The organism is Pseudomonas sp. E6002 (assembly GCF_013385565.1).
GTDB lineage: Bacteria > Pseudomonadota > Gammaproteobacteria > Pseudomonadales > Pseudomonadaceae > Aquipseudomonas.
The window spans coordinates 1-52,247 of sequence record NZ_JACAPT010000012.1 but is presented as its reverse complement, the minus strand read 5'-3'; the positions used below and the strand labels follow the sequence as shown (position 1 = coordinate 52,247).

Genomic DNA, 52,247 nt, shown 5'->3' with positions numbered 1-52,247 from the left:
CATTGATGGGTGCGAAGAGGATGTTCATGGACTCTTACGCACACATCTTTACTTGTACATACAAGCATATGCAAGGTTGTTGCCAACTCGACGCGTCGTTGAACAGAGAGGCCTGTAAGGCGCTGAAACACCTGAGTTGCGCGGCCAGCCCTCCGCGAACCCATCGCGCGAATCAACCTTGGCGAGGAACTTGCGCACGGTATTGAGGCACAAAGTAACAATCTGCCAGAAGCTGGTGCGCGCACGAGTAACATCCCACGGCATTGACCAGCGCGCGTGCACCTGTGGTCACAACCCGTTACTGTCGACCCTGGAAAGATCAGGGCCGCGGCGAAAACACGCACTCAAGGCTTTTGAGATTTTCGTGCCAAACCACGGTTTTTCGTACCCAGCCCAGAAATTTGAGAGAAAATGCAAACCCAGCACACGGTCCGTTGTCATTTGCCCCATGCGTAAACTTCTTGGCTTCACCCTCATCATGGCCCTGGTCGCCGCCGTTTCCGCCTATCTGGTCTGGACCCAGGAGCGCCCCGTGGGCCATTACCTGTCCGACCTGCGGATCAACCTGGCCGTCGACCAGGGCGTGCCCGCCGACCGCGGCAACCTGCTGGGCATCCAGCCGGAACTGTTCCCCGCCGACTACCAGAGCCTGGAACGCCTGCACCTCAAGCTGGCGGCCTATCTGCAAAACGCCCGTGACCAAGGCCTGATCAACGACAAGACCATCGTGGTACTGCCGGAACATATCGGCACCTGGCTGATGGTCAGCGGCGAAAAGAACGAGCTGTACCAGGCCACCAACCTCAAGGAAGCGATGAACTGGTTGTCGGCGAGCAACCCGCTGCTGTTCCTGCGGGCCTTGATCAGCGCCAAGGGTGACGACCGCATCGACGACGCCTACCTGCGCATGAAGGCCCCGGCCATGGCCCGCGACTATCAAGTGCTGTTCGGTGGCCTGGCCAAGGAATTCGGCGTGACCCTGGTGGCCGGCTCCATTGCTCTGCCCAACCCGAGCGTCAGCCAGGGCCAGCTGCAGATCGGTCATGGCGCGCTGTACAACACCAGTGTGGTCTTCGACCGCGATGGCTTGCCGCTGGGCCAGCCGCAACGCCAGCTGTATCCGATTTTTGACGAGCGCGGCTTTATTGAGCCGGGCGATGAAAACAGCGTCAGCGTGGTCGATACCCCGGCCGGGCGCCTGGGCATCCTGATCGGCAGCGACAGCTGGTACCCGGACAACTACCGCAAGCTCAACGAGCAAGGCGCCCAGTTGGTGGCGGTGCCGGCCTTCGTGATTGGCCGCGAGACCTGGGACAAGCCGTGGCGCGGCTTCAAAAGCGTGTCGACGCCAGCCGAGATCAGCCTCAAGCCCGAAGAACTCAGCGAAGGCGAAGCCTGGCACCGCCTGACCCTGATCAGCCAACAACCCATCAGCCAGGCCACCGCCGGCATGAGCGTGTTCCTGCGCGGGCAGTTCTTTGACATGGGCAGCGCCGGGCAAAGCTTCCTCAGCAGCAACGGCCAGGTGTTCGCCGACGGCAATGCCCGTGGCGCGCGCCTGCTGAACGTGTGGCTGTAACTCAATGAAGCCGGTGCGGCTTGGGGATTTGTCGGTGGGCTTCGTCCACACCTTGGCCGACGCGATCCACAGCCATGGCCTGGACCCGCAACCGTTGCTGCTGCAATACGGCCTCGACCCGGCACGCCTGGCCGAGGCGGGTGCACGCTTGTCGATCCCGCGCTATATGCGCCTGGGCTTTGCGGCCATCCAGTTGACCGGCGACGCCAGCCTGGGCCTGCGCATGGGCCAGCTCAGCCGCCTGAGCCAGGCCGGGCTCGCCGGGGTCACCGCCGCCCAGGCGCCCACCGTGCGCGAAGCCGCCCGTACCCTGACGCGCTTCGAAGCCTTGTACGGCTCCAACTATCGCGGCCAGTCGAGCTTTCACGAGGACACGGATGGCGCCTGGTTGCGCTTCTACTCCATCAGCCCCTACAACGCCTACAACCGCTTTGTGGTGGATTCGATCATCGCCGGGTGGCTGCATCAGTTGTCGAGCCTGAGCCTGCAACCGGTGCAGGCGCAACGCATCGAAATCGAATTCGAAGCACCGGACTACAGCGAGCGCTACAGCGTGCTGGGGGACTGCCCGATCCAGTTTGGCGCCGAGCACAACCAACTGCGCCTGAGCCAGAAAACCCTGGCCATGCGCAACCCGGAACATTGCACGAGTACCTGGCAATTACTGGTGCAATTGTGTGAACGGGAACTGGAGCAGTTGACGCGCACCCGCAGCCTGCGCGAGCGCATTACCCGCTTGCTCGGGCCGATGCTCAATGGTGGCCGGGAACCCGACCTGGAAGAAGTGGCGTCACGCTTGAAACTGCCGACCTGGACCTTGCGGCGCAAGCTGGCGGAAGAAGGGACTCAGTTCCGGGCGATTCTCAACGACACTCGCCGCGACCTGGCCATGACCTACATTCGCGATACCGAACTGGCGTTCGGTGAAATTGCCTATTTGCTCGGTTTTGCTTCAGCGGAAGCCTTTCAACGGGCGTTCAAGCGCTGGAACAGCCAGACCCCAGGGGAATTTCGCCGCAGTCAGCGGCATTCCGCCTGACGTCTGTCTTACAGCTCGGTGGCATCATCGGCCGGATCCAGCGGATCCAGTTCAAAGGCGTGGTACTCGAGCAATTCTTCCTGGTAATCGTCCATGGTTGACTCCTTGTTTTATGAAAAGGGGTTGCTTAGTGACCTGCACAACCAGCCTAAAGTGCCGTCATGACGAAAAAATGTCCGTGGCATGACGTTCCTGCACTTCAGGATTAAACGTAGCAGGATTGCCTTGATTTAGCCGGATGAATTTTAGATGCAACTGCAATCATTGCAATTGCAATCGTAAGCCGAATTCCTTTAGGGTATGGGCACCCGTTGCCAAGCGACCCTGCTCATGACTGCCAGCACCGAACGCTCTGCCCTGATCTGCATCGACGCCCTGAATGCAACGCAGCAGCCCCGCTGCTCGCCCCTGTATAGCGTGATGACCATGGCCAACACCCTGGAGTCCAGCCGGCAGGCGTGGGTGATTCGCGGCCAGTCGCGCTCACGCCGAGTGGTGAGCTGGCCCACCTGGTTCGCGCGCAATACCGGGGAAAAACCCATGCTGTACCTGCACACGGCCGCGTCATCGGCGCAGTTGCGCGCGCTGTCCGGCGAGACCCGTCAGCGGGGCATCCTGTGCAACGACAATGCAACCCAGCCCTCCCCTTCACTGCCCTTATGGCTGGCCAGCAATCCTCACTGCACACCTTATGACCCGGCCTCCGGCGAGGAAGCCCGGGCGATTGTGCTGGCGGGTTTGCAGGCGCTGTATGTCGACGGCGAGCCGGGGTTCTACTACCTGGCACTGCACGATCAACACGAAGGGCCAGGGCTGAGCCCGCAGGATAGTGACCATGCGCTCAGGGGCATGTACCGGGTCCGGCGCTCATACACGAGTGAATTGAGGGTGCGGTTGCTGGGTGCGGGTCGAGCGTTTGAAGAAGTCGTGCACGCCGCGCAGTTGCTCGAGACGGATTGGAACGTCGAGGCGCAACTGTGGAGTTGCCCCAGCTATACACGGCTGGCCCGCGAAGCGAATGCAGCGCAACGCTGGAACCGCCTGCACCCGTTGGAACCGAAGCGCAGTTGTCATCTAAGGGATTGCCTGGCTGGGGATGGCGCGCCGGTGGTCGCGGTCACCGGGTATCCGCAGCCGATCGTCGATCAATTGGCGGGGCATGTGGATGCGCGGTTTGTGGCGTTGGGTGCGGGCTCCGTGGAAACGTCTGCACCCAGTCGATATTGGGTAGCGGTGCTGGCATTGAAGGCGTTGGCGGATGACGGCTGGATCGAAGCAGAACAGGTGGAGACCGCCCTGAATCGATATCACCTGAAATGACGATCTGCAATCCATCGCAGATCAAATGTGGGAGCGGGCTTGCTCGCGAAGACGGTGTACCTGTTGATATTACTGTTGCTGACACACCGCTTTCGCGAGCAAGCCCGCTCCCACACGGAATCCGCGTCGCCTGGAGTCTTTGCTTCAGGTCTTACGTCGCCCGCGGGTCTGCACGCCCGCCTCCATCGCCAGCCCCGCGGTACGTTCCAATGCCTCGGCAAAAACCCGGCGTTGCTCGCTGTCGAGCTGCGACAAAAACAATTCATCCACGCTGCTTTCGTAGATTTTCCACATCTTTTTACGCAATACCCGGCCCGCGTCGGTGATCGAGACAAAGGCAGCACGCCCGTCACCGTCGGAGCGCGAACGCACCACCAGGCCGTCCTTTTCCAGGCGGTCGACCAGGCGCGTCAGGTTGTAGCGTTCGATGGCCAGCACATCGGCCAATTCGTGCATGCGCCGGGTGCCATCGGGGCCACTTTCCAGGCCCCACAAAGCGTCGTACCAGGCATACGGCGGCAGACCGGCATCGGCCAGGCGCCGTTCGATTTCACGGATGACCGTCCTGTGGGCCCGAACAAAACGGAACCAGACATCAGGCTCTTTCGACGACATGCAACACCATCCGGGGAATTTCAAGAAGGTTGCAATAGTAGCTCATCCCGCGCTAGATTCAGCCATGTAGTTGCAATTGCAACTATATTCGCAAAGCTCCCACAAGGAGCCCACACGCTGAAACCCGTCCACCCTGGAGCCTGACATGACCCCGAACACTGCAGTACGCCTCGACGACGATCCACAGGAAACCCGCGAATGGCTGGAGTCCATCGAATCGGTGCTGTCCACCGAAGGCCGCCCGCGCGCGCATTACCTGATTGATCAGTTGCTGGATTTCGACGTGGCGCGGCATGGCGACTTCTACGGGCGGGTGACCACCCCGTACGTCAACACCATCCCGGTAGACCGCCAGTTGCCCTACCCCGGCAACCTGGCCACCGAGCGCCGGCTGAATGCGTTTATTCGCTGGAACGCCATGGCCATGGTGCTGCGCGCGGGCAAACATTCCGGCGTGGGCGGGCATATCGCAACCTATGCGTCGGCTGCGGTGCTGTATGACGTAGGCTTCGACCATTTCTTCCGTGGCCGAACTGAAAGCTTCGATGGCGACCTGGTGTACATCCAGGGCCACTCCGCGCCGGGCATTTACGGGCGGGCGTACCTCGAAGGCCGGATCAGCGAAGCCCAGCTGGACAACTTCCGCCGGGAAGCCGGTGGCGACGGTTTGTCATCCTATCCGCACCCTCGCCTCATGCCAGACTTCTGGCAATTTCCTACGGTTTCCATGGGGCTCGGACCGATTACCGCCGCGTATCAGGCGCGCTTCATGCGCTACCTGGAGTTCCGCGACCTCAAGCAGCACCAGGGCCGCAAGGTGTGGGCGTTCCTCGGTGATGGCGAGATGGATCAGCCGGAATCCCTGGCAGCCATTTCCCTGGCCGGGCGCGAGAAGCTCGACAACCTGATCTTCGTGGTCAACTGCAACCTGCAACGCCTGGATGGGCCGGTGCGCGGCAATGCCAAGGTGATCCAGGAATTCGAAAGCCTGTACCGCGCCGCCGGCTGGAACGTGATCAAGGTAATCTGGGGCGGCGGCTGGGATGCGCTGCTGGAAAAGGATAAAAGCGGCTTGCTGCGCCAGCGCATGATGGAATGCGTGGACGGCGACTATCAGAACTACAAATCGCAAAACGGCGCCTACGTGCGGGAACACTTCTTCGGCAAATACCCGGAGTTGCTGGCGCTGGTGGCAGACATGTCCGACGACGACATCTGGAAACTCTCACGGGGCGGCCATGACCCGGACAAGGTCTACAACGCCTATGCCGCCGCCGTGCGTCACAGCGGCCAGCCGACGGTGATCCTGGCGAAAACCGTCAAGGGCTTCGGCATGGGCGAGGCCGGCGAAGGCCAGAACATCAACCACCAGCTGAAAAAGATGGGCGCTGAAGCCGTCAAAGCCTTCCGCGATCGCTTCGGGCTGGAAGTGGCCGACGACCAACTGGCTGAAATCCCGTATCTCAAACCGGCCGCCGACAGCGAAGAGGCCCGCTATTTCGCCGCCCGCCGCCAGTCACTGGGTGGCTACGTGCCGGCTCGCCATAGCGCGGTCGAGTCGCTGAAGATCCCGGAACTGGATGCCTTCGCCACCCAGCTCAAGGACACCGGCGAACGCGCGATCTCCACCACCATGGCCTTTGTGCGCATCCTCGGCACCCTGCTCAAGGACCCGAACCTGGGCAAACTGATCGTGCCCATCGTGCCGGACGAGTCCCGCACCTTTGGCATGGAAAGCCTGTTCCGCCAGATAGGCATTCACTCCGCTGTCGGCCAGCTCTACACCCCACAGGATGCGGGCCAGCTTTCCTACTACAAGGAGAGCAAGGACGGACAGATCATGCAGGAAGGCCTGAATGAATCCGGCGCCATTTCCTCGTGGATCGCAGCAAGTACGTCCTACGCCAACCACGGCTTGATGACCGTACCGTTCTACATTTTCTATTCGATGTTCGGCTTCCAGCGGGTCGGCGACCTGGCCTGGGCCGCAGGTGATGCACGGGCGCGGGGCTTTCTGCTGGGGGCGACGGCCGGGCGCACCACGCTGATGGGCGAAGGCCTGCAGCATGACGATGGCCACAGCCATGTGCTGTCGTCGGTGATCCCGTGCTGCATTTCCTACGACCCGACGTTTGCCTTCGAGCTGGCGGTGATCATTCGCGAAGGCATGCGCCGGATGTACGTCGAGCAAGAGGACATCTACTACTACATCACCCTGCTCAACGAAAACTACCCGCACCCGGCGATGCCCGAAGGCGTCGAGGACGGGATTCTCAAGGGCATGTATCGGTTGAAGGCGGCTGAAGACACCACGCAACCACGGGTACAGCTGATGGGCAGCGGTTCGATCCTGCGGGAAGTCATCGCCGCCGCGGACCTGCTGCGCGATGATTTTGCCGTGGCCAGCGATGTGTGGAGTGTCACCAGCCTGACCGAGCTGCGCCGGGAAGGTCATGCCGTGGAGCGCTGGAACCTGCTGCATCCTGAAAGCGAACCGCGTACCAGCTATGTCGAGCAGTGCCTTGAGGGCCAGCCTGGGCCCGTGGTGGTCGCCACCGACTACATGAAAATCTTTGCCGATCAGATTCGCCCGTTTGTACCGGGCCGGCGCTTTGTGGCGCTGGGCACCGATGGCTTCGGGCAATCGGATACCCGCGAAACCTTGCGCGAGTTCTTCGAGGTGGACCGGTATTTCATTGCCCTGGCGGCCTTGAAGGCGCTGGCGGATGACGGCCTGATCAGCCGCGCCAGGGTGGCGGAGGCGATCAGCCGCTACGGGATCAACGTCGACAAGGCCAACCCCGTAGCGGTGTAGTTACTGTGCAGGCGTCGGCAGAGGCGGAATCGCTTCGGTCGGCGCCGGCAGCGCAGGAGTGGTGGCCTCTGGCGCAGGTCCCGGGGCTTCCTTTGGTGCAATCGGCGCAGGTTCCGCCGGTGGTACTACCGGCTCCGATGCCGCTGGCACCACCGCCGGTGTCACTGGGGCTGCCGGTGTGGCCGGCGCTTCTTTTGGCACTTCTTTCGGCGCTTCAACCTTATCGGCCTTATCGGCCGCCGGAGCTGCCTTAGGTTCCGGGATGCCCAGGTCAGCCTTGGGTTTCTCTGGAATATGCGCTGCCTTTTTCACTTCCTGGGGCAGGAAAACGTCCACCAGGGCGAAATAACGCTCATAAAACTTCGGCGCAGACACCGTCTCGCTGGCCACCTTGACCATGGAGTCGTCGGTGGAGCCAATCGGCATCGACACCGAACCCAACACACCCACACCGAGGCTGGCGGAGTTGTTGACCTTCTTCAAGGCGTAGCGATCCTGCAAGGCGTTGGCGAACATCGTCGAGTGATGATTGCCGCTGCCATCGTCGGCACACACCACGTTGAAGCTGATCTGCAGGTGAGTTTCGCCGGTCTGCTGGAAGCTCTTGTTACCCGCCACCAGCTTTGGATCGCTGCTGGTGATGATGTAACCCTGGCTCAACAGCGCACGCCGCGCCGCTTCGCAGGCCGCCGTGTCACTGACCGGGTAATCACGGGAAAACGTGCCGGAGTCGTCGAAGTTCTCATGTTCATAAATAGCGGTCTTGGGTGACGAGCAGCCCGCAGCGCCCGCCAGCACCAGCGCCAACCCGAGGCTACGCAAGTGAAATGATGTCGACATCGAAAATCCTGAGGAAAACAGTCAGGGCGGTATTGTGCAACAGAACGTGGCCTCGGCGCGCGAATTCCTGTCGGTAAAACGTCACAGCCTTACGGGACGGTGTCCGCAGGAAAAAGCCGCTCGCCCATATGGTCGATAAACACGCGCAATTTCGCCGAGGCATGGCGACTTGATGGCCAGAGCATCCAGAAGCTGCCGCTGTGCTCCAGGTAATAGTCCAGCACCCGTTGCAGCCGGCCCTGCGCCACCGATTCGCGGACCATGAAGTCTGGCAGGCAGGCAATCCCCAGGCCTTCATGGGCCACGTGCATCAGTGATTCGATGGTGGTGGAGACCAGCGGCGCACGCAGGGTCGGCTCCGGCAGGCCCGGCTCCGGGCGCAGTGGCCAGGTTTCCAGTTTGCCGGTGGCGCAGAATTTGTGGCGCAGGCAGGCGTGGTCGCTCAAATCCCGGGGCTGGCGCGGCGTACCGTGCAGGCGCAGGTACTCCGGGGACGCCACCAGCACCAGGCGGTAATACCCGAGGTGGCGCGCCATCAAGCGTGAGTCCTCGGGTTTGCCGGTGCGGATCACCGCGTCGAAACCCTCCTCGATCACATCCACCATGCGGTCGGAGAAGTCCACGTCCAGCTCGATCTCGGGATAGGCGCGCATGAAATCCGTCAGTACCGGCATCAACAAGCCGCGCACTTGCGGCAGGCTGACGCGCAACTTGCCTCTGGGGGTGGCGGATGCCTGGCTAAGTTCCTGTTCTGCGGCTTCGACTTCCGCCAGGATGCGCCGGGAGCGTTCGAGAAACAGCGCGCCCTCGCTGGTCAACGTGATACTGCGGGTGCTGCGATGGAACAGCCGCACCCCCAGGCGCTCTTCGATGCGCGCGATGCTTTTGCCAATCGCCGAGGACGACACCCCCAGCATGCGCCCGGCCTCGGTAAAGCTGCGGGTTTCGGCCACCTGCACAAACACTGAAATACTGCCCAGGCTGTCCATCGTCTCGCTCCCGAGGATTGCGGACATTGGCGTCCGATAAGTTCGGAACCTTAGCCTGTTTTTCTCCACCGTGCAGCACCCTACTCTGGCTCCCTGCCCTTTCGTCTGAAAACCGGAGCCAAAAAACATGAGCGACAGCGCCCTATCTTCCACGACCCCCACGGTGAGCCGTGAACGACTGCCTCTGGGCGGCCTGTTGGCATTGGCTACCGCCGGCTTCATCACCATCCTCACCGAAGCCATGCCGGCAGGCTTGCTCCCGCAAATGGGCGCCGGCCTCGGGGTGTCCGAAGCGTTGGTGGGCCAGTTGGTGACCCTGTACGCCCTGGGCTCGCTGTTGGCCGCGATTCCCCTGACCATCGCCACCCGGGGCTGGCGCCGGCGGCCATTGCTGATGATTGCCATCGGCGGGTTTGCCTTGGTCAACAGTGTGACGGCGTTTTCCAGCGATTACCTGCTGACCCTGGTGGCCAGGTTCTTCGCCGGGGTGTTCGCGGGATTGCTCTGGGCGCTGCTGGCCGGTTATGCCAGCCGCATGGTTGCGCCGCACCTGCAAGGCAGGGCCATTGCCGTGGCCATGCTCGGCGCGCCATTGGCGCTGTCACTGGGTGTACCGGCGGGGACTTTCCTGGGCACCACGGTGGGCTGGCGCCTGAGCTTCGCGATCATGTCCGGCCTGACGGTTGTGCTGCTGGCCTGGGTGCGCTGGCAGGTCCCGGACTTTGCCGGGCAACAGGCGGAAAAACGCCTGGGACTGCGCCAGGTGCTGGCACTGCCAGGGATTCGTCCGGTGCTGTTTGTGACTTTCACCTACGTGCTGGCTCATAACATTCTCTACACCTATATCGCGCCGTTCCTGGTACCTGCCGGGATTGCAGCGGACATCGACCAGGTGCTGCTGGTGTTTGGCCTGGCGGCGCTGCTGGGTATCTGGATCGTCGGCGCGCTGATTGATCAGCGGCTGCGCGCGTTATTGGTGATCAGCTGCGCAATGTTCGCGCTGTCGGCCCTGGCGCTGGCGTTCTGGATCACCTCGGCGACGGTGATCTACACCACGGTGGCCTTATGGGGGCTGGCGTTTGGCGGTTTGCCGGCATTGCTGCAAACGGCGCTGGCCAAGTCGGCCGGGGATTCAGCCGATGCCGCACAGTCGATGCTGGTGACGGTGTGGAACCTGGGCATCGCCGGTGGCGGACTACTCGGCGGCATGTTGTTGCAAGGGTGGGGAGTGACATCGTTTCCATGGGCGGTCGCCGCGTTGGTCGTACTGGCGCTGATCGCGACGCTGCGTTTAACCGATGTTTAAACGAAACGTGACGTGATGTTTCTTAACTCTTATGATCGCACCGGGTGCGCTGCTGCATACGGCACAGCGCAGGTTAAAGGATAAGCATTGGTCGGGCCGCCAATGGAGACTTGTCGTGCCTGATAAACACCCTGCTATTCCGCGCCCCCAGGTTCTGGTCGAAGGCGCCCTGTCCGCATTGGAGCGGTTTTCAAGGATCGAAGCAGTCAGCGGTATCGTGTTGCTGCTGGCAGCGATCGTCGCGCTGGTCTGGGCCAACAGCCCCGTCGCAGATTCCTACGAACACTTCTGGAACACCCCACTCACTATCGGACTGGGAGACTTCACGGTCTCGCGCTCGTTGCACTTCCTGGTGAACGATGGGCTGATGACCATCTTCTTCCTGGTGGTGGGCGCCGAGATTCGCCAGGAGATCAGGGACGGCGCACTCGCCAACCTGAAACTGGCCACCCTGCCCCTCGGCGCGGCACTGGGTGGCGTGCTGATGCCGGCGCTGATTTACACCCTGCTCAACCATGGCACCGTAGCGGCCAGTGGCTGGGCAGTGCCCACTGCCACCGACATTGCATTTGCCGTGGGTGTGCTGGCGCTGTTGGGTAAATCCATCCCCGCCGGCGTGCGCATCCTGCTGCTGGCGCTGGCGATCATTGATGACATCGTCGCCATCCTGATCATCGCGATTTTCTATACCGCCAGCCTGGACTACATGGGCCTGGTGATCGCGGCCTGCGGGCTGGCGCTGGTGCTGGTTTTTCAGCGGATGGGAATTGGCAAGGCGGTGGTGTACCTGTTGCCAGGGGCGATTGTCTGGTTTGGCCTGCTCAAGACCGGCGTCCATCCGACGCTCGCGGGCGTAATGCTTGGCCTGATAACGCCCGTGACTTCCAGACCGACTCGGGAACGCCCTCTGGACACCATCGGGCGCACGTTCAACGAGCTGATGGAGCGGCTTTCACAATCGGCTGAAAGTGCCCATCAAGTCGCCAAACCGTTGAAGCAATTGAGACAGGCCCAGCGGGAAATGCTGCCGCCGGTGCAACGTATTCAAGCGGGCTTGCACCCCTGGGTGGCCTTCGGCGTCATGCCACTGTTTGCCCTGGCCAACGCGGGGGTGAGCCTGCAAGGGTTCAACCTGAACGACCCGCTGCCCCACGGTGTGTTCATGGGGGTCATCCTGGCCCTGGTGCTCGGCAAGCCGCTCGGTGTGATGCTGGCGAGCGTGGTGCTGGTCAAACTGAACATCTGCCAACTGCCGGAGGGCGTGACCTGGAACGGCGTCGCCCTGGTGGGCCTGCTGGCGGGAATTGGTTTCACCATGTCGATTTTCATCTCGTCGCTGGCCTTCTCCGATCCGACGCTGCTGTCGGCTGCCAAGCTGAGTGTGCTGAGCGCTTCGACCCTGGCGGCTGTGATTGGCCTGAGTTGGGGCAAGCTCAAGTTTGCGCGTTGAATCAAGACTGGTTGAGTCAGCTGATTAGTGGATAAAAAAAGACCCCGGCCTCTTCAGGCCGGGGTCTTTTTATTCAGGCTGTTACGAGATCAGAACTTCTTGATCTCAGCCTTGGTTTCCAACTGCTTGCGATAGGCGGCGAAGTCTTGCTGGCCGACACGGGACGCGAGGAAGCGGCGGTACTGAGCCTTCTCGTCATCGGTCGGTGCAGCGGCTTCATTGACCGCGTTCAAGCGCACGATCACCAGGCTACCGTCTGGCAGGGTCACGCTGGTGAAGGTCGGCTTGTCCTTGGCCGCAGGCTTTGGCATGCGGAACAGGGCTTGCAGCACGGCTGGCTCGACGCCTTCCTGGCCACGGGTGGCCGCTTCGGTGACTTTCCAGGCCTGGCCATCCACCGGCTGGTTCAGCGGGGTCTTGCCATCACGCAGGTTGGCAATCAGCTCGTCCGCGTGAGTCTTCGCCGCAGCGCTCGCGCGCTCCTTGGTCAACTGGGCACGGATGGCAGTGGCAACGCTTTCCAGCGGCAGCTGGGTAGGCTTCAGGTGCTCTTTGGCACGCAGTACCACGATGGTTTCCGGGTCCAGCTCGATGGCGGTGCTGTTGGCACCCTCATCCAGTACTTCAGGGCTGAATGCAGCGGTCACCACGGCACGGTTGGCAGCGATGCCTTCGCCACCTTCACGGCCAAACGGCGCGGAGGTGTGCACGGTCAGCTTCAGGTCCGACGCCGGCTGGGCCAGGTCGGAAGCTTCGAATGCAGCGTCTTCCAGTTGCTTGGTCGCGTCGACGAAACGCTGTTCAACCTGCTGGGTCTTGAGCTCGCGGGTCAGCTTGTCTTTCAGGCTGGCGAACGATGGCACTTCTGGTGCTTCAACACCCAACAGCTTGATCAGGTGCCAGCCGAAGCTCGAACGCACCGGTGCCGAGACCTGGTCCTTGTTCAGTGCATACAGCGCTGTTTCGAAGGCAGGGTCGTAGACGCCAGGGCCAGCGAAACCGAGGTCACCGCCGTTGTTCGCAGAACCCGGATCCTGGGAGAACTCCTTGGCCAGGGCTTCGAATTTCTCGCCCTTGGCCAGGCGTGCCTGGATCTCTTCGATCTTGGCCTTGGCCTGCTCGTCGGTGGTCTTGTCGTTGACTTCAATCAGGATGTGCGCCGCGCGACGCTGTTCAGCGAGGTTGGCGGTTTCTTTCTGATAGAGGGCTTGCAGCTCATCGTCCTTGACCGCGACCTGGTCGAAGAAGGAAGCCTTCTTCAGCTCCAGATAGTCGATGACCACCTGGTCCGGGGTCATGAACTCCTTGGCGTGCTGGTCGTAGTAAGCCTTGACCTCGTCGTCAGTGATCTTCACTGCTGCAGGGTCGGCCTTGACGCTGACGGTGGCAAAATCGCGGGTCTGTTTTTCCAGACGGGCGAACGCGAGCACTTCGGCATCAGTCACAAAACCGCTGCCGGCAATGCCTGCACGAACCTGGCCGATCAGCATTTCCTGGCTCAGCATCTGACGGAATTGCATACGGCTGTAGCCCAGCTGACGGATCACCTGGTCGAAACGCTCAGCGTTGAACTGGCCATCCACCTGGAATTCCGGCGTCTGCAGGATCACTTGATCCAGCGCAGCTTCGGAGAAAGCGAATTTCGAATCGGCCGCGCCTTGCAGCAGCAGCTTGCGATCGATCAGGCCCTTGAGGGCGGCGTCGCGCAGCAGCTTTTCGTCCAGCAAGGAAGCATCGAAGTCCTTGCCCAGCTGTTGCATCAGCTGGCGACGTTGCATGTCGACGGCCTGGCCCAGTTCGCTTTGGGTGATTTCTTCACCGTTGACCTTGGCCACGTCCTGCTTGTTGTTGGTCGAAGCCTGAAAAATAGCCTCGATACCGGTGAACGCCATCAATGCGACGATGATCCCGATAATGGTCTTGGCAATCCAGCCTTGTGAATTGTCCCTGATATTCTGCAGCATGCGTCCCCCAGAAACGGTTGAACTTCAAAATTAGGCAACCGTGGAGCGTGGGTAGAGTCCGGATAGAAGAAAGGCGCATCCGAGGATGCGCCTTCTCGTAACTGGCGGAGCGGACGGGGGTTTGAACCCACACCCCCGGCGTGGCGACCCGATGGATACTCGGGTCAGCTGCCGCTCCGCTGCCAGGTCAGACCTGCGTCCGACCCGGATGGGTAAGGCTTGAGCGAAGCTTAGTTAACGGCTTCTTTCAGGGCTTTACCGGCTTTGAAACCTGGTTTTTTGGCAGCGGCGATTTGCAGAGCCTTGCCAGTCTGTGGGTTACGGCCAGTGCGAGCTGGACGATCGGTCACAGAGAAAGTACCGAAACCAACCAGTACCACAGAGTCGCCGGCCTTGAGAGCGCCAGTGACGGATTCGATTACTGCGTCCAGCGCACGGCCAGCAGCGGCTTTCGGGATATCAGCAGATGCAGCGATAGCATCAATCAGTTCCGACTTGTTCACTCTAAGTCCCCTTATATCTATTGAGTATGATTCTAAGTTTTTTGGTGAAAGCAAAAACCAGTGCTGAATGGCCTACAGACACTTAAGAGCCGCTTTATAACAAGGGCTCTAAAAAGCTGTCAAGGAAGCCCCCAGGCTTAAACGTATTAATGCGTGCTAATTCTTTCCTTAGAGTCAGTCTCGCGTTTTTCATCCTTTGCAACTATCTCAGGAGCCACATCCGGCAAGGGCTCCGGCGCGTATTGCAGCGCAATTTGCAGGACCTCGTCAATCCATTTAACCGGTTTAATCTGCAGATCCTGCTTGATGTTGTCAGGAATCTCCTTCAAGTCGCGGACATTCTCTTCAGGAATGATCACAGTCTTGATACCACCGCGGTGTGCAGCCAGCAATTTCTCTTTGAGGCCACCAATGGCCAGTACCTGGCCACGCAGGGTGATTTCCCCGGTCATGGCGACATCGGCGCGCACCGGAATGCCGGTCAGGGCTGATACCAGTGCCGTGCACATGCCTACGCCTGCGCTAGGACCGTCTTTCGGCGTTGCCCCTTCCGGCATGTGGATGTGGGTGTCGTGCTTCTCGTGGAAGTCCAGGGGGATCCCCAGGCTCTTGGCGCGGCTGCGCACCACGGTCTGCGCGGCGGTGATGGATTCAACCATCACGTCACCCAGGGAACCGGTCTTGATCAGTTGCCCTTTGCCCGGGATCACGGCGGCCTCGATGGTCAGCAATTCGCCGCCCACCTGGGTCCACGCCAGGCCAGTGACCTGGCCTACCTGGTCCTGCTGCTCAGCCAGGCCGTAGCGGAATTTGCGCACGCCCAGGAAGTGTTCCAGCAGGTCAGCGGTGACCTTCACCGAGAAGCGTTTTTCCAGCGCATGTTCCTTCACGGCCTTGCGGCAGATCTTCGCCAGTTGACGCTCAAGGCCCCGTACACCGGCCTCGCGGGTGTAGAAACGAATGATGTCGCGGATCGCGTCGGCATCAAATTCGATCTCGCCTTTTTTCAGGCCGTTGGCCGCAATCTGCTTGGGCGAGAGGTATTTGACGGCGATGTTGATCTTCTCGTCTTCGGTGTAACCCGGCAGACGAATCACCTCCATCCGGTCCAGCAAGGCTGGCGGAATATTCATCGAGTTGGAGGTGCACAGGAACATTACGTCGGACAGGTCGTAGTCGACTTCCAGGTAATGGTCGTTGAAATTGTGGTTCTGCTCGGGGTCGAGCACTTCCAGCAAAGCAGACGCCGGGTCGCCACGCATGTCGCTGCCCATCTTGTCGATTTCATCGAGCAGGAACAGCGGGTTGCGCACACCCACCTTTGTCATCTTTTGAATCAATCTTCCTGGCATCGAACCGATGTAAGTCCGGCGATGACCACGGATTTCCGCTTCATCACGCACACCGCCCAGGGCCATGCGCACGAATTTGCGGTTGGTGGCGTGGGCAATCGACTCCGCCAGCGAGGTTTTACCCACACCAGGAGGACCGACCAGGCACAACACCGGACCACGAATCTTCTTCACGCGCTTTTGCACGGCGAGGTATTCGAGGATGCGTTCCTTGACTTCCTCGAGGCCGTAGTGATCGGCATCGAGAATATCTTCGGCGCGGGCCAGGTCCAGGCGCACTTTGGTCTGGGCCTTCCACGGCACCTGCACCAGCCAGTCGATATACGAACGAACCACGGTGGCTTCGGCCGACATCGGCGACATTTGCTTGAGCTTGTTCAGCTCGGCAGTGGCCTTGGTCAACGCGTCTTTCGGCAGGCCGGCGGCATCGATGCGCTTTTTCAGCTCCTCGATTTCGTTGTGGCCTTCCTCGCTGTCGCCCAGCTCTTTCTGAATGGCCTTCATCTGCTCATTCAGGTAGTACTCGCGCTGGCTGCGCTCCATTTGCTTTTTGACACGGCCGCGAATGCGCTTCTCAACCTGCAGCAGGTCGATTTCGGCATCCAGCAGCGCCAGGACGTGTTCGACCCGGGCCGACAAATCGATGATCTCGAGAATGTCCTGCTTCTGCTCGATTTTCAGCGCCATGTGCGCGGCCATGGTGTCGACCAGGCGGCTTGGCTCATCAATGCTGTTGAGGGAAGAGAGGACTTCTGCGGGGACTTTCTTGCCCAGTTGCACGTATTGCTCGAACTGGGACAGCAGGCTGCGAACGAACACTTCGGATTCGCGCTCAGGGGCGTCGACTTCGTCGATCAGCGCCACTTCGGCACGCAGGTGGCCGTCCACTTCCATGAAGCGCTCGACCGCACCGCGCTGCTCGCCTTCCACCAGCACCTTGACGGTGCCATCAGGCAGCTTGAGCAGTTGCAGGACAGTTGCAACGGTACCAACGCGATACAGGGCATCTTCGCCCGGATCATCGTCAGCAGGATTTCTCTGGGCCAGCAGCAGGATCTGCTTGTCGCCCGTCATCGCGGCCTCGAGGGCTTCGATAGACTTCTCGCGCCCCACGAACAGCGGGATAACCATGTGCGGATAGACGACGACATCACGCAACGGCAGGAGAGGCAATTCGATGGTTGTCTTCATGATTTCGCCTCTATGACAGATGAAAGTAAGCTTGAAACCAAGATGGGGGCTGCCTGCAAAAAAAACAAGCGTAATGGCATCAGTTAAACGCAGTAAAAACAAAGGGGCCCCTTAAGGCCCCTTTATTTTGTACAGCTCGGCGGTGCAACGCTTACGCGTCTGGCGCAGCCTTGGCAGCCGGCTCACTGTTTTCGTAGATATACAGCGGCTTGGACTTGCCTTCTATAACGCTTTCGTCGATCACCACTTTACTCACCTCGGACTGCGAGGGGATTTCGTACATGGTGTCGAGCAGTACGCCTTCGAGGATCGAGCGCAAACCACGGGCGCCGGTCTTGCGCTCCAGTGCCCGCTTGGCCACCGATTTGAGCGCGTCAGCACGGAACTCGAGGTCCACACCTTCCATCTCGAACAGCTTGGCGTATTGCTTGGTCAGGGCGTTTTTCGGCTCGGTGAGGATCTGCATCAACGCAGCCTCATCCAGCTCGTCCAGCGTCGCCAGGACCGGCAGACGACCAACGAATTCAGGGATCAGACCGAACTTGACCAAATCGTCAGGCTCGACTTCACGCAGGGATTCACCGACTTTCTTGCCTTCTTCCTTGCTGCGTACTTCTGCACTGAAGCCAATGCCGCCACGGGTGGAACGGTTTTGAATAACCTTTTCCAGGCCGGAGAACGCACCGCCACAGATGAACAGGATGTTGCGCGTATCAACCTGAAGGAATTCCTGCTGCGGGTGCTTGCGGCCGCCTTGTGGCGGTACGGAAGCAACCGTGCCTTCGATCAGTTTCAACAGCGCTTGCTGCACGCCTTCACCGGAAACGTCCCGGGTGATCGACGGGTTGTCGGATTTGCGCGAAATCTTGTCGATTTCATCGATGTAGACAATGCCCATCTGGGCCTTCTCCACGTCGTAGTCGCATTTCTGCAGCAGCTTCTGAATGATGTTCTCGACGTCTTCACCTACGTAACCGGCCTCGGTAAGAGTGGTTGCGTCAGCGATGGTGAAGGGAACGTTCAGCAGGCGAGCCAGGGTCTCTGCAAGCAGGGTTTTACCCGAGCCTGTAGGGCCGATCAGCAAGATGTTGCTTTTGCCGAGCTCGACGTCGTCACTTTTCTTGTCACGCTGGTTCAGACGCTTGTAGTGGTTGTACACCGCTACGGCCAGAACCTTCTTTGCACGCTCTTGACCAATCACATACTGATCAAGGATGCCGCTGATTTCTTTAGGCGAAGGCAATTTATGCGCGCTGCTTTCGGCCTGGGCTTCCTGCACCTCCTCACGGATGATGTCATTGCACAGGTCGACGCACTCGTCGCAGATAAAGACCGAGGGGCCGGCAATCAACTTGCGTACTTCATGCTGGCTTTTGCCACAGAAGGAGCAATAGAGCAGCTTGCCGTTGTCCTCGCCGTTGCGGGTGTCAGTCATTCGTTCGATCCAAATCCGATAGGCTTGCAACACAAGATGAAGGCTATTGAGGGCTTTTTCAAGTCCACTGGTGGTCGGACCTGCCGACCAGCCCTATTTTGAGCTGCTTATATTAAGCGGGGCGCTTTTCGATCACTGCGTCGATCAACCCGTATTCACGAGCCGCTTCGGCGCTCATGAAATTGTCACGGTTGGTGTCGCGCTCGATCTCTTCCAGGGTATGCCCGCTATGTTTGGCCATCAGCGTGTTGAGACGCTCACGAATGAAGAGGATTTCCTTGGCATGGATTTCGATGTCCGATGCCTGGCCCTGGAAACCGCCCAGTGGCTGGTGAATCATCACGCGTGAGTTCGGCAGGCAGTAACGCTTGCCCTCAGCACCAGCGGTCAGCAGGAACGCACCCATGCTGCACGCCTGACCGATACAGGTGGTCGATACGTTCGGCTTGATGAACTGCATGGTGTCGTAGATCGACATGCCCGCTGTCACCGAACCGCCCGGGGAGTTGATGTAGAGATGGATGTCCTTGTCCGGATTTTCCGCTTCAAGGAACAGCAGCTGCGCACAAATCAGGTTGGCCATGTAGTCCTCTACCGGACCAACCAGAAAGATCACTCGCTCCTTGAGCAGGCGCGAGTAGATGTCATAGGCGCGTTCGCCACGAGCAGATTGCTCGACAACCATCGGGACCAGGCCGCCAGCGGCCTGGATATCAGAGTTCTGCTGAATATACGAATTACGGAACATGCTCTGCAGTTACTCCCAAATAGTCATGTCTTGAATACGCATAAGCCAGCGCGAGGCTGGCTTATGGGTGTATTTTCAAACGAGTTGAGCGATCAGTCGGCTTGTGCTGCTTCAGCCGGCTTGACTGCTTCTTCGTAAGAGACCGCTTTATCGGTCACCTTAGCCTTCTGCAGAACAGTATCCACAACTTGCTCTTCCAGCACAACCGAACGCACTTCGTTCAGCTGCTGGTCGTTCTTGTAGTACCAGGACACAACAGCCTCAGGCTCCTGGTAGGCCGAAGCCATTTCCTGGATCATTTCGCGAACGCGGGTTTCGTCAGGCTTGAGGTCGAATTGCTTGACCACTTCAGCCACGATCAGACCCAGCACAACGCGGCGCTTGGCCTGTTCTTCGAACAGTTCGGCCGGCAGTTGGTCAGGCTTGATGTTGCCGCCGAACTGCTGAACAGCCTGCACGCGCAGACGATCAACTTCGTTGGACAGCAGGGCCTTCGGCACTTCGATCGGGTTGGCAGCCAGCAGACCGTCCATCACCTGGTTCTTGACCTTGGATTTGATGGCCTGGCGCAGTTCACGCTCCATGTTCTTGCGAACTTCGGTGCGGAACCCTTCGATGCCGGTTTCCTTGATGCCGAACTGGTTGAAGAACTCTTCGTTCAGTTCCGGCAGCTTGGGCTCGGAAACGGTGTTGACGGTCACGGTGAACTCGGCGGTTTTGCCAGCCAGGTCCAGGTTCTGATAGTCAGCCGGGAAAGTCAGGTTCAGAACGCGCTCTTCGCCGGCTTTGGCGCCAACCAGGCCGTCTTCGAAACCAGGAATCATGCGGTTGGAACCCAGCACCAGCTGAGTACCCTTGGCGGAGCCGCCAGCGAATGCTTCGCCGTCAACCTTGCCTACGAAATCGATGTTCAGCTGGTCTTCGTTCTGGGCAGCACGATCGGCCACTTCAAAACGGGTGTTCTGCTTGCGCAGGATTTCCAGCATGTTGTCCAGGTCGGAGTCAGCAACATCAGCGCTCAGGCGCTCGATGGCGATCGAATCGAAACCGGCAACTTCGAATTCAGGGAACACTTCGAAGATTGCAACGTATTCCAGATCCTTGCCTGCTTCCAGGGACTTGGGCTCGATGGAAGGCGAGCCAGCCGGGTTCAGCTTTTGCTCGACAACGGCTTCGTAGAAGGAAGCCTGGATCACGTCACCTACAGCTTCCTGACGTGCATCAGCACCGAAGCGGCGCTTGATTTCGCTCATTGGCACTTTGCCTGGACGGAAACCAGCGATCTTGGCCTTTTGGGCAGTCTGCTGCAGACGCTTGTTGACCTGGGTCTCGATGCGCTCGGCCGGCACGGTGATGCTCATGCGGCGCTCAAGAGCAGAAGTATTTTCAACAGAAACTTGCATGGATATTCCTCGTTGCACAGACGTTAGCTGGCCGTTTCCGACCCCAGAATCAAGGGCATGCATTCTAGTGGGTCAAACTCAAGAAGTCACCCTACTGAAAACGGGTAAAAAAACAGCAGGCAATTTATAGGTGCGAATGCACGAGTGCAGCTCGCCCCGGTGGCAAATACATCCCATCATGCCAGGGCTCTGCGCCAACCCTTCTATATATAGAAGCGGTTGCCAATCATCTCCCTGACAACCGACCCTGCGGACAAGGCCGGCAAGCAGTGCGGCATCATCGCGAAACATAAATACGACGAAACGCCCTGCCCTGCAGCCCAACACCTGCGACTGCGTTGAAACTCAAACCGCTGAAACAAAAAAGGCGCCAGACTATTAATCTGGCGCCTTTCGAAATATGGGGTGGACGAAGGGGATCGAACCCTCGACAACGGGAGTCACAATCCCGTGCTCTACCAACTGAGCTACGCCCACCATATTGCGTGACCAAAAAGCCCGTCAAAAAGGCTATTTGTTGAGCTTCGCGCCGACCCGCAGGCCTTCACGAAACTTTATTTGGTGCGGATGAAGAGACTCGAACTCTTACACCTTGCGGCGCTGGAACCTAAATCCAGTGTGTCTACCAATTCCACCACATCCGCGCTTGAAGCCTTTAAAGCAAAGGCGCCAGACTATTAATCTGGCGCCTTTTTAAATATGGGGTGGACGAAGGGGATCGAACCCTCGACAACGGGAGTCACAATCCCGTGCTCTACCAACTGAGCTACGCCCACCATATTGCGCTACTTGTGCCAAAGCTGCCTAATGGCGCACCCGGCAGGACTCGAACCTGCGACCATCCGCTTAGAAGGCGGATGCTCTATCCAGCTGAGCTACGGGCGCCTTATTAATCTGTACTCTTGGAGGATTACAAACTAACCAGTGCTAGGCTGTGCCCGACAAGTGCGACGAATAGTATAGATGGACCCGAAACCCGTCAAATCCTTTTTATAAAAAATTCATTTTATTTAAGGGGTTAGGGGAATTTGCAGACCAAGCGCCTTTGCCCTCACGCCATGGCATGCGAGAATGCGCGCACTTTTCTTCCCCCTCTCGATGGTTAATCACGCGTAATGACTGCACAACTTATCGACGGCAAATCAATCGCCGCCAGCCTGCGCCAGCAGATCGCCAAACGAGTCGCCGAGCGCAGCCAACAAGGCCTGCGCACGCCGGGCCTCGCGGTGATCCTGGTCGGCAGCGATCCTGCCTCTCAGGTTTATGTCTCGCACAAGCGTAAAGACTGTGAAGAGGTCGGCTTTATTTCCAAAGCCTACGACTTGGCTGAAGACACCACCCAACAGGCCCTCACCGACCTGATCGACAGCCTCAACGACGATCCGGCCATCGACGGCATCCTGCTGCAACTGCCATTGCCCGAGCATCTGGACGCGTCGAAATTGCTCGAACGCATCCGCCCGGACAAGGACGTCGACGGTTTCCACCCTTATAACGTCGGCCGCCTGGCCCAGCGTATCCCGCTGCTGCGCCCGTGCACCCCGAAGGGCATCATGACCCTGCTGGAAAGCACCGGCGTCGATCTGTATGGTCTGGATGCCGTCGTCGTCGGCGCCTCGAACATCGTCGGTCGCCCGATGGCCATGGAACTGCTGCTGGCCGGCTGCACCGTGACCGTGACTCATCGCTTCACCAAGGACCTGGCCGGCCACGTTGGCCGCGCCGACCTGGTGGTCGTCGCCGCCGGCAAGCCGGGCCTGGTCAAGGGTGAGTGGATCAAGGAAGGCGCCATCGTCATCGACGTGGGCATCAACCGCCAGGACGATGGCAAGCTCGTGGGCGACGTGGTGTACGAAACCGCCCTGCCCCGTGCCGGCTGGATCACCCCGGTACCCGGTGGTGTCGGCCCGATGACCCGTGCCTGCCTGCTGGAAAACACCCTGTACGCCGCCGAAACCCTGCACGTCTAATAACCAGCCGTTCTGAAAGAGCCCTGCCTTATCGCAGGGCTTTTTATTGGCCGAAAAAAAGTAGTTTTTTCTTTGTTTTTAAGGGGTTTCATCTGTTTCTAGAAGAACATTCGACAGTTTCTGATCCATACTTCTAGAATGTAACGTTATTTGTCAGAACCTCCGTTGCAGAACGGTATATCCCTACTTTTTTTAGCGAGTTCATCCGCGTGAAAATTCATCTTTCCATTGTCAGCCTATTTTTTGCATTGACAGGCACCTTCGCGAGCGCAAGCGAAACCACCACCGCTCCCCGCGACATGTCCACCCTGCACATCGCCTCCGGCAGTGCGATGGTGGTAGACCTGCAGACCAACAAAGTCATCTATGCCAGCAACCCGGATGTCATCGTGCCGATCGCCTCGGTGAGCAAACTGATGACCGGCCTGATCGTGCTGGAAGCCAAGCAGAACATGGATGAATACATCGACATCAACATCAAGGACACGCCAGAGATGAAAGGCGTGTTCTCCCGGGTCAAGATCGGCAGCGAGATGCCGCGCAAGGAGATGTTGCTGATTGCCCTGATGTCCTCGGAAAACCGCGCCGCCGCCAGCCTGGCCCACCACTACCCGGGCGGCTACCCGGCCTTCATCGCAGCGATGAACGCCAAGGCCAAGGCACTGGGCATGACCAGTACCCATTATGTGGAACCTACCGGCCTGTCGATCCATAACGTGTCCACCGCCCGCGACCTGAGCAAGCTGCTGGCCGCCGCACGCAAGTACCCGATGCTCAGCCAGTTGAGCACCACCAAGGAAAAGACCGTCTCGTTCCGCAAACCCAACTACACCCTGGGTTTCTCCAACACTGACCACCTGATCAACCGCGCCAACTGGGACATCAAGCTGACCAAGACCGGCTTTACCAACCAGGCCGGCCATTGCCTGGTGCTGGTGACCAGCATGGGTAATCGCCCGGTGTCGCTGGTGATCCTCGATGCCTTCGGCAAATTCACCCACTTTGCCGATGCCGGGCGCATCCGCAGCTGGGTCGAAACCGGCAAGAGCGGCTCGGTGCCAGACGTCGCATTGCGCTACAAGGCTGACAAGAACCTGAAGAACCGCCCACGGGCGAATGTTCAGGTCACCGAGTCCCGCTGATCCGTAAATAGCGACATAAAAAACGGCGCCCTTGAGCGCCGTTTTTTTATTTGGCCTGGCTGGCCAGTGTCTTGACCGCCTGGGCCGCCGCCTGTTCCTGGCCCGCCTGGGCTGTGGCGCTGGCAGCCTGCTGCCAGCGCTGGGCGTCGACCTTGACCGGCAACTGGGTGGGCCGCTGAATCAGTACCGCCCACTTGCCGCCGTCTTTCCACGCCGACTCAAACGCACTGAAATCCATCGGCATGCGTCGCGCCAAGCCTGAACGCAGCAGCACCATGCTCTTCTGCTTGTTGTAACCCACCACCACGACATACCGCGGACCGGCCCAGAAGGTCGAGCCCTGGGTGATACGCGCCATCACCGGGTACCCGGCCGCGACCTGTGCCAGCAGCGCCGGCAGCTGATCTTCCAGCGGGTACACCAACATCCCGTATTCACGGGCCAGCACCTGCATGTTGCGCTCAAGGTCCGCTTCAGCGCCCGGCAAATGCAGTGGCTTATCCAATAGCCCCGGTGTAATCACAATGCCTTGTTGAGACAGCATGCTGGCAAGAGCGGCTGGGCCACCGAGGTAAGTCTCACCGCGATACGCCGGCACGCCCTTGAGCTCGACACTCTCCGGCAGGCCCGGGATGCTCGTGGGTTTTGGATGCGAGGAACAGGCCGCCAGCCCCATGAAACAGGCGGCGACCCACCAGGAGGTTTTAATGTTCGAGGGAAACCGCAACTTCTTCACTCACTTGATCAACGGTCGACGTGGGCCCTGATCATAGGACGCTCCGGGGCGCGGGTATAGCCTTGCAGCGCAGTAAAAGGCCGGCGATAGAGCAAACAAGTTGGACGCACACGACCATTGGTCAATAGCAGGCAACCTGCGGATAGCTAGACTGTCCATTGAGAAGACAGTGTGTGCCCGGCACCGGGCGAAAGGAGGCACATATGAGCCTGACAACAACGATTCTGCTTTTGATCTGTGGCTGGCTGGCCGTCGCCGCCGCCATGCTGTGGGGCGTGATGCGCGTGACCCGCCGGCACCATCACCCACACGTAAAACCCGCAGCACCCGGCAAGCTGCACAAACCCGCCGGGCACCACGCCTGACGCCTTAGCCAGGCATGCAACTGAAGTCTTCGGTCTGCGCCAATTCCTTGCCGTGGCTATCCTTCAACTCGGCACGCACCGTCGTACCCAGGCTGGATTCCACCAGGGTGTAATGCTCGCCGGCCTTGAAGTTGCCGTAGGTCACATGCCCGCGACAATCCTGCTGGTTATCATCCCCCGCCTCTTCTTCAAACAAGGTGACGTCCAGGCGATGCGCGCCGGGTTTCACTTCGAAGTAGCGGCCATCATTAATGTTTTTACCGTCTACCCGCTCGGCCATCAGGTCGTTGGGTGCCTCCTCTTGCAAGCCGATCCAGGCTTCGCTCGGGTCCGCCTTCGGCATCGGGCCGGCACACGCCGACAACAACAGGACCGCACTCAAGGCCGGGATCAACAACAAGGGTTTAAGAGACATGGCAGAACTCCAAATGGATAAAGAGTGAACAGGCGAAACAGCTCCCGTTCGATCGGTATCCAGCTTGTTACTGTCACCATTGTTGAACAAATGAATACATATGAAAGGATCTTCAGCCGTTAACTAAATCTTCCTTCACCTGGCTGAAAGGTGCGTGTTAGGTGGGTCCGTCAAGACTGCGAGCGTTTGCAATCCAACTCCTTTGGAGGTTACGGCATGCTCGGGCTGGTAAAGACCGCACTGCTCAAGCCCTACACGTTTATCGTGCTGGCAATTTTCATCTGCATCATCGGGCCCATGGCGGCCTTGCGTACCCCCACTGACGTATTTCCCGATATTGGCATCCCCGTCGTTGCGGTGGTTTGGCAGTACAACGGCCTGTCTCCGGACGCCATGGCCGGTCGCGTGATCTACACCTACGAACGCTCCCTGAGTACCACCGTCAACGACATCGAGCACATTGAATCGCAGTCGTTACCCGGCATGGGCATCGTGAAGATTTTCTTCCAGCCCGGCGTGGATATCCGCACCGCCAACGCCCAGGTAACAGCGGTGTCACAAACCGTGCTCAAGCAGATGCCACCGGGCATTACGCCGCCGCTGATCCTCAACTACAGCGCCTCTACGGTGCCGATTCTGCAGATGGCGTTCTCCAGCCCCAGCTTGTCGGAAGCGAAGATCCGCGACCTGGTGCAGAACAACATCCGCTTGCCCCTAAGCGCCCTGCCCGGCCTGGCCATGCCCACGCCAATGGGCGGCAAGCAACGCCAGATCACCCTCGACCTCGACCCACAGGCGCTGGCCGCCAAAGGCCTCTCGGCGCAGGACGTAGGCAACGCCCTGGCCCTGCAGAACCAGATTATCCCGGTGGGTACCGCCAAACTCGGCCCCAACGAATACACGATTTTGCTCAACAACAGCCCGAAGGCGATTGATGAGCTCAACGACTTGCCGATCAAGACAGTCGACGGTGCGATCATCACCATCGGCCAGGTGGCCCACGTGCGTGACGGCTCGCCGCCGCAGACCAACATCGTGCGCGTCGACGGCCACCGTGCGGTGCTGATGCCGGCCCTGAAAAACGGCAGCATCTCCACCCTGTCGATCATCGACGGCATCCGCCAGATGCTGCCGCGCATCAATGAAACCCTGCCGCCGTCGCTGAAGACCTCACTGCTCGGCGACGCCTCGGTGTTCGTCAAACAGTCGGTGGGCAGCGTGGCCCAGGAAGGCATCATCGCCGCCTTGCTGACCAGTGCGATGATCCTGCTGTTCCTCGGCAGCTGGCGCTCGACCATCATCATCGCCGCGTCGATTCCCCTCGCGGTGCTGTCGGCCATCGCCCTGCTGGCGGCCACCGGGCAAACCCTCAACGTCATGACCCTCGGCGGGCTGGCGTTGGCGGTGGGGATCCTGGTGGACGACGCCACAGTGACCATCGAGAACATCAACTGGCACCTGGAACAAGGCAAGGCGGTGAAGGACGCGATCCTCGACGGCGCCAAGCAAATCGTCGGCCCGGCGTTCGTGTCCCTGCTGTGTATCTGCATCGTATTTGTGCCGATGTTCATGCTGCAAGGCATCGCCGGCTACCTGTTCCGCCCGATGGCATTGGCGGTGATTTTCGCCATGGCCAGCTCGTTCATTCTGTCGCGGACCCTGGTGCCGACCCTGGCGATGTTCCTGCTCAAGCCGCACGTGCCGGAGCAAGGTGAAGGTCATCACCCGGAAGATGAATTCATCAACCATCACGAGGGCGACCAGCACAAACCGCAGCGCAACGCGGTGCTGCAATCGGTGCTGAATTTCCAGCAGGGTTTTGAGCGTCACTTCTCCAACGTGCGGGACGTTTATCACGGCCTGCTGACCCTGGCCCTCGGCGCCCGCAAGCGCTTCATCATCGGCTTCCTGGCGTGCATCCTCGCCTCGTTCCTGCTGCTGCCAAGCCTGGGCCAGGACTTCTTCCCGGCCACCGACGCCGGGGCCATGGCCCTGCACGTGCGCTTGCCGCTGGGCACACGCATCGAAGAGAGCGCGGCGGCCTTTGACCGGATCGAAGCGCGGATTCGCGAGATCGTTCCGGCCGACGAACTGGACACCATCGTCGACAACATCGGCATCCCGCTGAGCGGCATCGACATGGCCTACAGCAGCAGTGGCACCATCGGCCCACAGGACGGCGATATCCAGGTCACCCTGAAAAAGGACCATGCGCCCACCGCCGACTACGTGAAAAAACTGCGTGAAGCGTTGCCCGAAAGCTTCCCCGGCAGCCAGTTCGCATTCCTCCCGGCAGACATCAGCAGCCAGATCCTCAACTTCGGTTCGCCGGCCCCGCTGGACGTGAAAATCTCCGGGCGCAGCGATGAAGAAAACCGCGCCTACGCCATCGAACTGGAACGTCGCCTGAAACACATACCGGGCATTGCCGACCTGCGCATCCAGCAGTCCACCGGCTACCCGTCACTGCAAGTCAACGTGGACCGCATGCGTGCCAACGGCCTGGGCATCACCGAGCGTGACGTAACCAACAGCATGGTTGCGTCCCTGGCCGGCAGCTCGCAAACCGCACCAACGTTCTGGCTCAACCCGGCCAACGGCGTGTCGTATTCGATCGTGGCAGCCACCCCGCAATACCGCCTCGACAGCCTGCCGTCCCTGGAAGCGTTGCCGGTAACCGGTGCCGATGGTCAGTCGCAGATCCTCGGCGGCGTGGCGACCATCTCGCGGGTACAAAGCCCGGCGGTGGTGACCCACTACAACATCGAGCCGACCCTGGACCTGTACGCCAACGTGCAAGGCCGCGACCTCGGCGGCGTCGCCAGCGATGTGCAAAAAGTGCTGAACGACATGGCCCCGATGCGCCCCAAAGGCGCGACCATCAGCCTGCACGGGCAGATCGATGCGCTGCATGAAGCGTTCAACGGCTTGAGCTTCGGCCTGCTCGGTGCGGTGGTGCTGATCTACCTGCTGATCGTGGTCAACTTCCAGTCCTGGACCGACCCGTTCGTGATCATCACCGCACTGCCGGCAGCGCTCGCGGGAATCGTCTGGATGCTGTTCCTCAGCGGCACGTCATTGTCGGTGCCCGCACTCACGGGGGCCATCCTCTGTATGGGCGTGGCCACCGCCAACTCGATCCTGGTGGTGAGCTTCTGCCGAGAGCGCCTGGCCGAACATGGCGATGCACTCAAGGCCGCACTGGAAGCCGGCTACACCCGTTTCCGCCCGGTCTGCATGACCGCCCTGGCGATGATCATCGGCATGTTGCCGCTGGCCTTGTCCGAAGAACAAAACGCGCCGCTGGGACGTGCCGTGATCGGCGGCCTGATCCTCGCCACCACTGCCACTTTGCTGTTTGTACCCGTGGTCTTCAGCCTGGTCCACGGTCGTCACCCTACTCGCGCTGCTGCTGGAGAAACTTCACATGTCGTCTGATCACAAACCCTCGCGCAAGCGTCTGATGCTCATGGGTGTCGGCGGCCTGACACTGGCCGCCCTGTTGGTCGCCAACGGCCTGCACGCCCGTACGATGCATGAAAAATCCGTCACCGCCTGGACCGAAACCGCCGCCGTGCCGCAGGTGCTGGTGTTCCAGCCCAAACAGAACGCGGCCGGCGACACCCTGCGCCTGCCCGCGCATCTGGAAGCCTGGAGCAAGGCACCGATTCATGCGCGGGTCAGCGGTTACCTGAAAGACTGGAAAGTCGACATCGGCAGCCAGGTCAAGGCCGGGCAGATTCTCGCCGAGATCGACAGCCCCGACCTCGACCAGCAAGTGGCGCAAACCCACGCGCGCATGGTGCAGGAGCAGGCCAATGCACGCCTGGCGCAAACCACCGCCACCCGCTGGAAAAACCTGCTGGACAGCCATTCGGTATCGCGCCAGGAGGCCGATGAAAAAACCTCGAATGCCCTGGCCGCCAAGGCCAACGCCCAGGCCGCTGAGGCTGACTATGCGCGGCTCTCGGCGCTGGAAGACTACAAGACCATTCGCGCGCCATTCGCCGGTGTGATCACCGCGCGCAACACCGACATCGGCCAGTTGATCAAGGCTGACAGCGACAGCGATCCGGAACTGTTCGACATCGCCGACACCCACCAACTGCGCCTCTACGTGCCGGTGCCGCAGAACTACGCCGCGGTGATTCATCCCGGGCTGGCCGCCCAACTGACGGTACCCGAGCACCCCGGCGAACACTTCAGCGCGAAGCTGATGGGCGACTCCACCGCCATCGACCGCCGCTCCGGCACCCTGCTCGCACAGTTCGTGGCCGACAACCCGGACGGCAAGTTGCTGCCCGGCGACTACGCCGAAGCCACCCTGGCGATTCCGGCGGATACCCATGGCGTGAGCATCCCGGCCAGCGCCCTGATCTTCCGCGCCGAAGGCACCCAGGTCGCGGTACTGGACGCCAAGAACCACGTGCACCTGCAAGACATCCACATCGGCCTCGACCTCGGCGAGCGCCTGGTGATTGACCAGGGCCTGAAACCCGCCGATCGCGTAGTCGACAACCCACCCGACGCACTGCGCGAAGGCGACGCCGTGCAAATGGCCGATGCCGGAGGTGCCCATGCGTCCAAGGCTTAAACCCCTCGCGGCCCTGGTATTGGTGGCACTGCACGGTTGCTCGCTGGCGCCCACCTACAAGGCGCCGACCATCGACCTGCCGGCCAAGTACCGCGAACAGACCAGCGACGGCCCGTGGCACAGCGCGCAACCGTCCGACCAACTGGCGCCGAAGTGGTGGCAGCTGTATCAGGACCCGCACCTGAACGACCTGCAGGAACAACTGCTCAAGGCCAACCCGGACCTGGCGGCGGCGCTGGCGCATTTCGATGCGTCCCAGGCGTATGCCAGCCAGTTGCATGCCGGGCTGTTCCCGCAAATAACCGCCAGCGCGCAACCGTTGCGCCAGCGGCAATCGGACAATCGGCCACTGCGGGGTGATACCCAGCCTTCGGTGTACAACAGCAACACGGCGGGGTTCGCGCTGAGCTTCGATCTGGATCTGTGGGGCAAAATCCGCAACCAGGTGGCGGCTGGCGATGCACAGGCCCAAGCCTCCGGGGATGATTTGGCGGTGGCACGCCTGAGCCTGCAGCATCAGTTGGCGACGCTGTACGTGCAGCTCAACGGACTGGATGCCCAGAGCCGGATTCTCAGCAGTTCGCTGGATGATTTTGGCCAGGCGCTGAAACTGACCCGCAGCCGGTACGAGGGGCAGATCGCCTCGGAGCTCGACCTGACCCGGGCGCAGAATCAGCTGGCTGAAGCACAGGCGCAGCTTGACGATGTGCGCGGTCAACGCAATCTCACCGAGCATGCGATTGGTGAATTGGTGGGCGTATCCGCCAGTGAATTCCAGCTGCCGCCGAGCCAGCAATTGATCGCGCTGCCGGGGATTCCGCAACAACTGCCGAGCCACCTGCTGCAACGCCGGCCGGATATCGCGGCAGCCGAGCGACGGGTGTTTGCGGCCAACGCGAATATCGGCGTGGCCAAGGCGGCGTGGTACCCGGATTTCAGTTTGACCGGCTTGATTGGCGGGCAGACCCAAGGTGTGGGCAACTTGTTCTCCGCCGCCAATCGGTATTGGGCGCTGGGGCCGCTGGTGAATCTGCCGATCTTTGATGGCGGCCGGTTGAGCGCCAATGAGCGCCAGGCCAAGGCGGAGTTTGAAGAGGCTTCGGCGCACTATCGCAGCCAGGTGTTAAGAGCCGTGCGTGAGGTGGAAGACAACCTTGGGCAACTGCGCGACTTGCAGCAGGAGGCGATGGACGAACAAGCCGCCGCGAATGCCGCCGAACACACACAGGCACTGGCGATGAACAGTTACCAGGCGGGGGCTGTGAGCTATCTGGATGTGGTGACGGCGCAGACGGCGGCGTTGCAGGCGCAGCGCACGTTGCAGGCGGTGCAGACGCGGCAGTTGCAGGCGAGTGTGGGTTTGGTGACGGCGCTGGGCGGAGGCTGGAAGCCCGACGCCTGATACCTGTCTCAAGAACGACAGTGATCAACTGTGGGAGCGGGCTTGCTCGCGAAGGCGGTGGGTCAGCACCGGATATGCTGGCTGACACACCGCCTTCGCGAGCAAGCCCGCTCCCACATTTTATCGCAGTGACTGGACGTACTCAGGCAGCCAACTTACCGCTGGCGATTGCCACCGAAGCTGCCACCATCGCCCTCAGCAACACCGCACACCCCGCCGCCAAATCATCCGGCGCCGCGTTCTCGATTTCGTTATGGCTGATGCCACCTTCACACGGCACAAAGATCATCCCCGCGGGCCCCAGTTCCGCGACGAAAATCGCGTCATGCCCTGCCCCGCTCACGATATCCATGTTGGACAACCCCAACCCATTGGCCGCATCACGCACGGCATCCACGCAGCCTTTGTCGAAGTACAGCGGCGGGAAGTCAGCGGTGGGTGTCATCTCGAACGTGAGGCCGTGCTTGGCGCAGGTTTCGTCAATCACTTTGCGCACCTGGGCAATCATCGAATCCAGCCGCGCCGGTTCCAGATGGCGGAAGTCCAGGGTCATGCGCACTTCGCCAGGAATGACGTTGCGTGAGCCCGGATACGCTTGCAGGCAACCGACGGTGCCGCAGGCGTGAGGCTGATGACCCAACGCCGCCGCGTTAACTGCAGCCACCACGGCCGCGGCACCGACCAGGGCATCCTTGCGCAGGTGCATCGGGGTCGGCCCCGCATGCGCCTCGACACCCCGCAGTTTCAGGTCGAACCATTTCTGGCCAAGGGCGCCCAGCACCACACCGATGGTTTTCTTTTCATCCTCAAGAATCGGACCTTGCTCGATATGTGCTTCGAAATATGCGCCCACCTTGTGCCCGCTCACCGGGCGTGATCCGGCATACCCAATGGCATTCAGCGCATCGCCCACGGTCACGCCATCGGCATCCGTCTTGGCCAGCGTGTCGACCAGGGTGAATTTCTCGGCAAACACCCCGGAGCCCATCATGCAGGGAGGAAAGCGCGAGCCTTCTTCGTTGGTCCACACCACCACTTCCAGCGGCGCTTCGGTTTCCACCTTCAGGTCATTGAGGGTGCGCAATACCTCAACGCCCGCCAGCACGCCAAAACAGCCATCAAACTTGCCGCCGGTGGGCTGGGTGTCGATATGGCTGCCGGTCATCACCGGCGGCAACTGGGGATTGCGCCCCGGCCGGCGGGCGAAGATATTGCCGACGCCATCGATGGTCACGGTACAGCCCGCTTCCTCGCACCACTTCACAAACAGGTCGCGGGCCTGGCGATCGAGGTCGGTCAGGGCCAGGCGGCAGACGCCGCCCTTGGGGGTGGCGCCGAGCTTGGCGAGTTCCATCAGGGACAGCCACAGACGATCGCGGTTGATGTGCTGATGGGTGGATTGCAGAACGTCTATGGCAGCGTTCATGGGGGTCTCCTCAGGCAGTAGTTCTTATAAATTTGACCAGACTCTCACTGGAGGACTGCGATCAAAAATGTGGGAGCGGGCTTGCTCGCGAAGGCGGTGATTCAGCTAACACATCTGGCGACTGGCACACCGTATTCGCGAGCAAGCCCGCTCCCACATTTGATTGCATTCCACATCGATTAAAGCGGTGTTTTCACGGCGACCACACGAGCCCCGCGTTTCATGCAGAGGGCGTAATACAACAGGCCACCGAGCGCCGAGCCGGTGAACCAGCCATAGCTGTAGAACCAGCTGAACGCATCGCTGCCCAGGGACAGCAACGTCAGCACCACCGGCACGCCAAACGCCAGGAAGCCATGCCAGTTCCACGCCGGGTACACGTCATCACGATACAAACCGGCGAGGTCCAGTTGCTGTTTCTTGATGATGAAATAGTCCACCACCATGATCCCGGCGATCGGCCCCAAGAGGCTTGAGTAACCCAGCAACCAGTTGGAATAGACGGTTTCCAGGCTCACGTCGGAAATGATCAGCCCGAGCTTTTTCAGCAGTTCATGGGCCATCAACGCCAGGCCCACCAGGCCGGTGAGCACCACCGCCGTGGTGCGGTTGATCAGCTTGGGGGCGATGTTCTGGAAGTCGTTGGTGGGCGAGACGATGTTCGCCGCGGTGTTGGTGGACAAGGTGGCGATGATGATCAGCGCCATCGCCACGGCCACCCACACCGGGCTCTGGATATGGCCGATCAGGGTGACCGGGTCGGAGACGCTGACGCCCACCAGTTTCACCGAGGCGGCGGTCATGATTACGCCGAGGGCGGCGAACAGGAACATGGTCAGCGGCAGGCCGAAAATCTGCCCGAGGATCTGGTCTTTCTGGCTTTTGGCGTAGCGGCTGAAGTCGGGAATGTTCAACGACAAGGTGGCCCAGAAACCCACCATCGCCGTCAGGCCCGCCATGAAGTAGCCGGTGAGGCTGGCGCCTTCGGGACGTTTGGGCGGGATCGCCATCAGCTCGGTCAGCGACACATTCGGCAGCGCCCACACCAGCAGCCCGATACCCACCGCCACCAGCAGCGGTGCCGACAGGGTTTCCAGCCATTTGATCGACTCGGCGCCACGCAATACCACCCACAGGTTCAGGGTCCAGAAGATCATGAAGCCGATCACTTCACCGGTGCCGCCAAGGGATTTCCAACCCTCGAAAATCGACCCCAGGAACAGGTGGATCGCCAGGCCGCCAAACATCGTCTGGATACCGAACCAGCCACACGCCACCAGCGCGCGGATCAGGCACGGCACGTTGGAGCCGAGCACGCCGAAGGACGAGCGCAGCAACACCGGAAACGGGATGCCGTACTTGGTACCGGGGAAGGCGTTGAGGGTCAGCGGGATCAGCACCACGATATTGGCCAGCAGGATCGCCATCAGCGCCTCGCCCACCGACAACCCGAAGTACGCGGTGAGCACGCCGCCCAGGGTGTAGGTCGGCACACACACCGACATGCCGATCCACAGCGCGGTGATATGCCACTTGTTCCAGGTGCGTTCGCGCACCTTGGTCGGTGCCATGTCGTGGTTGTAGCGGGGGCTGTCGAGGACGTCGGGGCCGGCGTCGAGTTCGTACAGGCCGTTGCGCTCAATGACTTGCGATCTGTTCTGTTGCATGGCCGCTCCACGGTTTTTTCGAATTATTTTTGCTCATCCCGTGACGTGCACGGGATGGCCGGAGTACCTCGTTGACAACATGACATCCGGGACCCGGCCAACCGCCACCGCACTCAATAACCGTGCCGTAAACCGTCAACCTGCCCGCACCGCTTATATAACTTGCTGATGTTTATCAGCTTTGTTGTCTCGACCGAAGAGCCCCTCGTTACTTTCAGCGTTACTCAGGCCAACTAACGCAGAAGTTGTCCGAACCCTCAGGACTCAATCTGGTGCAACACAATTATTTTTATTTACCGGCCCCGTCAAGAGGCATGTCTCAAGCGTCTGATTTGCAATAGGAAATGTTGCTCATATTGGGAACCTGTCAAGTGCGTCAAAATGGTGAGAGGCCGCTACATTTTGGTGATTTTGATTTTTTATCGTTAAAATTCAATTACTTAATAAAGATATAAGCTTATAAAAAATATTCTTGCTCATTCGAAAAACTCGGGCTAGTTTCTATTCCTGTCACCGCTGACAGGAATTAACTTCCAGCGGCGCGATGCATGACAACACTTAGAACTGGCACAAGCCGGTCAAGCCTGTGAGGAACTCGACATGTCGCTGTTGATCCGTGGCGCTACCGTTATTACCCATGATGAAAGTTACCGAGCCGATGTTTTATGCGCAGACGGTCTAATCCGCGCCATTGGCACTGATCTGGATATTCCCGCCGGCACCGAGATACTCGACGGCAGCGGTCAATACCTGATGCCCGGCGGCATCGACCCCCATACCCATATGCAGTTGCCCTTCATGGGCACCGTGGCCAGTGAAGATTTTTTCAGTGGCACGGCCGCCGGGTTGGCGGGCGGCACCACGTCGATCATCGACTTCGTGATTCCCAACCCGCAGCAATCCCTGCTGGAAGCCTTCCATCAGTGGCGCGGCTGGGCCGAGAAGTCGGCGTCCGACTACGGCTTTCACGTCGCCATTACCTGGTGGAGCGAGCAGGTCCGCGAGGAAATGGCCGAGCTGGTGAGCCAACACGGCATCAACAGCTTCAAGCATTTCATGGCGTACAAGAACGCGATCATGGCCGCCGACGACACCTTGGTGGCGAGCTTCGAACGCTGCCTGGAACTGGGTGCGGTACCGACGGTGCATGCCGAAAACGGCGAGCTGGTGTATCACCTGCAACGCAAGCTGATGGCCCAGGGCATTACCGGGCCTGAAGCGCATCCGTTGTCGCGGCCTTCGCAGGTGGAAGGTGAAGCCGCCAGCCGGGCGATCCGGATTGCCGAAACCATCGGCACGCCGCTGTACCTGGTGCACGTGTCCACCAAGGAAGCGCTGGATGAAATCACCTATGCCCGCAGCAAGGGCCAGCCGGTGTACGGCGAAGTATTGGCCGGGCATCTGCTGCTGGACGACAGCGTGTATCAACACCCCGACTGGCAGACCGCCGCCGGCTATGTGATGAGCCCGCCCTTCCGCCCGCGCGGGCATCAGGAGGCACTGTGGCATGGCTTGCAATCCGGCAACCTGCACACCACCGCCACCGACCATTGCTGCTTCTGCGCCGAGCAAAAAGCCGCCGGGCGGGATGACTTCAGCAAAATTCCCAATGGCACTGCCGGTATCGAAGACCGCATGGCGCTGTTGTGGGATGAGGGCGTGAACACTGGGCGCTTGTCGATGCAGGAATTCGTTGCGCTGACGTCTACCAACACCGCGAAGATCTTCAACCTGTATCCACGCAAAGGAGCGATCCGCGTGGGGGCCGATGCTGACCTGGTGCTGTGGGACCCGCAAGGCACACGGACCATTTCCGCGAAGACTCACCACCAGAAAGTCGACTTCAACATCTTCGAAGGCAAGACCGTGCGCGGCGTGCCGAGCCATACCATCAGCCAGGGCAAGCTGGTCTGGGCGGATGGGGATTTGCGCGCCGAACGGGGTGCGGGTCGGTATATCGAACGGCCGACGTATCCGCCGGTGTTTGAGCAGTTGAGCAAGCGGGCGGAGCGTTCCAGGCCGGTTGCTGTGAAACGCTGAGGCCGCCATTCGCGAGCAAGCCCGCTCCCACATTCGACTGCATTTATCCTGTTGGAATGGGGGCGAATGTGGGAGCGGGCTTGCTCGCGAAGAGGCCGGTACAGGCAACAAAAAAACCACTGCCCACCAGAGGCAGCACCTCAAAAACCGTGAGGCCAATACCGTGATCCAGACCCTGAACCATCTTCCCCACCCCCATGAAGATGCGGCGGCCCTCGCCGCGCATTTCACCGACCTGGCGCCGCCGCTCAATGCCCGGCAAGCCCAACTGGAAGCGTCGCGCTGCCTCTACTGCTACGACGCGCCGTGCGTCAACGCGTGCCCCAGCGAGATCGATATCCCGTCGTTCATCCGCAATATCCACACGGAGAACGTCCAGGGCGCCGCGCAGAAGATTCTCTCGGCGAATATCCTCGGCGGCAGTTGCGCCCGGGTCTGCCCGACGGAAATCCTCTGCCAGCAAGCCTGCGTGCGCAACAATGCCGAGGAATGCGCCCCGGTGCTGATCGGCCTGTTGCAGCGTTACGCGGTGGACAACGCGCACTTCAGCGAACACCCGTTCCAGCGCGCCGCGCCCACCGGCAAGCGCATCGCGGTGGTCGGCGCCGGGCCTGCGGGTTTGTCCTGCGCCCATCGCAGCGCCCTGCACGGCCATGACGTGGTGATTTTCGAAGCCCGGGAAAAAGCCGGCGGCCTGAATGAATACGGGATCGCCAAGTACAAGCTGGTGGATGACTTCGCGCAAAAGGAACTGGATTTCCTCCTGCAGATCGGCGGCATCGAGATCCGTCACGGCCAGCGCCTGGGCGACAACCTGACCTTGAGCGAACTGCACCAGCAGTTCGATGCAGTGTTCCTCGGCCTTGGCCTGGCTGCCAGCAAACAGCTCGGCCTGCCACACGAAGACGCCCCCGGCCTGCTCGCCGCCACCGACTACATCCGTGAACTGCGCCAGGCCGACGACCTCAGTCAACTGCCCCTGGCCGACCGTTGCATCGTGCTCGGCGCCGGCAACACGGCCATCGACATGGCGGTGCAAATGGCCCGCCTCGGTGCCCGTGACGTCAACCTGGTGTATCGCCGTGGCCTGGCTGAAATGGGCGCCACCGGCCATGAGCAGGACATCGCCAAGGCCAACCAGGTACGCCTGCTGACCTGGGCCCAGCCCGAAGAAGTGTTGCTCGACGACCAGGGCCATGTGCGCGGCATGCGTTTCGCCCGCACCCGCATGGTCGATGGCCGCCTGCAAGCCACCGGCGAGACCTTCGAACTGGCCGCCGACGCGATCTTCAAGGCCATCGGCCAAGGCTTCGACGACGAGGCGCTGCACGACCCGCTGGCCCACCAACTGCAACGCCAGGGCGATCGGATCTTCGTCAACGAACAGCTGCGCACCAGCATCCCCGGTGTGTACGCCGGCGGCGATTGCGTCAGCCTCGGCCAGGACCTCACCGTCCAGGCCGTGCAACACGGCAAGCTGGCCGCTGAAGCCATGCACGCCCAACTCATGCTGAATGTGGAGGCTGCGTAATGGCCGATCTCTCGATTGTATTCGCCGGTATCAAAGCCCCCAATCCGTTCTGGCTGGCCTCCGCGCCGCCTACCGACAAGGCCTACAACGTGGTCCGCGCCTTTGAAGCAGGCTGGGGCGGCGTGGTCTGGAAAACCCTCGGCGAAGACCCGGCCGCGGTCAACGTCTCATCGCGCTACTCGGCGCACTTTGGCGCCAACCGTGAAGTGCTCGGCATCAACAATATCGAGCTGATTACCGATAGGTCCCTGGAGATCAACCTGCGGGAAATCACCCAGGTGAAAAAGGACTGGCCGGACCGCGCGCTGATCGTGTCATTGATGGTGCCGTGTGTTGAGGAGTCGTGGAAACACATCCTGCCACTGGTGGAAGCCACCGGCTGCGACGGCATCGAGCTGAACTTCGGCTGCCCCCACGGCATGCCGGAACGCGGCATGGGCGCGGCGGTGGGCCAGGTGCCGGAGTATGTGGAACAGGTGACGCGCTGGTGCAAGACCTATTGCTCGCTGCCGGTGATCGTCAAGCTCACGCCGAACATCACCGACATACGCGTGGCGGCGCGGGCAGCGTATCGCGGGGGCGCGGATGCGGTGTCGCTGATCAACACCATCAACTCCATCACCAGTGTCGACCTGGAGCGCATGGTCGCCCTGCCGATGGTCGGCACCCAAAGCACCCACGGGGGTTACTGCGGCTCGGCGGTGAAACCCATCGCGCTGAACATGGTGGCGGAGATTGCCCGGGACCCACAGACACAAGGCTTGCCGATCTGCGGGATTGGCGGGATTGGCAACTGGCGCGATGCAGCGGAATTCGTTGCGCTGGGCTGCGGCGCGGTGCAGGTGTGCACGGCGGCGATGCTGCATGGGTTTCGGATTGTCGAAGAAATGAAGGACGGGCTGTCGCGGTGGATGGACAGCCAGGGTTACAGCAGCCTGCAGGAATTTTCCGGGCGGGCGGTGGGCAATACGACGGATTGGAAGTACCTGGATATCAATTACCAGGTGATCGCCAAAATTGACCAGGCGGCATGTATTGGCTGTGGGCGTTGCCATATTGCCTGTGAAGATACGTCGCACCAGGCGATTGCCAGCTTGAAGCAGGCAGATGGGACACATAAATACGAGGTGATCGATGATGAGTGCGTGGGGTGCAACCTGTGCCAGATCACCTGCCCGGTGGCGGACTGTATCGAGATGGTGCCGGTGGATACCGGGAAGCCGTTTTTGAACTGGACGCAGGACCCGAGGAACCCCTACCGCGAGGCGGTGTAGCCTGAATGATCGTTCCCACGCTCCGCGTGGGAATGCATCCGTTGACGCTCCGCGTCACGACCTTAAGAACGGACGCAGAGCGTCCAGGCGGCATTCCCACGCGGAGCGTGGGAACGATCTAGGGCTCCAACCCGATCCCCCGCAGGATCACACTCGTCACCGTCTGCACCGCCCGCTCAAACTGCATGTCCGACAACGGCTGATGGTCATTCAGGATCTTCACCTGATGATCAAAGTCGGCATAGTGCTGGGTCGACGCCCAGATCATATACAGCAGGCTCGACGGCTCCACCGGCAAAATCCGCTTGTCCTCCACCCACTGGCGAATCTTCGCTTCCTTCATCTTGGCCCAGTCATACAGGCTCACATCCAGCGCCTCCCCCAGGGTTGGCGCGCCGTGGATGATTTCATTCGCCCAGACTTTCGAACCATAAGGCCGGCTGCGGGAATGTTGCATCTTGGCGCGGATGTAGCTACTGAGCACCACCCGCGGGTCGTCGAACATCTCGAAGCACAAGGCGTCCTGCTTCCACACCTCGAGCAGGTCGAACAACACCGCGCTGTACAGCTCGCTCTTGGTACTGAAGTAGTAATGCAGGTTGGAGCGCGGCAGTTGCACTTCTTCAGCGATGTCGGCCATGGCGGTGCTGCCATAGCCCTTCTCGGCGAAGACCTTTTCAGCCGCCAGCAGAATCTTTTCGACGTTGACCCGACGAATACCGATCTTGTGATTGCCCATAAGGGCTCCCTGACAACAACATGGCTTCAAGACTACCATCCGCTCTAGATCGCGGCGACACGCCACTGTGAAACTTCGTACAAGAACCTTCCCCGCCGATAGCGGATTGGTTAGCATCGCCATCCCCTCGAAGGATCATCCCCCATGACTATTCGACAGCGAAGCGCGTGCGACGACCCGGTGCTGGGTGCACTGTGGGAACGCTCGGTGCGCGCCACCCATGACTTTCTCAGCGAAGACGACATCCAGCGCCTGCTGCCCCTGGTACGCGACTGCTACCTGCCGATGCCCGCACTTGAAGTGTGGGTGTACGAAGATACCCAAGGCATTGGCGGCTTCGTCGGCACCGGCGGCAATAATGTCGAGATGCTGTTTATCGACCCGAACCGACGCGGCCAGGGCATCGGTCGCCAGTTGCTGGACTTCGTACGCGCCCGCCACGACACCCTGCGGGTCGACGTGAACGAGCAGAATCCACAGGCCGTGGGTTTCTACCTGCACTATGGTTTTATCCAGACCGGCCGCTCGCCCGTCGATGGCGAAGGCAAGCCCTTCCCCTTGTTGCACATGGCACTACCGAACGACTGACTCTCACCTGAAGGTATTGAACAATGTTGATCAAGAAGACCCTCACCACCGTTGCCCTGCTCGCTTCCCTGCTGGGCGCCTCGGCCGCGTTTGCCCACGCCCACCTGAAAAGCTCGGAGCCTGCCGCCGACAGCAGCGTCGCCGCGCCCAAGGACCTGCGCCTGACGTTCAGCGAAGGCGTTGAAGCGACCTTCACCAAGGTATCCCTGAGCAAGGACGGCACCGAAGTCGCGATCAAGGGCCTGGAAACCCCGGACGCCGACAAGAAAGTATTGGTGGTGACACCGGCCGCACCCTTGGCCGCCGGCACCTACAAAGTGGTGTGGAACGCGGTCTCGGTGGATACCCACAAGAGCAACGGTGAATACAGCTTCAAGGTCGGCCAGTAATCCATGGCCACCCTGCTGGTGCTGTGCCGTTTCCTGCATTTCATCGTCGTGCTGTTGATGTTCGGGGCCTGTGTGTTCAGGCCCTGGCTGCTGGGCGCGGGACCGCAACCGGTGCTGGACCGCCAACTGTCGCGCATCACCCAAGGGTTGGCGTGGCTGGCATTGGTGTCGGGGGTGGCGTGGCTGCTGTTGATCAGCGCGAGCATGGCCGGTGTCGGGCTGGGCGCGCTGGAATGGTCGACCGTGCAGTTGGTGCTGGGCAAAACCTTCTTCGGCCAGGTCTGGACCTGGCACTTGCTACTGAACGTGCTGCTGGTTCTGGGCCTGATGACGCCGTGGAAGGCGTTGCGCCTGCCGCTCTGTGCATTGCTGCTGGCGACACTGGCACCGGTGGGCCATGGCGCCATGCTCAATGGCATGGCCGGACAGTTGCTGATCCTCAATCAGGTGGTGCACCTGGTGTGTGTCGGTGCCTGGCTGGGCGGCCTGCTCCTGCTGGTGTTGATCCTCAGGCAATCGCCCCGCTATCCGTTGGAACCGATCCTCAAGCGCTTCAGTGGCATCGGTTATGGCCTGGTGACAGGGCTGCTGGTGACCGGACTGATCAACGTGCGGGTGCTCACCGGGCAGTTCTGGCCGACGCCATTGTTCACAGGGTTCGCCCTGATCCTGTTGATCAAGGTGCTGCTGGTGTTCGGCATGCTCGCCCTGGCGCTGCTGAACCGCCTGCGGATTCACAACTGTGAACAGCGGCTGCCTGCCTTGAAGGCCAGCGTGATGATTGAATGGTTACTAGGTGTTTCAGCGGTAGCCACCGTTTCGCTGCTTGGCACCTTGCCGCCCATGGTTGCAGCGGGATAACTCCTCCCCCACTGACTCCCTTCACGCAGGGAGTCATCGTATAACTTTCGATTGACAACCCCCTGAAACCTCGCAAATATCGCTCCCAATGTTGTACGACAACGTATAACAAAAAATAAAAACAACAAGAAGACAAGGGAGCGTCACTGTGAGCCAACACGTCCGCCATTTCTCCGGCACCACCCGTTTTGCCGCCATCGGTTTGAGCAGCCTGGCCTTTACCCTCCCCGCCACCGCCTCGGCAGAAGGCTTCATCGATGACGCCACCGCCACGCTCAACCTGCGCAACGCCTACTTCAACCGCAACTTCACCAACCCCGCCTACCCCCAGGGCAAGGCCGAGGAGTGGACGCAAAACTTCATTCTCGATGCCAGGTCCGGCTTCACCCAAGGCACCGTCGGTTTCGGCCTGGACGTGCTGGGCCTTTACTCGCAGAAACTCGACGGCGGCAAAGGTACCGCCGGCACCCAACTGCTGCCGACCCGCAGCGATGGCCGCCCTGCCGATAACTTCGGGCGCCTGGGCGTGGCGCTGAAAACCAAGCTGTCGAACACCGAATTGAAAGTCGGCGAATGGATGCCGGTACTGCCGATCCTGCGCTCGGATGACGGCCGCTCACTGCCGCAAACGTTCCGCGGCGGCCAGGTAACGTCCAGGGAAATCGCCGGCCTGACCTTGTATGGCGGCCAGTTTCGCGGCAACAGCCCGCGCAACGACGCGAGCATGGATGACATGTTTCTCAACGGCAAAGCCGCATTCACCTCGGACCGCTTCAACTTCGGCGGCGGCGAATACACCTTCAACGACAAGCGCACCCAGGTAGGCGTGTGGTACGCCGAACTCAGTGACATCTACCAGCAACAGTATTTCAACCTGACCCACAGCCAGCCCGTGGGCGACTGGACCCTGGGCGCCAACCTCGGGTTCTTCACCGGCAAGGAAGACGGCAAGGCCCTGGCCGGCGACCTCGACAACAAAACCGCGTTCGCCCTGCTCTCGGCCAAATACAAAGGCAACAGCTTCTATATCGGCCTGCAGAAACTCACCGGCGACAGCGCCTGGATGCGGGTCAACGGCACCAGCGGCGGCACCCTGGCCAACGACAGCTACAACGCCAGCTACGACAACGCCAAGGAAAAGTCCTGGCAGGTGCGGCACGACTTCAACTTCGTGGTACTGGGCATTCCCGGGTTGACCATGATGAACCGCTACATCAGTGGCGATAACGTGCACACCGGGGCGATCACCAATGGCAAGGAGTGGGGCCGTGAGTCGGAGCTGGCCTACACGGTACAAAGCGGTCCACTGCGGGACCTGAATGTGCGCTGGCGCAACGCAACGATGCGCCGGGATTTCAGTACCAACGAGTTTGATGAGAACCGGATATTCATCAGTTACCCGCTGTCGTTGTTATAGCGGTTTACAAACAACCGGAAAGGCTTTTGTGGCGGGGGAGCTTGCTGTGGGGAGAGATTGCTGTGGGGAGGTAGATTGCTGTGGCGAGGGAGCTTGCTCCCGCTGGGCTGCGCAGCGGCCCCAAAATCTTGGGAGCGCTTCGCACTCCAGCGGGAGCAAGCTCCCTCGCCACAGCAAGCCCTCTTGCCACAGCAAGCCCCCTCGCCACAGGACAGCGATGAGCCTCTATCAACTTCGACCAATAGTGCGTTGACAAGTGTAGGAAACCCTAAGGATACTTCGGATCAGTCATACGACAACCTACAACAATAACGGGATCACCATGACCACCACAACCGCCCCTACCCCGTTCAACCGCTTGCTGCTCACCGGTGCCGCCGGTGGCCTGGGCAAAGTCTTGCGCGAACGCCTGCGTCCTTACGCCAAGGTACTGCGCCTGTCGGATATCGCCGACATGGCCCCGGCCGCTGACGACAGCGAAGAAGTATTGCCTTGCGATCTTTCCGACAAACAAGCCGTGCACCAACTGGTGGAAGGCGTCGATGCGATCCTGCATTTCGGCGGCGTATCGGTGGAACGCTCGTTCGAGGAAGTGCTGGGCGCGAACATCTGCGGGATCTTCCACATCTATGAAGCGGCGCGCCGCCATGGGGTCAAGCGCGTCATCTTCGCCAGCTCTAACCACGTGATCGGCTTCTACAAGCAGGACGAAGCCCTCGACGCCCACTCCCCGCGCCGCCCCGACAGTTACTACGGGCTGTCCAAATCCTACGGCGAGGACATGGCCAGTTTCTACTTCGATCGCTATGGCATCGAGACCGTCAGCATCCGCATCGGCTCCTCGTTCCCGGAACCCCAGAACCGCCGGATGATGCACACCTGGCTGAGCTTCGACGACCTCACCCAACTGCTCGAACGCTCGCTGTACACACCGAATGTCGGGCATACCGTGGTCTACGGCATGTCGGATAACCTCGATGTGTGGTGGGACAACCGCTTCGCCGCGCACCTGGGCTTCACCCCGCGGGACTCTTCCGAAGTATTCCGCAAACAGGTGGAAGCCCAGCCGATGCCCGCTGCCGACGACCCGGCGCGGGTGTACCAGGGGGGCGCGTTTTGCGCCGCCGGCCCGTTCGGTGACTGACCACAGACCAACCCAAGGGAATGAGTGGCCATGCAAGCAGAACTGATTGTCGACGCCCGCAACGCCGTGGGTGAATGCCCGGTGTGGGTACCCGGGGAAAACGCCCTGTACTGGGTGGATATTCCCACAGGCGAACTGCAACGCTGGAACGCCACCAGCGGCCAGGCGCAGGCCTGGAAAGCTCCGCAGATGCTTGCCTGCATCGCCCGCACCTCAGCGGGCGATTGGGTCGCGGGCATGCAAACCGGGCTCTTCCGGCTGACGCCCCACAACGATGGCAGGCTCGACACTGCGCCCCTGGCCAGCGTCGAGCACGCCCGCCCGGACATGCGCCTGAACGATGGCCGCTGTGATCGCCAGGGCCGGTTCTGGGCCGGCAGCATGGTGCTGAACATGGCCGAGAATGCGGCCGAAGGTGCACTGTACCGCTACGAAACAGGCCGGGCGGTTCACACCGCACTCAACGGTTTCATCACCCCCAACGGCCTGGCCTTCAGCCCGGACGGGCGCACGATGTACCTCTCGGATTCGCACCCGTTGGTCCAGCAGGTCTGGGCCTTCGACTACGACATCGACAGCGGCACGCCGTCCAATCGGCGGCTGTTTGTGGATATGCACCAGTTCCTCGGCCGCCCCGACGGAGCCGCCGTGGATGCCGAAGGTTGCTACTGGATCTGCGCCAACGATGCCGGGCTGGTCCACCGCTTTACCCCCGACGGCCGTCTCGACCGCTCACTGGCCGTGCCGGTGAAAAAACCCACCATGTGCGCCTTCGGTGGCAACCGCCTGGACACCCTGTTCGTCACCTCGATCCGCGACGACCACAGTGCCCAGTCGCTGGCCGGCGGCGTGTTTGCCCTCAACCCCGGGGTCACCGGATTGCCGGAGCCCACCTTCATCCTCTAGCTGCATCGCTGTGCCTTGAATAAAACAATAACAAGACTGGAGAGACACCCCATGGACTTCAAACGCACTTTGCTCCTCGCCGCACTCCCCTTCACCTTCGTCTTCGCCGGTGCCGCCCACGCGCTGGAAATCAAATTCGCCGACATCCACCCCGCCGGCTACCCCACCGTCGTCGCCGAAGAACAGCTGGGTAAAACCCTGGTGGCCGAAAGCAACGGCGGCCTGACCTTCAAGATGTTCCCCGGCGGCGTGCTGGGCTCGGAAAAGGAAGTGGTGGAACAGGCCCAGGTCGGCGCGATCCAGATGGCCCGGGTCAGCCTCGGCATCGTCGGCCCGGTGGTGCCGGACGTGAACGTGTTCAACATGCCGTTCGTGTTCCGCGACCAGGTGCATATGCGCAAGGTCATCGACGGCGAGATCGGCGATGAAATCCTCGCCAAGATCACCGACTCCGAATTCAACCTGGTGGCGCTCGCCTGGATGGACGGCGGCACGCGCAACCTCTACACCAAGAAACCGGTGCGCAAGATCGAAGACCTCAAGGGCATGAAGATCCGCGTGCAGGGCAACCCGATCTTCATCGAAACCATCAACGCCATGGGCGGCAACGGCATTGCCATGGACACCGGCGAGATCTTCAGCGCCCTGCAGACCGGCGTGATTGACGGCGCGGAAAACAACCCGCCCACCCTGCTGGAACACAACCACTACCAGAACGCCAAGTTCTACAGCCTGACCGGCCACCTGATTCTGCCCGAGCCCATCGTGATGTCGAAAATCACCTGGAACAAGCTCACCCCCGAGCAACAGGCGCTGGTGAAGAACACCGCCAAAGCCGCGCAGATCCAGGAGCGCGAGCTGTGGGACGCCAAGTCTGCCAGCAGTGAAGCCAAGCTCAAGGCCGCCGGTGTGGAGTTCATCGACATCGACAAGAAACCGTTCTATGAGGCCACCGCTTCGATCCGCGACAAGTACGGCGCGCCCTACGCCGAACTGATCAAGCGCATCGAAGCCGTCGAGTAACCCTCCTTCCCCTCATAGATAAGGCCCGGCGCGGTCGGCATCGACGCGCCCGGTTACGGTGAACGCCATGAAGAATTTACTGCTGCGCATCAACGACCGCATTTACATGAGCTGCATCTGGATCGCCGGCCTCGCCGTTCTCGGCGTCGCGCTGATCATTCCCTGGGGCATCTTCGCCCGCTACGTACTCGGCACCGGCTCCAGTTGGCCGGAACCCACCGCCATCCTGCTGATGCTGGTGTTCACCTTTGTCGGCGCCGCCGCCAGCTACCGCGCCGGGGCGCACATGTCGGTGGCCATGGTCACCGACCGCCTGCCGCCCGGCCAACGCCGAATCGTCGGCATCGTCTCACAATTGCTGATGGCAACCATCTGCCTGTTCATGACGATCTGGGGCAGCAAATTGTGCCTGTCGACCTGGAACCAGTTCATGAGCGCCATGCCGACCTTGCGGGTGGGCATCACCTATATGCCGATCCCGATCGGTGGCTTGCTGACCCTGGTTTTTGTGCTGGAAAAACTCCTGCTGGGTGACCAGAGCCACCGTCGGGTCGTGCGCTTCGACCTGGTTGAAGAAAGTGAGGGGGCTGCCTGAATGGACGCATTGATTCTGTTGGGCAGCTTTATCGCCCTGATCCTGATTGGCATGCCGGTGGCCTACGCCCTGGGGCTTTCTGCGCTGATCGGCGCGTGGTGGATCGACATTCCGTTCCAGGCCCTGATGATTCAGGTGGCCGGCGGGGTGAACAAGTTTTCGCTGATGGCGATTCCGTTCTTCGTGCTGGCCGGGGCGATCATGGCCGAGGGCGGCATGTCGCGCCGGCTGGTGGCGTTTGCCGGGGTGCTGGTGGGGTTTGTGCGCGGCGGCCTGTCCCTGGTGAACATCATGGCCTCGACGTTTTTTGGCGCGATCTCCGGCTCGTCGGTAGCCGATACGGCGTCTGTCGGTTCGGTGCTGATTCCGGAAATGGAACGCCAGGGCTATCCCCGTGAATTCGCCACCGCCGTCACGGTAAGCGGCTCGGTGCAAGCCTTGCTGACGCCTCCCAGCCACAACTCGGTGCTCTACTCCCTGGCGGCGGGCGGCACCGTGTCCATCGCCTCGCTGTTCATGGCCGGCGTGGTCCCGGGCCTGCTGATGAGCGCCTGCCTGATGGTGCTGTGCCTGATCTTCGCGAAAAAGCGCAACTACCCCAAAGGCGAAGTGATCCCCCTGAAACAGGCACTGAAAATCTGCGCCGACGCATTGTGGGGCCTGATGGCCATGGTGATCATTCTTGGCGGGATTCTGTCGGGCATCTTCACCGCCACCGAGTCGGCGGCGATTGCGGTGTTGTGGGCGTTCTTCGTGACCATGTTCATCTACCGCGACTACAAATGGAGCGAGCTGCCCAAGCTGATGCACCGCACGGTGCGCACGATCTCCATCGTGATGATCCTGATCGCGTTCGCCGCCAGCTTCGGCTACATCATGACCCTGATGCAGATCCCGGCGAAGATCACCACGATGTTCCTGACCCTGTCGGACAACCGCTACGTGATCCTGATGTGCATCAACGCCATGCTGCTGTTGCTGGGTACGGTGATGGACATGGCGCCGCTGATTTTGATCCTCACGCCGATTTTGCTGCCGGTGATCCTGGGGATTGGCGTCGACCCGGTGCACTTCGGCATGATCATGCTGGTGAACCTGGGGATCGGCCTGATCACCCCGCCGGTGGGTGCGGTGTTGTTTGTGGGGGCGGCGGTGGGCAAAGTCAGCATCGAGAAGACCGTGAAGGCGTTGCTGCCGTTTTATGGCGTGCTGTTTTTGGTGCTGATGGCCGTGACCTACATTCCGGCGTTGTCGTTGTGGTTGCCGGGGTTGGTGTTATAAGCCCCACACTGCGTGTAGCGAGGGAGCTATTGTGGAGAGGGAGCTGCTGTGGCAAGGGAGCTTGGTGTGGAGAGGGAGCTTTCTGTGGCGAGGGAGCTTGCTCCCGCTGGAGTGCGAAGCGCTCCCGCTTTTTTGGGGCCGCTCCGCAGCCCATCGGGAGCAAGCTCCCTCGCCACACAAGCATTCATCATTCAATAGGTCTGCTGACACTCATGATGCTTGAACTCGAAGACAACCTGACCCACCTGACGCTGGCGCCAGCGTTGGGCGGGAGTATCGTCAACTGGACAGTACGCAGCAGCGGCCAGCCGTTGCTACGCCACACCGATCGACAGGCGCTGGCCAGCGGCCTGCCGGGGAAGCTTGCGTGCTTCCCGCTGGCGCCCTGGTCGAACCGGGTTGCCGAAGGTGGCTTTGATAACCCATCAGGGTGGTTGGGACTTGAGCCCAACAGCCCGCTGGACCCGCTGCCAATTCATGGCAGTGCCTGGCAACAGGTGTGGCAGGTGGTCAGCCAGACGTCAGACGAAGTGGTGTTGCAACTGGACAGCAGCACACCCTTTGCGTATCGCGCCGAGCAGCGGGTTCAGTTGAAGGGCGGCAAGTTGAGCATCACCTTGCGCGTCACGCACCTGGCGGAAACGGCGACGTGGCATGGGCTGGGATTGCATCCGTATCTACCCCGCAGGCCGGGCACGCAATTGCAGGCAAAGGCTTCGCAGGTATGGATGAGTGATGCGGCGAAATTGCCGACAGGCCTGGCTGCCGTGCCCGCCGAGTGGGATTTTCAACACCCAGAATCGTTGCCCGAGACACTGGTGGACAACGGTTTTTGCCAGTGGGACGGGCGCTGCGTCATCCAGCAGCCAGACCTGGGTTACACCCTGGAATGCCAGGCCACCGGCAGCGACTATTACCTGCTGTATTGCCCGCCGGGGCTGGATTTTTTCTGCTTCGAGCCGGTGAGTCATCCGGTGAATGCCCATCACCTGCCGGGTAGGCCGGGATTGAAGCTGTTGGAACAAGGCCAGTCGGCAGAACTCAGTTTCAGCCTGCAATACAAAACCCTCTAACAACACAAAACCCATGTGGGAGCGGGCTTGCTCGCGAATGCGGTGGATCAGTCAACACATCTGCGACTGACACTCCGCATTCGCGAGCAAGCCCGCTCCCACATTTTTGATCTCCATTGTGTCTTAGGGAGGGGTGTTTTTCAGGCGCCCCGCCGTGTCGATACTCACCACCACCGATAACCCCGGTCGCAGCCGTTCACTCTGCTCCTGCCCCGGATCCACGGTAATCCGCACCGGCACCCGCTGGGCGATCTTGACGAAGTTGCCGGTAGCATTGTCCGCCTGCAACAGGCTGAACTCCGACCCGGTCGCCGGGGAAATGCGCTGCACCGTGCCGTGAAACTTGCGGTGGTCCAGGGCATCCACGGTAAAGGTCACCGGCTGGCCAACCTGCACGTTGTCCATCTGGGTTTCTTTCATGTTGGCGATCACCCACAGCTGGTTCGGCACCAGCGCCATCAACTGCGCGCCGCTGTTGACGTAGGCCCCGAGGCGCACGCCAATCTGGCCCAGTTGCCCGTCACGCGGGGCGATGATCCGGGTGTTCGACAGGTCGATACGCGCCAGCTCCACTGCCGCATCGGCACTGGCCACCGCCGCCTCCAGCGAACCGCGATTGACGATCACTGTCTGCAAATCCTGCCGGGCGATTTCCAGGTTGGCCTGGGCCTGGGCCACGGCCGCGATGGTTTGCGCATTGGCGGCGCGGGTCACGTCCAGCTCGCGTTTGGACACCGACCCATCGCTGATCAACTCCTCATTGCGGCGCAAATCCGCGGTGCTTTTGCGGGCCTGGGCCTGGCTGTCCATCAAGGCCGCCTGACGCAGCTTGATGGTCGCCTCGGCGCTGTTGCGTTGCTGCACCACATTGGCCAGGGACGCCTGCTGCACCGCCAGTTGCGCCTGGGCCTGATCAAGGCGCTGCTTGTAGATACGGTCATCGAGGCGCACCAGCAAATCCCCGGCCTTGACGTACTGGAAGTCCGTCACCGGCACTTCATACACGTAACCGCTGAGCTGCGGCCCGATGATCGTCACCTGGCCGCGCACCAGGGCGTTTTCGGTGGTTTCCACGGCGCTGCTGAAGGGCGGCAACTGCCAGGCGTAGAGCACGATCAGCACGCCGATAATCGCAATCGCGGCAAAGCCCATGGAAGAGATGATTCGCACCCGCAAGGAGCGCGGTTCGGTGGCCGGCATGCTCGGCGGCGCGGTGCCTTCCGGCGTGGAAGCGATGGCGTTGGTGGTGGTCGTCGTCGGTTCGGTCATGAAGAAAGTGCGCCGCTGGGTTGAACGGGAGGCGCTGCACTGGCGGCAGCTTTAGTGGTACTCATCAGCCAGAGGCTGCGGATAAAGATCCAGATCATGGTGAGTATGGCAATGATCGCGATCAGCATGAACACATCGTTGTAGGCCATCACATTCGCCTCGCGGGTGGCGGCCGTGGCCAGGCTGCGAATGCCCATGAGGTTGCGCAACTCGGGGTCGGCGATCACCCCGCCATAGGCCGAGCCGCCGCTGGCAACACGCGCCGCCACACGCGGGTCGAGCAAAGTCAGGTGTTCGACGATCATGCTGGAATGGAATTTCTCCCGCACGATCTGGAACGTACCGAGCAATGCCGCACCGATGAGGCCGCCGAGGTTCTGGCAAATCCCGAACAGCACCGAGAAACTCACCAGGTTCCTGGGGTTGGTCAGTACGTTCTTCGTGCCCAGGACCATGGTCGGCCCGAGGAAGAACGTGCCGCCAAAGCCTAGCAGGAACTGGCTGATGTACATGTTTTGCGGACGCGTGAGGTTGCTGGAGAAACTGTCCATCACCGAGCCCACGGCCATGAAGGCCAGGGAGATGATCAGCGGCATCAGCAAATGCGCGGGGTTGATGGTCAGCGCGCTCACGGCCAGGCCGGCAATCGCCCCCGCCAGCATCACCCAATACAGCGTGCGCATCTGCTCGTTGCTCATGTTCAGCATCTGCATGAAGCCCACGGCGCCGGTGGACTGCTCCGAGAGCACCATGCGAATCAGCACCACCGCCAACGCCAGGCGAATCATCGCCCCGCTGCCCAGCCAACGGGTCATCAGCAACGGGTTGGAGCGGTTATGTTCGATGGCCAGGCCGGCCATGATCAGCACCAGCGAGCAGGCCGAGGCGATACCGATCCACGGCGCTTCCAGCCACCAGTCGATACGGCCCAGGGACAGCACCGCGCAGAGCAAGGCAACGCCGGTGGCGAGGATGGCGAAGGTCAGGAAGTCGAGTTTTTCGAAGGTCTTGAAGCGGTCGCCCGGTGGCAGCTTGAGCAGGAACACACAGCCCAGGCAGGTCAGGGCCATGCCCAGTTCGAACAGGTACAGGCCGCGCCATTCGGCGATTTGCAGCAGGTCTTCGGAAAACAGTCGGGCCAGGGGCAACGCCAATTGCGCGGTGCCCAGGCCGAGCACCAGGGCTTTCATCCGCCACTTTGCGGGAAAGGCCTGGATCATGTAGTACAGGCCCAGGGAACTGAGGGCGGCGCCGACCATGCCGTGGGCCGCGCGTACGGCGATGGCCGAGCTGAGGTCGTTGACGAACAGGTGGCCGAAGGTGACCAGGGCGTAGAGCACCAGGAACACTTCGGTGAACGCACGCAGGCCGAATTGCTGGCGGAATTTCACCAGCAGCAGGTTCATGGAGACGTTGGTCATGACGTAGGCGGCGGGGAGCCAGGCCATCTCGGCCGTCGTGGCCCCCAGGGCGCCCTGGAGGTACACAAGGTTGGCGATCACCAGCGAGTTGCCGAGGCCACCGGTGATTGCCACGAGTACGCCGACGAGGGCGTAGGCCCAGCGCTTGCGGGTGGAATGCAGCGGCGTCGACGGCGAGCCCGGCAGGCTCGGGCGCTCGTGGGGCTGCCAGGTGTGGGGGGTGTATTTGTCCATTCGGTGGCCTTGATGACCGGCGTTTGGGGCCGGTGGAACGGTTACTCAGGGAGTAGTAAACCTGAGTGGAGTTCAACTTGCCATCTTGGGAGGGATTTGGGCGGTTGGGGTGCATATCCGTTGCTGCGGTAACGGCTGCTTATGGTTCCGCTCTCACAGCGGCTCACTTCTTAACAGCGCAAAAGTAAGCAAAACG

At 60.8% G+C, this 52,247-nt stretch carries 41 protein-coding genes and 4 tRNA genes; 25 read left to right on the top strand and 20 right to left on the bottom strand.

Annotation, left to right across the window (positions count from 1 at the left end; genetic code table 11):
* The first annotated feature begins 448 nt into the window (after window positions 1–448).
* The 3 genes from HX815_RS12770 (at window position 449) to HX815_RS12760 (ending at window position 3,938) form a co-directional block, all read left to right on the top strand.
* Complete coding sequence (locus tag HX815_RS12770; protein WP_003207875.1) at window positions 449–1,579, top strand: carbon-nitrogen hydrolase family protein; 1,131 nt, start codon at window positions 449–451, stop codon at window positions 1,577–1,579.
* Window positions 1,580–1,583: 4 nt separating this feature from the next.
* Window positions 1,584–2,618, top strand: a complete 1,035-nt coding sequence (locus HX815_RS12765) for an AraC family transcriptional regulator (protein ID WP_177028353.1) — start codon at window positions 1,584–1,586, stop codon at window positions 2,616–2,618.
* Window positions 2,619–2,918: 300 nt separating this feature from the next.
* A complete protein-coding gene (locus tag HX815_RS12760; protein WP_177028352.1) occupies window positions 2,919–3,938 on the top strand; it encodes a pyruvate dehydrogenase in 1,020 nt (339 codons plus the stop codon).
* Window positions 3,939–4,082: 144 nt separating this feature from the next.
* On the opposite strand, the gene HX815_RS12755 is transcribed toward HX815_RS12760, so the two are convergent.
* Window positions 4,083–4,553 (bottom strand): MarR family winged helix-turn-helix transcriptional regulator, encoded by a 471-nt coding sequence (locus HX815_RS12755; protein WP_003207868.1) that lies wholly within the window; start codon window positions 4,551–4,553, stop codon window positions 4,083–4,085.
* A 145-nt stretch (window positions 4,554–4,698) separates the two neighbouring features.
* Between HX815_RS12755 and aceE the strand changes: the two genes are divergently transcribed.
* Window positions 4,699–7,368 carry a pyruvate dehydrogenase (acetyl-transferring), homodimeric type gene (gene aceE, locus HX815_RS12750; protein WP_003207866.1) on the top strand — a complete coding sequence of 890 codons (2,670 nt, stop codon included), beginning with the start codon at window positions 4,699–4,701 and terminating at the stop codon, window positions 7,366–7,368.
* Here the strand turns inward: aceE and HX815_RS12745 are convergent, their stop codons facing one another.
* Both HX815_RS12745 and HX815_RS12740 read right to left on the bottom strand, forming a co-directional pair.
* Window positions 7,369–8,208 carry a DUF2242 domain-containing protein gene (locus HX815_RS12745; RefSeq protein ID WP_177028351.1) on the bottom strand — a complete coding sequence of 280 codons (840 nt, stop codon included), beginning with the start codon at window positions 8,206–8,208 and terminating at the stop codon, window positions 7,369–7,371.
* Window positions 8,209–8,297: 89 nt separating this feature from the next.
* The gene (locus HX815_RS12740; RefSeq protein ID WP_177028350.1) at window positions 8,298–9,197 is read right to left on the bottom strand and encodes a LysR family transcriptional regulator; all 900 of its coding nucleotides are present in this window, start codon (window positions 9,195–9,197) and stop codon (window positions 8,298–8,300) included.
* 127 nt (window positions 9,198–9,324) lie between these two features.
* On the opposite strand from HX815_RS12740, the gene HX815_RS12735 reads away from it, so the two are divergent.
* Both HX815_RS12735 and nhaA read left to right on the top strand, forming a co-directional pair.
* The gene (locus HX815_RS12735) at window positions 9,325–10,503 is read left to right on the top strand and encodes an MFS transporter (protein ID WP_008431952.1); all 1,179 of its coding nucleotides are present in this window, start codon (window positions 9,325–9,327) and stop codon (window positions 10,501–10,503) included.
* Between the two features lie 115 nt (window positions 10,504–10,618).
* Window positions 10,619–11,953, top strand: a complete 1,335-nt coding sequence (gene nhaA / locus HX815_RS12730) for a Na+/H+ antiporter NhaA (RefSeq protein WP_177028349.1) — start codon at window positions 10,619–10,621, stop codon at window positions 11,951–11,953.
* 89 nt (window positions 11,954–12,042) lie between these two features.
* Here the strand turns inward: nhaA and HX815_RS12725 are convergent, their stop codons facing one another.
* From HX815_RS12725 to HX815_RS12680, 10 genes are all read right to left on the bottom strand, one after another.
* Complete coding sequence (locus HX815_RS12725; protein WP_003207860.1) at window positions 12,043–13,917, bottom strand: SurA N-terminal domain-containing protein; 1,875 nt, start codon at window positions 13,915–13,917, stop codon at window positions 12,043–12,045.
* A gap of 230 nt (window positions 13,918–14,147) precedes the next feature.
* A complete protein-coding gene (locus tag HX815_RS12720; protein WP_003174819.1) occupies window positions 14,148–14,420 on the bottom strand; it encodes an HU family DNA-binding protein in 273 nt (90 codons plus the stop codon).
* A 146-nt stretch (window positions 14,421–14,566) separates the two neighbouring features.
* A complete protein-coding gene (lon, locus tag HX815_RS12715) occupies window positions 14,567–16,963 on the bottom strand; it encodes an endopeptidase La (protein ID WP_003207858.1) in 2,397 nt (798 codons plus the stop codon).
* A 151-nt stretch (window positions 16,964–17,114) separates the two neighbouring features.
* Window positions 17,115–18,398, bottom strand: a complete 1,284-nt coding sequence (clpX, locus tag HX815_RS12710) for an ATP-dependent Clp protease ATP-binding subunit ClpX (RefSeq protein ID WP_003207856.1) — start codon at window positions 18,396–18,398, stop codon at window positions 17,115–17,117.
* A gap of 112 nt (window positions 18,399–18,510) precedes the next feature.
* Window positions 18,511–19,146, bottom strand: a complete 636-nt coding sequence (gene clpP / locus HX815_RS12705; RefSeq protein ID WP_003174822.1) for an ATP-dependent Clp endopeptidase proteolytic subunit ClpP — start codon at window positions 19,144–19,146, stop codon at window positions 18,511–18,513.
* A gap of 92 nt (window positions 19,147–19,238) precedes the next feature.
* The gene (gene tig / locus HX815_RS12700) at window positions 19,239–20,549 is read right to left on the bottom strand and encodes a trigger factor (RefSeq protein WP_003207855.1); all 1,311 of its coding nucleotides are present in this window, start codon (window positions 20,547–20,549) and stop codon (window positions 19,239–19,241) included.
* A 401-nt stretch (window positions 20,550–20,950) separates the two neighbouring features.
* Window positions 20,951–21,026: transfer RNA gene (locus tag HX815_RS12695), tRNA-His, on the bottom strand.
* 82 nt (window positions 21,027–21,108) lie between these two features.
* Window positions 21,109–21,193, bottom strand: a tRNA-Leu gene (locus tag HX815_RS12690).
* 56 nt (window positions 21,194–21,249) lie between these two features.
* Window positions 21,250–21,325 (bottom strand) — tRNA-His (locus tag HX815_RS12685).
* A gap of 32 nt (window positions 21,326–21,357) precedes the next feature.
* Window positions 21,358–21,434, bottom strand: a tRNA-Arg gene (locus HX815_RS12680).
* 230 nt (window positions 21,435–21,664) lie between these two features.
* Here HX815_RS12680 and folD point away from each other — a divergent pair.
* Both folD and pbpG read left to right on the top strand, forming a co-directional pair.
* A complete protein-coding gene (gene folD / locus HX815_RS12675; protein WP_003207853.1) occupies window positions 21,665–22,519 on the top strand; it encodes a bifunctional methylenetetrahydrofolate dehydrogenase/methenyltetrahydrofolate cyclohydrolase FolD in 855 nt (284 codons plus the stop codon).
* Between the two features lie 209 nt (window positions 22,520–22,728).
* Complete coding sequence (gene pbpG / locus HX815_RS12670) at window positions 22,729–23,661, top strand: D-alanyl-D-alanine endopeptidase (protein WP_003207851.1); 933 nt, start codon at window positions 22,729–22,731, stop codon at window positions 23,659–23,661.
* A 46-nt stretch (window positions 23,662–23,707) separates the two neighbouring features.
* Here pbpG and HX815_RS12665 read toward each other — a convergent pair whose 3' ends face one another.
* Window positions 23,708–24,337 (bottom strand): peptidase C39 family protein, encoded by a 630-nt coding sequence (locus HX815_RS12665; RefSeq protein WP_177028354.1) that lies wholly within the window; start codon window positions 24,335–24,337, stop codon window positions 23,708–23,710.
* A gap of 263 nt (window positions 24,338–24,600) precedes the next feature.
* Between HX815_RS12665 and HX815_RS12660 the strand changes: the two genes are divergently transcribed.
* Window positions 24,601–24,762 (top strand): hypothetical protein, encoded by a 162-nt coding sequence (locus HX815_RS12660; RefSeq protein WP_003207847.1) that lies wholly within the window; start codon window positions 24,601–24,603, stop codon window positions 24,760–24,762.
* Window positions 24,763–24,766: 4 nt separating this feature from the next.
* Here the strand turns inward: HX815_RS12660 and HX815_RS12655 are convergent, their stop codons facing one another.
* On the bottom strand, window positions 24,767–25,177 hold the full coding sequence (locus HX815_RS12655; protein WP_003207845.1) for a hypothetical protein: 411 nt from the start codon (window positions 25,175–25,177) through the stop codon (window positions 24,767–24,769).
* Between the two features lie 216 nt (window positions 25,178–25,393).
* On the opposite strand from HX815_RS12655, the gene HX815_RS12650 reads away from it, so the two are divergent.
* Genes HX815_RS12650 through HX815_RS12640 form a run of 3 tightly spaced genes read left to right on the top strand, consistent with a single transcriptional unit; the run spans window position 25,394 to window position 31,173 of the window.
* Window positions 25,394–28,615, top strand: a complete 3,222-nt coding sequence (locus HX815_RS12650) for an efflux RND transporter permease subunit (RefSeq protein ID WP_087693205.1) — start codon at window positions 25,394–25,396, stop codon at window positions 28,613–28,615.
* Window positions 28,605–29,771 carry an efflux RND transporter periplasmic adaptor subunit gene (locus tag HX815_RS12645; RefSeq protein WP_177028348.1) on the top strand — a complete coding sequence of 389 codons (1,167 nt, stop codon included), beginning with the start codon at window positions 28,605–28,607 and terminating at the stop codon, window positions 29,769–29,771. Before HX815_RS12650 ends, HX815_RS12645 begins: the two co-directional genes overlap by 11 nt.
* Window positions 29,755–31,173: an efflux transporter outer membrane subunit gene (locus tag HX815_RS12640; protein ID WP_177028347.1), complete on the top strand. Its 1,419-nt coding sequence runs from the start codon at window positions 29,755–29,757 to the stop codon at window positions 31,171–31,173. The genes HX815_RS12645 and HX815_RS12640 overlap by 17 nt, the downstream gene beginning before the upstream one ends.
* Window positions 31,174–31,315: 142 nt before the next feature.
* Here the strand turns inward: HX815_RS12640 and HX815_RS12635 are convergent, their stop codons facing one another.
* The gene (locus tag HX815_RS12635) at window positions 31,316–32,599 is read right to left on the bottom strand and encodes a Zn-dependent hydrolase (RefSeq protein WP_003207837.1); all 1,284 of its coding nucleotides are present in this window, start codon (window positions 32,597–32,599) and stop codon (window positions 31,316–31,318) included.
* Window positions 32,600–32,778: 179 nt separating this feature from the next.
* Entirely contained in the window at window positions 32,779–34,266 is a 1,488-nt protein-coding gene (locus HX815_RS12630; RefSeq protein WP_003207834.1) for an NCS1 family nucleobase:cation symporter-1, read from the bottom strand.
* Window positions 34,267–34,866: 600 nt separating this feature from the next.
* On the opposite strand from HX815_RS12630, the gene hydA reads away from it, so the two are divergent.
* The 3 genes from hydA to preA all read left to right on the top strand — a co-directional run bounded on the left by hydA (window position 34,867) and on the right by preA (window position 39,111).
* Window positions 34,867–36,306 carry a dihydropyrimidinase gene (gene hydA, locus HX815_RS12625; protein ID WP_003207833.1) on the top strand — a complete coding sequence of 480 codons (1,440 nt, stop codon included), beginning with the start codon at window positions 34,867–34,869 and terminating at the stop codon, window positions 36,304–36,306.
* Between the two features lie 163 nt (window positions 36,307–36,469).
* On the top strand, window positions 36,470–37,837 hold the full coding sequence (locus HX815_RS12620; protein WP_003207831.1) for an NAD(P)-dependent oxidoreductase: 1,368 nt from the start codon (window positions 36,470–36,472) through the stop codon (window positions 37,835–37,837).
* On the top strand, window positions 37,837–39,111 hold the full coding sequence (gene preA, locus HX815_RS12615; protein WP_003207829.1) for an NAD-dependent dihydropyrimidine dehydrogenase subunit PreA: 1,275 nt from the start codon (window positions 37,837–37,839) through the stop codon (window positions 39,109–39,111). The genes HX815_RS12620 and preA overlap by 1 nt, the downstream gene beginning before the upstream one ends.
* A 118-nt stretch (window positions 39,112–39,229) precedes the next feature.
* Here the strand turns inward: preA and HX815_RS12610 are convergent, their stop codons facing one another.
* Complete coding sequence (locus tag HX815_RS12610; protein WP_003207828.1) at window positions 39,230–39,850, bottom strand: TetR/AcrR family transcriptional regulator; 621 nt, start codon at window positions 39,848–39,850, stop codon at window positions 39,230–39,232.
* A 144-nt stretch (window positions 39,851–39,994) separates the two neighbouring features.
* Here HX815_RS12610 and HX815_RS12605 point away from each other — a divergent pair, with 144 nt between their 5' ends.
* The 10 genes from HX815_RS12605 to HX815_RS12560 all read left to right on the top strand — a co-directional run bounded on the left by HX815_RS12605 (window position 39,995) and on the right by HX815_RS12560 (window position 49,127).
* Window positions 39,995–40,438, top strand: coding sequence for a GNAT family N-acetyltransferase (locus HX815_RS12605; protein ID WP_003207827.1), 444 nt, complete (start codon window positions 39,995–39,997; stop codon window positions 40,436–40,438).
* Between the two features lie 23 nt (window positions 40,439–40,461).
* A complete protein-coding gene (gene copC, locus HX815_RS12600; RefSeq protein WP_003207825.1) occupies window positions 40,462–40,827 on the top strand; it encodes a copper homeostasis periplasmic binding protein CopC in 366 nt (121 codons plus the stop codon).
* Window positions 40,828–40,830: 3 nt separating this feature from the next.
* Complete coding sequence (copD, locus tag HX815_RS12595; RefSeq protein WP_177028346.1) at window positions 40,831–41,688, top strand: copper homeostasis membrane protein CopD; 858 nt, start codon at window positions 40,831–40,833, stop codon at window positions 41,686–41,688.
* A gap of 148 nt (window positions 41,689–41,836) precedes the next feature.
* Window positions 41,837–43,105, top strand: a complete 1,269-nt coding sequence (locus HX815_RS12590) for an OprD family porin (protein WP_102369547.1) — start codon at window positions 41,837–41,839, stop codon at window positions 43,103–43,105.
* 322 nt (window positions 43,106–43,427) lie between these two features.
* On the top strand, window positions 43,428–44,249 hold the full coding sequence (locus HX815_RS12585; protein WP_003207819.1) for an NAD(P)-dependent oxidoreductase: 822 nt from the start codon (window positions 43,428–43,430) through the stop codon (window positions 44,247–44,249).
* Between the two features lie 30 nt (window positions 44,250–44,279).
* Window positions 44,280–45,155 (top strand): SMP-30/gluconolactonase/LRE family protein, encoded by an 876-nt coding sequence (locus tag HX815_RS12580; RefSeq protein WP_177028345.1) that lies wholly within the window; start codon window positions 44,280–44,282, stop codon window positions 45,153–45,155.
* A gap of 51 nt (window positions 45,156–45,206) precedes the next feature.
* Window positions 45,207–46,178 (top strand): TRAP transporter substrate-binding protein, encoded by a 972-nt coding sequence (locus tag HX815_RS12575; protein WP_177028344.1) that lies wholly within the window; start codon window positions 45,207–45,209, stop codon window positions 46,176–46,178.
* A 67-nt stretch (window positions 46,179–46,245) separates the two neighbouring features.
* Entirely contained in the window at window positions 46,246–46,773 is a 528-nt protein-coding gene (locus HX815_RS12570) for a TRAP transporter small permease (protein WP_102606476.1), read from the top strand.
* Window positions 46,774–48,054, top strand: a complete 1,281-nt coding sequence (locus HX815_RS12565; RefSeq protein WP_003207810.1) for a TRAP transporter large permease — start codon at window positions 46,774–46,776, stop codon at window positions 48,052–48,054.
* A 212-nt stretch (window positions 48,055–48,266) separates the two neighbouring features.
* Entirely contained in the window at window positions 48,267–49,127 is an 861-nt protein-coding gene (locus tag HX815_RS12560) for an aldose 1-epimerase (RefSeq protein WP_177028343.1), read from the top strand.
* A 123-nt stretch (window positions 49,128–49,250) separates the two neighbouring features.
* On the opposite strand, the gene HX815_RS12555 is transcribed toward HX815_RS12560, so the two are convergent.
* Entirely contained in the window at window positions 49,251–50,396 is a 1,146-nt protein-coding gene (locus HX815_RS12555) for an HlyD family secretion protein (RefSeq protein ID WP_003207807.1), read from the bottom strand.
* On the bottom strand, window positions 50,393–52,051 hold the full coding sequence (locus HX815_RS12550; protein WP_003207803.1) for an MFS transporter: 1,659 nt from the start codon (window positions 52,049–52,051) through the stop codon (window positions 50,393–50,395). The genes HX815_RS12555 and HX815_RS12550 overlap by 4 nt, the downstream gene beginning before the upstream one ends.
* Between the last annotated feature and the right edge of the window lie 196 nt (window positions 52,052–52,247).

Coding starts and splice junctions, on each gene's coding strand:
- aceE (WP_003207866.1), top strand. CDS start 4,699: ATGACCCCGAACACTGCAGTACGCCTCGACGACGATCCACAGGAAACC.
- HX815_RS12725 (WP_003207860.1), bottom strand. CDS start 13,917: ATGCTGCAGAATATCAGGGACAATTCACAAGGCTGGATTGCCAAGACC.
- preA (WP_003207829.1), top strand. CDS start 37,837: ATGGCCGATCTCTCGATTGTATTCGCCGGTATCAAAGCCCCCAATCCG.
- hydA (WP_003207833.1), top strand. CDS start 34,867: ATGTCGCTGTTGATCCGTGGCGCTACCGTTATTACCCATGATGAAAGT.
- HX815_RS12585 (WP_003207819.1), top strand. CDS start 43,428: ATGACCACCACAACCGCCCCTACCCCGTTCAACCGCTTGCTGCTCACC.
- HX815_RS12660 (WP_003207847.1), top strand. CDS start 24,601: ATGAGCCTGACAACAACGATTCTGCTTTTGATCTGTGGCTGGCTGGCC.
- HX815_RS12755 (WP_003207868.1), bottom strand. CDS start 4,553: ATGTCGTCGAAAGAGCCTGATGTCTGGTTCCGTTTTGTTCGGGCCCAC.
- HX815_RS12560 (WP_177028343.1), top strand. CDS start 48,267: ATGATGCTTGAACTCGAAGACAACCTGACCCACCTGACGCTGGCGCCA.
- HX815_RS12760 (WP_177028352.1), top strand. CDS start 2,919: ATGGGCACCCGTTGCCAAGCGACCCTGCTCATGACTGCCAGCACCGAA.
- clpX (WP_003207856.1), bottom strand. CDS start 18,398: ATGACTGACACCCGCAACGGCGAGGACAACGGCAAGCTGCTCTATTGC.
- HX815_RS12610 (WP_003207828.1), bottom strand. CDS start 39,850: ATGGGCAATCACAAGATCGGTATTCGTCGGGTCAACGTCGAAAAGATT.
- HX815_RS12580 (WP_177028345.1), top strand. CDS start 44,280: ATGCAAGCAGAACTGATTGTCGACGCCCGCAACGCCGTGGGTGAATGC.
- HX815_RS12605 (WP_003207827.1), top strand. CDS start 39,995: ATGACTATTCGACAGCGAAGCGCGTGCGACGACCCGGTGCTGGGTGCA.
- clpP (WP_003174822.1), bottom strand. CDS start 19,146: ATGTTCCGTAATTCGTATATTCAGCAGAACTCTGATATCCAGGCCGCT.
- copC (WP_003207825.1), top strand. CDS start 40,462: ATGTTGATCAAGAAGACCCTCACCACCGTTGCCCTGCTCGCTTCCCTG.
- tig (WP_003207855.1), bottom strand. CDS start 20,549: ATGCAAGTTTCTGTTGAAAATACTTCTGCTCTTGAGCGCCGCATGAGC.
- HX815_RS12740 (WP_177028350.1), bottom strand. CDS start 9,197: ATGGACAGCCTGGGCAGTATTTCAGTGTTTGTGCAGGTGGCCGAAACC.
- HX815_RS12630 (WP_003207834.1), bottom strand. CDS start 34,266: ATGCAACAGAACAGATCGCAAGTCATTGAGCGCAACGGCCTGTACGAA.
- HX815_RS12550 (WP_003207803.1), bottom strand. CDS start 52,051: ATGGACAAATACACCCCCCACACCTGGCAGCCCCACGAGCGCCCGAGC.
- HX815_RS12640 (WP_177028347.1), top strand. CDS start 29,755: ATGCGTCCAAGGCTTAAACCCCTCGCGGCCCTGGTATTGGTGGCACTG.
- HX815_RS12735 (WP_008431952.1), top strand. CDS start 9,325: ATGAGCGACAGCGCCCTATCTTCCACGACCCCCACGGTGAGCCGTGAA.
- lon (WP_003207858.1), bottom strand. CDS start 16,963: ATGAAGACAACCATCGAATTGCCTCTCCTGCCGTTGCGTGATGTCGTC.
- HX815_RS12575 (WP_177028344.1), top strand. CDS start 45,207: ATGGACTTCAAACGCACTTTGCTCCTCGCCGCACTCCCCTTCACCTTC.
- copD (WP_177028346.1), top strand. CDS start 40,831: ATGGCCACCCTGCTGGTGCTGTGCCGTTTCCTGCATTTCATCGTCGTG.
- HX815_RS12655 (WP_003207845.1), bottom strand. CDS start 25,177: ATGTCTCTTAAACCCTTGTTGTTGATCCCGGCCTTGAGTGCGGTCCTG.
- HX815_RS12665 (WP_177028354.1), bottom strand. CDS start 24,337: ATGGGGCTGGCGGCCTGTTCCTCGCATCCAAAACCCACGAGCATCCCG.
- HX815_RS12570 (WP_102606476.1), top strand. CDS start 46,246: ATGAAGAATTTACTGCTGCGCATCAACGACCGCATTTACATGAGCTGC.
- HX815_RS12770 (WP_003207875.1), top strand. CDS start 449: ATGCGTAAACTTCTTGGCTTCACCCTCATCATGGCCCTGGTCGCCGCC.
- HX815_RS12645 (WP_177028348.1), top strand. CDS start 28,605: ATGTCGTCTGATCACAAACCCTCGCGCAAGCGTCTGATGCTCATGGGT.
- HX815_RS12555 (WP_003207807.1), bottom strand. CDS start 50,396: ATGACCGAACCGACGACGACCACCACCAACGCCATCGCTTCCACGCCG.
- HX815_RS12635 (WP_003207837.1), bottom strand. CDS start 32,599: ATGAACGCTGCCATAGACGTTCTGCAATCCACCCATCAGCACATCAAC.
- HX815_RS12745 (WP_177028351.1), bottom strand. CDS start 8,208: ATGTCGACATCATTTCACTTGCGTAGCCTCGGGTTGGCGCTGGTGCTG.
- HX815_RS12650 (WP_087693205.1), top strand. CDS start 25,394: ATGCTCGGGCTGGTAAAGACCGCACTGCTCAAGCCCTACACGTTTATC.
- HX815_RS12765 (WP_177028353.1), top strand. CDS start 1,584: ATGAAGCCGGTGCGGCTTGGGGATTTGTCGGTGGGCTTCGTCCACACC.
- HX815_RS12565 (WP_003207810.1), top strand. CDS start 46,774: ATGGACGCATTGATTCTGTTGGGCAGCTTTATCGCCCTGATCCTGATT.
- folD (WP_003207853.1), top strand. CDS start 21,665: ATGACTGCACAACTTATCGACGGCAAATCAATCGCCGCCAGCCTGCGC.